Source organism: Rurimicrobium arvi (assembly GCF_039540495.1).
Taxonomy (GTDB): Bacteria; Bacteroidota; Bacteroidia; order Chitinophagales; family Chitinophagaceae; genus Rurimicrobium; species Rurimicrobium arvi.
This window is the reverse complement of record NZ_BAABEZ010000002.1, coordinates 230,686-288,010: the sequence shown is the minus strand read 5'-3', so window position 1 is coordinate 288,010 and position 57,325 is coordinate 230,686. Positions and strand designations below refer to the sequence as shown.

The 57,325-nt window shown below is 49.1% G+C and carries 43 protein-coding genes; 22 read left to right on the top strand and 21 right to left on the bottom strand.

Translation table 11 applies throughout. The annotated features are described in order from the left end of the window. The 7 genes from ABD846_RS02855 to ABD846_RS02825 form a co-directional block, all read right to left on the bottom strand. The coding region (locus ABD846_RS02855) for a CUB domain-containing protein (RefSeq protein WP_344822467.1) at positions 1-1,996 on the bottom strand (1,996 nt) is incomplete at its 3' end. A 198-nt stretch (positions 1,997-2,194) separates the two neighbouring features. Next, positions 2,195-2,920 carry a LytR/AlgR family response regulator transcription factor gene (locus ABD846_RS02850; RefSeq protein WP_344822465.1) on the bottom strand — a complete coding sequence of 242 codons (726 nt, stop codon included), beginning with the start codon at positions 2,918-2,920 and terminating at the stop codon, positions 2,195-2,197. A gap of 113 nt (positions 2,921-3,033) precedes the next feature. Next, positions 3,034-4,065 carry a sensor histidine kinase gene (locus ABD846_RS02845; protein ID WP_344822463.1) on the bottom strand — a complete coding sequence of 344 codons (1,032 nt, stop codon included), beginning with the start codon at positions 4,063-4,065 and terminating at the stop codon, positions 3,034-3,036. Between the two features lie 3 nt (positions 4,066-4,068). Continuing rightward, entirely contained in the window at positions 4,069-5,508 is a 1,440-nt protein-coding gene (locus ABD846_RS02840) for a c-type cytochrome domain-containing protein (RefSeq protein WP_344822461.1), read from the bottom strand. Between the two features lie 52 nt (positions 5,509-5,560). After that, positions 5,561-7,393 (bottom strand): tetratricopeptide repeat protein, encoded by a 1,833-nt coding sequence (locus ABD846_RS02835; RefSeq protein ID WP_344822459.1) that lies wholly within the window; start codon positions 7,391-7,393, stop codon positions 5,561-5,563. 32 nt (positions 7,394-7,425) lie between these two features. Then, on the bottom strand, positions 7,426-8,217 hold the full coding sequence (locus ABD846_RS02830; protein ID WP_344822456.1) for an OmpA family protein: 792 nt from the start codon (positions 8,215-8,217) through the stop codon (positions 7,426-7,428). A gap of 124 nt (positions 8,218-8,341) precedes the next feature. Then, positions 8,342-9,256 (bottom strand): proline and serine-rich protein 1 family protein, encoded by a 915-nt coding sequence (locus ABD846_RS02825; RefSeq protein WP_344822454.1) that lies wholly within the window; start codon positions 9,254-9,256, stop codon positions 8,342-8,344. Positions 9,257-9,350: 94 nt separating this feature from the next. Between ABD846_RS02825 and ABD846_RS02820 the strand changes: the two genes are divergently transcribed. Then, positions 9,351-9,941 carry a DUF1801 domain-containing protein gene (locus ABD846_RS02820; protein WP_344822452.1) on the top strand — a complete coding sequence of 197 codons (591 nt, stop codon included), beginning with the start codon at positions 9,351-9,353 and terminating at the stop codon, positions 9,939-9,941. 99 nt (positions 9,942-10,040) lie between these two features. Here ABD846_RS02820 and ABD846_RS02815 read toward each other — a convergent pair whose 3' ends face one another. From ABD846_RS02815 to ABD846_RS02785, 7 genes are all read right to left on the bottom strand, one after another. Next, entirely contained in the window at positions 10,041-11,855 is a 1,815-nt protein-coding gene (locus ABD846_RS02815; protein ID WP_344822450.1) for an FG-GAP-like repeat-containing protein, read from the bottom strand. Positions 11,856-12,320: 465 nt separating this feature from the next. Beyond that, a complete protein-coding gene (locus ABD846_RS02810; protein ID WP_344822448.1) occupies positions 12,321-13,136 on the bottom strand; it encodes a hypothetical protein in 816 nt (271 codons plus the stop codon). A 19-nt stretch (positions 13,137-13,155) separates the two neighbouring features. Next, positions 13,156-13,653, bottom strand: a complete 498-nt coding sequence (locus tag ABD846_RS02805; RefSeq protein WP_344822446.1) for a heavy-metal-associated domain-containing protein — start codon at positions 13,651-13,653, stop codon at positions 13,156-13,158. A gap of 67 nt (positions 13,654-13,720) precedes the next feature. Then, the gene (locus ABD846_RS02800; RefSeq protein WP_344822444.1) at positions 13,721-14,131 is read right to left on the bottom strand and encodes an HYC_CC_PP family protein; all 411 of its coding nucleotides are present in this window, start codon (positions 14,129-14,131) and stop codon (positions 13,721-13,723) included. Between the two features lie 2 nt (positions 14,132-14,133). Continuing rightward, positions 14,134-14,346: a heavy-metal-associated domain-containing protein gene (locus tag ABD846_RS02795; RefSeq protein ID WP_344822441.1), complete on the bottom strand. Its 213-nt coding sequence runs from the start codon at positions 14,344-14,346 to the stop codon at positions 14,134-14,136. 77 nt (positions 14,347-14,423) lie between these two features. Next, positions 14,424-16,817: a heavy metal translocating P-type ATPase gene (locus tag ABD846_RS02790; RefSeq protein WP_344822439.1), complete on the bottom strand. Its 2,394-nt coding sequence runs from the start codon at positions 16,815-16,817 to the stop codon at positions 14,424-14,426. A gap of 68 nt (positions 16,818-16,885) precedes the next feature. Then, positions 16,886-17,452 (bottom strand): helix-turn-helix domain-containing protein, encoded by a 567-nt coding sequence (locus ABD846_RS02785; RefSeq protein ID WP_344822437.1) that lies wholly within the window; start codon positions 17,450-17,452, stop codon positions 16,886-16,888. A 101-nt stretch (positions 17,453-17,553) separates the two neighbouring features. Between ABD846_RS02785 and ABD846_RS02780 the strand changes: the two genes are divergently transcribed. Genes ABD846_RS02780 through ABD846_RS02770 form a run of 3 tightly spaced genes read left to right on the top strand, consistent with a single transcriptional unit; the run spans position 17,554 to position 19,526 of the window. Next, positions 17,554-18,327: a YHYH protein gene (locus ABD846_RS02780; RefSeq protein WP_344822435.1), complete on the top strand. Its 774-nt coding sequence runs from the start codon at positions 17,554-17,556 to the stop codon at positions 18,325-18,327. After that, positions 18,299-18,886 carry a toxin-antitoxin system YwqK family antitoxin gene (locus tag ABD846_RS02775; protein WP_344822433.1) on the top strand — a complete coding sequence of 196 codons (588 nt, stop codon included), beginning with the start codon at positions 18,299-18,301 and terminating at the stop codon, positions 18,884-18,886. The genes ABD846_RS02780 and ABD846_RS02775 overlap by 29 nt, the downstream gene beginning before the upstream one ends. A gap of 49 nt (positions 18,887-18,935) precedes the next feature. Then, complete coding sequence (locus tag ABD846_RS02770) at positions 18,936-19,526, top strand: SCO family protein (protein ID WP_344822431.1); 591 nt, start codon at positions 18,936-18,938, stop codon at positions 19,524-19,526. A 35-nt stretch (positions 19,527-19,561) separates the two neighbouring features. Here ABD846_RS02770 and ABD846_RS02765 read toward each other — a convergent pair whose 3' ends face one another. Continuing rightward, on the bottom strand, positions 19,562-20,890 hold the full coding sequence (locus tag ABD846_RS02765) for a phenylacetate--CoA ligase family protein (RefSeq protein ID WP_344822429.1): 1,329 nt from the start codon (positions 20,888-20,890) through the stop codon (positions 19,562-19,564). A 196-nt stretch (positions 20,891-21,086) separates the two neighbouring features. Between ABD846_RS02765 and ABD846_RS02760 the strand changes: the two genes are divergently transcribed. Continuing rightward, positions 21,087-21,629, top strand: a complete 543-nt coding sequence (locus ABD846_RS02760) for a hypothetical protein (protein ID WP_344822427.1) — start codon at positions 21,087-21,089, stop codon at positions 21,627-21,629. Between the two features lie 61 nt (positions 21,630-21,690). On the opposite strand, the gene ABD846_RS02755 is transcribed toward ABD846_RS02760, so the two are convergent. Further along, positions 21,691-23,025, bottom strand: coding sequence for an SGNH/GDSL hydrolase family protein (locus tag ABD846_RS02755; protein WP_344822425.1), 1,335 nt, complete (start codon positions 23,023-23,025; stop codon positions 21,691-21,693). A gap of 27 nt (positions 23,026-23,052) precedes the next feature. Beyond that, a complete protein-coding gene (locus ABD846_RS02750) occupies positions 23,053-24,276 on the bottom strand; it encodes an OmpP1/FadL family transporter (protein WP_344822423.1) in 1,224 nt (407 codons plus the stop codon). A gap of 209 nt (positions 24,277-24,485) precedes the next feature. Between ABD846_RS02750 and ABD846_RS02745 the strand changes: the two genes are divergently transcribed. From ABD846_RS02745 to ABD846_RS02690, 12 genes are all read left to right on the top strand, one after another. Beyond that, positions 24,486-25,379 carry a helix-turn-helix domain-containing protein gene (locus tag ABD846_RS02745; RefSeq protein WP_344822420.1) on the top strand — a complete coding sequence of 298 codons (894 nt, stop codon included), beginning with the start codon at positions 24,486-24,488 and terminating at the stop codon, positions 25,377-25,379. A 95-nt stretch (positions 25,380-25,474) separates the two neighbouring features. Next, on the top strand, positions 25,475-25,930 hold the full coding sequence (locus ABD846_RS02740; RefSeq protein WP_344822418.1) for an acyl-CoA thioesterase: 456 nt from the start codon (positions 25,475-25,477) through the stop codon (positions 25,928-25,930). A 7-nt stretch (positions 25,931-25,937) separates the two neighbouring features. Next, the gene (locus ABD846_RS02735) at positions 25,938-26,207 is read left to right on the top strand and encodes an acyl-CoA-binding protein (RefSeq protein ID WP_344822416.1); all 270 of its coding nucleotides are present in this window, start codon (positions 25,938-25,940) and stop codon (positions 26,205-26,207) included. Between the two features lie 18 nt (positions 26,208-26,225). Beyond that, positions 26,226-26,672 (top strand): DUF2147 domain-containing protein, encoded by a 447-nt coding sequence (locus ABD846_RS02730; protein WP_344822414.1) that lies wholly within the window; start codon positions 26,226-26,228, stop codon positions 26,670-26,672. A 20-nt stretch (positions 26,673-26,692) separates the two neighbouring features. Next, on the top strand, positions 26,693-29,071 hold the full coding sequence (locus ABD846_RS02725; RefSeq protein WP_344822412.1) for a 3-hydroxyacyl-CoA dehydrogenase/enoyl-CoA hydratase family protein: 2,379 nt from the start codon (positions 26,693-26,695) through the stop codon (positions 29,069-29,071). A 14-nt stretch (positions 29,072-29,085) separates the two neighbouring features. Next, entirely contained in the window at positions 29,086-30,261 is a 1,176-nt protein-coding gene (locus tag ABD846_RS02720; RefSeq protein ID WP_344822409.1) for an acetyl-CoA C-acyltransferase, read from the top strand. A 21-nt stretch (positions 30,262-30,282) separates the two neighbouring features. Then, complete coding sequence (locus tag ABD846_RS02715; RefSeq protein WP_344822407.1) at positions 30,283-32,079, top strand: acyl-CoA dehydrogenase family protein; 1,797 nt, start codon at positions 30,283-30,285, stop codon at positions 32,077-32,079. A gap of 56 nt (positions 32,080-32,135) precedes the next feature. Beyond that, positions 32,136-33,941: an AMP-dependent synthetase/ligase gene (locus ABD846_RS02710; RefSeq protein WP_344822405.1), complete on the top strand. Its 1,806-nt coding sequence runs from the start codon at positions 32,136-32,138 to the stop codon at positions 33,939-33,941. A 24-nt stretch (positions 33,942-33,965) separates the two neighbouring features. Then, on the top strand, positions 33,966-34,853 hold the full coding sequence (locus ABD846_RS02705) for an SDR family oxidoreductase (protein WP_344822403.1): 888 nt from the start codon (positions 33,966-33,968) through the stop codon (positions 34,851-34,853). A 143-nt stretch (positions 34,854-34,996) separates the two neighbouring features. Beyond that, positions 34,997-35,437, top strand: coding sequence for a MarR family winged helix-turn-helix transcriptional regulator (locus ABD846_RS02700; protein ID WP_344822401.1), 441 nt, complete (start codon positions 34,997-34,999; stop codon positions 35,435-35,437). Then, positions 35,434-35,856 (top strand): organic hydroperoxide resistance protein, encoded by a 423-nt coding sequence (locus tag ABD846_RS02695; protein ID WP_344822399.1) that lies wholly within the window; start codon positions 35,434-35,436, stop codon positions 35,854-35,856. Before ABD846_RS02700 ends, ABD846_RS02695 begins: the two co-directional genes overlap by 4 nt. 185 nt (positions 35,857-36,041) lie before the next feature. Continuing rightward, positions 36,042-36,785 carry a hypothetical protein gene (locus ABD846_RS02690; RefSeq protein ID WP_344822397.1) on the top strand — a complete coding sequence of 248 codons (744 nt, stop codon included), beginning with the start codon at positions 36,042-36,044 and terminating at the stop codon, positions 36,783-36,785. A gap of 82 nt (positions 36,786-36,867) precedes the next feature. Here the strand turns inward: ABD846_RS02690 and ABD846_RS02685 are convergent, their stop codons facing one another. The 4 genes from ABD846_RS02685 to ABD846_RS02670 are packed head-to-tail and all read right to left on the bottom strand — an operon-like array spanning position 36,868 to position 48,458. After that, positions 36,868-37,263, bottom strand: a complete 396-nt coding sequence (locus ABD846_RS02685; protein ID WP_344822395.1) for a lipocalin-like domain-containing protein — start codon at positions 37,261-37,263, stop codon at positions 36,868-36,870. A gap of 4 nt (positions 37,264-37,267) precedes the next feature. Continuing rightward, positions 37,268-39,229 carry a fibronectin type III domain-containing protein gene (locus ABD846_RS02680; RefSeq protein ID WP_344822393.1) on the bottom strand — a complete coding sequence of 654 codons (1,962 nt, stop codon included), beginning with the start codon at positions 39,227-39,229 and terminating at the stop codon, positions 37,268-37,270. Positions 39,230-39,246: 17 nt separating this feature from the next. Beyond that, a complete protein-coding gene (locus tag ABD846_RS02675; protein WP_344822391.1) occupies positions 39,247-46,722 on the bottom strand; it encodes a hypothetical protein in 7,476 nt (2,491 codons plus the stop codon). A 23-nt stretch (positions 46,723-46,745) separates the two neighbouring features. Continuing rightward, the gene (locus ABD846_RS02670; RefSeq protein ID WP_344822389.1) at positions 46,746-48,458 is read right to left on the bottom strand and encodes a hypothetical protein; all 1,713 of its coding nucleotides are present in this window, start codon (positions 48,456-48,458) and stop codon (positions 46,746-46,748) included. A gap of 118 nt (positions 48,459-48,576) precedes the next feature. Here ABD846_RS02670 and ABD846_RS02665 point away from each other — a divergent pair, with 118 nt between their 5' ends. The 5 genes from ABD846_RS02665 (at position 48,577) to ABD846_RS02645 (ending at position 56,771) form a co-directional block, all read left to right on the top strand. After that, the gene (locus ABD846_RS02665; RefSeq protein WP_344822387.1) at positions 48,577-51,528 is read left to right on the top strand and encodes a sensor histidine kinase; all 2,952 of its coding nucleotides are present in this window, start codon (positions 48,577-48,579) and stop codon (positions 51,526-51,528) included. 54 nt (positions 51,529-51,582) lie between these two features. Further along, positions 51,583-52,221 (top strand): response regulator, encoded by a 639-nt coding sequence (locus ABD846_RS02660; protein ID WP_344822385.1) that lies wholly within the window; start codon positions 51,583-51,585, stop codon positions 52,219-52,221. Positions 52,222-52,412: 191 nt separating this feature from the next. After that, positions 52,413-54,086, top strand: a complete 1,674-nt coding sequence (locus tag ABD846_RS02655) for a peptidase domain-containing ABC transporter (RefSeq protein WP_344822382.1) — start codon at positions 52,413-52,415, stop codon at positions 54,084-54,086. Then, complete coding sequence (locus tag ABD846_RS02650) at positions 54,083-55,390, top strand: HlyD family secretion protein (RefSeq protein ID WP_344822380.1); 1,308 nt, start codon at positions 54,083-54,085, stop codon at positions 55,388-55,390. Before ABD846_RS02655 ends, ABD846_RS02650 begins: the two co-directional genes overlap by 4 nt. Further along, complete coding sequence (locus tag ABD846_RS02645) at positions 55,371-56,771, top strand: TolC family protein (RefSeq protein WP_344822378.1); 1,401 nt, start codon at positions 55,371-55,373, stop codon at positions 56,769-56,771. Before ABD846_RS02650 ends, ABD846_RS02645 begins: the two co-directional genes overlap by 20 nt. The last annotated feature ends 554 nt before the right edge of the window (positions 56,772-57,325 follow it).

Below are 57,325 nucleotides of genomic sequence, written 5' to 3'. Positions count from 1 at the left end.
AGGTTGCATAAGAAGAAGGATAATAGCCACTGTTACTGTACCAGTAAGAAACATTATATGCCTTACCTGCGGTCAGTGCCAGACCAGGAGTGAACCAGTAATGTGCAGAACCTAAAGCATAACCCAGGTAGTAACCCGCATGCAGGTATTTGGAGCCACCTGTAGTGTGGTTTCTGATACCCGGTGCATAGGTTGGATCATAAGGAGAACCCGCCAGGTTGAAATAATAAGGAGAACTGCCCCAGTAAGTGCTACCCGCACATGGAACGTTTGTGCCCACCGTTCCTTTCTCGAATGTCTCCATATAAGGAGGCGTGATCGGTGCGGTGGATACATTCACCGTATCGGAATAAGTAGTCAGACCGCTTGCCGCACAGGTAACTTTTGCACGGAAATAATAGTTGCCCGAAGTGTTGATCGTGTAGGTGTATGGAACCGTCGTTGCTCCGGATTTTGTTCCGAACGCTGTTGGCGTTCCGTAAGCGGTATCCCATGCATAGGTCAGACCGGAGAACGGAGGAGTGCTGGTCAGAGACAACACAGTGCTTGCCGGAACAGAACACGCAACATAAGGAGTGGCTGAAGCCTTACCGCCGCTTCCGAAAGTGGAAGCAGTGGCAGTGCTACACGCAGGCAGTTCGATCAGGTTAAAGTCATCGAACATACCACCGCCGTAATAAGCGTAAGAAAGGTTATCTGCTTTAGCCGCCAGGAAGTAAATGCCGGTTGTAGTAACGGAGAAGTCGCCCACACTCTGCTCGTACGAATTGTTGGCTTTTACGATATCAGGCTTGATCGCAGTCAGCCCTGTCGGTGTCTGCGAGTTACCATAATACATACCGAAGCGAACACCGGTGGAAGAATAATAAGAAGAAATATACCCGGCTACGCGGTACCAGTAAGAGAAACGGTACGTTTTACCGGCCTCCAAGTACAGGCCCGGTGTGAACCAGTAACCTGACTGCCCGGAATAAGAGCCTGTATAATAAACGTTATAACCTGCAACAAGGAAGTTGGCTCCGCCCGGAGTATGGTTGGAACCGGCATAAGGATCGTAAGTGGAGCTGATCACTTTCCAGTAATCGGCATAGCCTCCGGAATAATAAGCATAATAGGTGGTCACCCCGGTGCTGAACAAAGGATAAGCTGCCGCACAGGTAGGATTGTTACCTGCAGTTACGCCTTCAAACGTCTCGGTGTAAGGGGGCAGCAGCGGACTCGAAACAGTCACCGCCACGGTAGTGGAGGTTGCAGTACCACCAGTAGGGGTACACGTAACATTACAACGGTAATAAAGCGTTCGTCCGACAGGGGGGGCGTACGTCCAGCTTGCGGAAGTGGCACCGGTATAAGCAACGAAGGTACCGGCAGCACCGGTACTGGAAGTATCCCATTGATAGGTAAGTCCTGTTCCGCCGGAGGCACCGCTCAGCGATAAAGTTGTAGACTGACCCGCGCACAATGTGGTTGCTGACGCAACCGCAGTACCGGCCGTGATGGTACCGGAACAAGGCAGTGGAATATAACAGCTCAGGGTTGCAGCCCAGCCTGCGTAAGTAACCGATGCATCAGAAGTGAACTTAAACGTAAGACTTCCGTCTGCCGCGGTGGAGGTGAAAGAAGGCGGCAGCGAAGAGCCGGTATACGTTCCGAGCAATGGAGCGGCGGTACTGTTACCATTGTAGATGTACAGGTAATCCCAACCGCTCTCGATATTAAAGCTCGAGAAAGTAACGATCACCTTACCGCCCGCGGTGGACGGATAGATCGTGCGTGTGGAATTCTCACTGCTGCTGTAGCTCCCAGTGGAGCCGCCGCTGTCATAGAAATTGTCCGAACAGGTCGTGGAAGAACCTGTGCTCATCAGGATCTGGGCGCCAGAGGTATTGGCAAACAGTAAACCCAGCATCAGCAACAAAAATCCTGACAGGCGCCGGAAGAAAGATCCGGGAGGTGCCGTCAAGCTTGCCGCGTTTTTGGTAAAGGTCTTTTGCATAAAAATTGTGGTTTGGATGAACAAAACTTCAGCGCATGCTTTTCTGAAATGCGGATGAAGTCACCTACAAATTTTATCGAATACTTAATACCAAATTCATATTTGCGATTACTAAACACATTTCTGCGACGAACATCCAAATACAAAAAAACCGCACTTTTCAGTGCAGTTTTAAGGTAGTTGATCGTATATTAATTATCAGGCATTTAGACTATCAAGGCGTCCAAACACCTCTTTTACTTCCTGGCGGTACACTCTTCCGATACTCAGCTCGGTATTATCTATAATGATCTTTCCATTGCGCAGCCGCTCGCATTTATCCAGCCGCACAATGTAAGAACGGTGTATGCGTACGAACTGCGACTCCGGAAGCCGGGACATGATTTCTTTCATAGTCAGACGCACGATCACCGGAGCGCTGTTCTCCAGTTTGATCTTGATATAATCTTCCAGCCCTTCAATATATAATATCTCATTCACCGGGACTTTGACGAGGCTGTAATCGGCACGCAGATACAGTATGGGCGATCCCGTGTTACCACGCTGATGCAGGAACTGGTAATGCTGCTTTATCTTTTCTTCCGTCTGACGGAATCTGGTAATAGAAAAAGGTTTCAACAGAAAGTCGACTACATTGAGCTCAAAACCTTCGACCGCATAATTGCTGTAGGCAGTGGTGAACACCACCATGACCTCAGGCGGAAGCTTCTTACACAGCTCGGTGCCTAATATTTCAGGCATCTGGATATCCAGGAAAACCACATCAACGGGAAATGCATTCACGTACCGGAGCATCTCCGATGCGGATGTAAAGGTCTTCTGCAACTGAATAAGACCGGATTTGTCACAATACGTCTCAAGCAGTTGTAATCCTGGCGGTTCATCATCCAGCGCAATGGCTGTAATTTTTGGAAGGGTGTTCATGGCAGTACTTTAAAGTGGTTATAGGATTCAACAGCAAATTAAAAAATCTGCGGCGCCGTAACGTAAAAATTGGGATAAACGACCATTTTATCAGGACAAACGACACATATCGTCTATTTAAATGCGATCAGCAGATGAACAACATAATTCCCGTCTGCATGTGTGATATCAAGCTTATAACTATCGCCAAAAAAATGCTTCAAGCGTTTACGTGTATTCTCCACTCCAAGCCCCATCCCAGGTACGTTTTTGTTCATACCGCGAAAATCCCTGTTTGATACCTGCAGCAGCAGCGTGTTCTGCTTCTGCGTTAATGCCACTTCAATAATGGAAGGATGATCCGGGTGAATACCGTACTTAAATGCATTTTCCACAAAAGGCACCAGCAATAGAGGGGGAATCATCAACTGCGACTGTTCGATATCCCGGTAATACCGGATATCAGCTGTTTTACCGAAACGGTTGCGTTGCAGGGTTATGAAATCATCAACATAGCCCACTTCCTGCAGCAACGATACCTTCTGCTCTTCCGATACATCAATAATGTATCGCATAATATTGGACAGACTGATGATGGACTCCCCTGCACTTTCAGTGTTCACCTGCTGCAGCGCATAAATACTGTTGAGCGTATTAAAAAGGAAATGTGGGTTGATCTGCGCACGCAGAAATTTCAGTTCTGCCTGATCGAGCTCCTGCTGTATCAGATGCCTGCGCTCCTCGATACGCGTGGTAAGCGTATATAGCAATACGCAGAAAAACAGGAAAAAAATATGGCGGATCTGAATGACCGAATGGATATTCACATCATCTTCCAGATAAAGGAAAGGGAAAAAAGAGGTGCCTGAAAGCAGTTCGGGCACAGTGCAGAATGCAAGAAAAATAGCGAATACCAGCAAACCATAAAAAATCCAGTTCCTCCGGTACAGTACTTTAGGAATCAATACTGTGTAATTCAGAAAACCAAATCCCACGCAAAGCGCGTGCAGTATGAAATCCGTCGGGAAAAAGGGATTATCCGTGAACATAATGTCGGCCGGCCTCGGAGTGGGTGCATCCACTACGGACATCGCCAGCATAATTATGCTCAGCACAACGTGACCGATATTCTTATACGTAGGATAAAAAAGCGCCTTCTTTGCCATCGTTTAATCCTTAAAGCGGATATCTGAGGAATAAGGATCCACCGCAGCCTCGTATCGTTTCGTCGTCACCGGTTGGAAAGTGTTCAGATCATACACACTGTAATAGCCGTTTCTTCCGCCACACTGTGAGGTATGGTGTGGAGCTGGCCCCGTGGAAGACACATTACGGCTCGCAATGAATATCTTACCGCTTTTATCGTCAACCGATACGCCATGTATCTGGTAAAAAGGCCCTGGAATACGCTTCACCACTTCCATGGTATTGTAGTCGATAACATATACCGAACCCTTGTATCCCGGGTATTCCGGTGTAATATCTTCCTGGCAGCTGATGATCATATACGGTTTGCTGTGACTGAGCGCTATCTCCTGGGGGAATGTACCTACGGGAATCACTTTCAGCAACGCACCTGTTTTGGTGTCCATGACCCGCACTTCATTAGAGGTCTGACAGGTAAGGAAGTATCTGGACCGGTCGGGTGTCATCATGATCTCATGCGGATTATAAGTATCGGCCTTATGATTCGGATCATTACCATCGATGCTCAGCTCCTTCACCCTGCCGGAACGTGTAAGCCGGTAGACGGTATTACCGAACTGGGCCGTAACGTAAAATGTATCGAATGCAGCATTGCACTCGATTCCGTGCGGATTCTGGAAGTCTTCATACGTCATTTCGATGCTCATCTTCTCCAGGTCGATCAGTTCGATCTTTCCTCCCTCATAGTCTGTGATCAGCAGTTCTTTACCGGACGGAGCGATATGAAAAAGATTCCAGGAACCATCACCCAGGTACATCTGATCGACCACCTGATCGGTAGTCGCATCGATTTTCTGGAGGTATCCGCCGGAGGTAAAGCTGACGTAAGCGTATTTGCCGTCGGGAGTAAACCGCACACAATGCGGCGTTTCAATAGCATTGGAAACGCCGATGCTGATATACCGCATGATGAGATTCGTCTGTGCATCCACCACGGCAATCAGATCGCAACCCTGCTGCGTGATATATACTTTCTGTCGTGTGGCCGCATCGGATGCAAACGGAACAGCACCCGTCCTGTCGGGGGCTCCGGCCGCTATCCATTTTTTTATGGTCTGGTATTCCGCTGCTGTAAGTGGCGTGCCGTTTACAGGCATAGTAGGCTGCAGTACAGGACCTTCACTGCTGTCGGTATTGATAAAATACATCAGCGAACTGTTTGCAGTATTGTAAGGGATAACTACGGAACCGGAATTCCCGCCGGCAAACATATGTTCCCAGCGATCCAGGCGCAGGCCTGCAGCGTTCTCATAACTTTTATCATTGTGACATCCGGCAGTCGCGCATTTCTGTTCCACGATCACCCGCACATCATCCGGGTATTCACCCTTATAGGAAGCGGGGGGATGGGTACAGGAACACAGGGCGATGCTCCCTAACAAAAGTATGATCAACGGTTTCATAGCCCAATAAAGTTAATACTTTTTGCATCCTGATCCGTTAAGCGCACTGTTATCAGGGCTGCGCCCCCATATCCTGCAATGTTTTACGTGCCTGCTGAACATAGCTGCTGCCGGGATAATCGATAATCAGCTGTTCATAATACCTCCGGGCATCGTCTGTTTTATTCAGGTATTTCCGGTCGATTTCGGCTATGCGGAACATCGCGTCGTCTGCGAGCACATCTTTGCCGTACCGTTCAATAATCTGTTTGAGGAAATCCTGCGCTTCGGCAAAGCGGTGGTGCCGGAGCGACAGTTGTGCGCGCAGCATTAATATATCATCGGCAAGGGAGGTTTTGGGAAATGCGGTCGTAATGCTGTCCAGCAGGCGGTTAGCTTCATCATCGCGATTCTGGAACACCAGCAGGTCGGCATAGGCAAATCGCTGCAAAGGAAGCATATTGCTGTCTGCAGGTACATTTTCCGTAATCAGTAGCGACAGCGCCATAGCATCGTTTGCAATCAATTCGGAAGTAGACGCTTTCAGCACAGACAATTGTCCCTGTGCCTGCTCAAAATCGTTCTGGTAATAAGAAAGCTTCGCATTGCGGAAGCGGGCTTCCTCTCCCAGCGCATCCTGCTTGAATGCTTTGTCTACCTGTGCATACAATAGTGCAGCTTCCCACAATTGCCCGGTGATAATGTAATAATCGCCAAGCTGCAGTTTACACTCTGCAATAAATGCCTTTCCGGCAGCAGGCATGGCTATGGCCTTTTTCAACAGTTCCGCACCGGAGGCAGGCGATCCGTTAAATTGTGCTTCCAGCCGCGCATAGTCTTTCACCAGCGGTTTGGCATAAGCTTCGGGGTGCGCTTCAAAATAGGTTTTAAATGTTGCCGAAAGCGCTTTGATCGCTTCCTGTTTCGGATCAGGATCGTTTTCTATCTGTGACAGGGACATTTGCAGCATCTGTTCCTGTGCGTATATATAAAGCGGGTTATTCGGGCCATAAGCGATCAGCGCTTCATAAGCCCTGGCGGCAACTCCGTATTGCTGGTGTGCAGCGGCATTTGCGGCAAATTCAAGCAGCAGTCTTCCCTTTTCTGAATTACGCTTCTCCAGAGCTGTCACCTGTACCAGGGCCTGATCCCAACTGTTCTGCAGGGAAAATATCCATATCAGGAGGTTGGTATACTGGTAGTTATCCGGCTGGGCATTGATCATGCGGATGATCGATTTCTGTGCAATTTTCTGTTTGTCCGGATCGGAACCGACAATCTCAAGCAGCGCGGATTCCGTAGACTCGTCCCCGCCCATATGCGGCATATTCACAGCGCCCCGCAATACCATTTCAACAGCCTTGGCGGTTTCACCCTGCTGACTGTACAGCTTGGCCAATGGTGCACTGTAAAGGCCCGGACTCTGCGTCAGCTCAATCGCGCGTTCATAGGTGCGGATTGTCCAGGCCGTATTGCCCGCATTCCGGAATGCCGAGGCGATCTGCTGTGTGAGTACATCGTCTCCGTTAATGTAAGAAAGCGCCCGTTCAAATAAGTCGAGCGCTTTCTTATCTTTCTTCTGGGCAAGATATATGTTGCCCAGCAATACCATATTCAACGGATCGTTCTGATTCCGTTTTAATGCATCCGAAGCAATCTGTTCGGCCGTTTTATAATCCTTCAGTTCGGTGAGTACCAGCAGGTATTCGCTGAATATTTCGGGGTTACCCGGCTGCGCGGTATACAACTCCTTGTACAAACCCAGTGCCCGTTGATAATCGCGACTGTCCAGGTAAGCGCGTGCATCCTCATACTTGCTCTGGGCAGATACTTCCGGAACAAAATAAAGCGTCAGGCACAGCAGCAGGCCGAAACAGATACCCGGCAAACGGAACGAGGTGGTCATAGCAGCTTATAAAACGGAAAGCTACAATATTTTTAATTGCCGGAAGCGCCTTCCACGAGCTCCATAATCTTATCGAGCTTGGGTTCCAGGATGATTTCCGTACGACGGTTGCGCGCACGGCCATCCGGAGTGGAGTTATCGGCTACAGGCAGGTACTGGCTCCGGCCGCTGGCAATAATGCGGGTCGGATTCACTCCGTAATCCTTCACGAGGATACGGGTAATCTCCGTACTGCGTGCCACGCTCAGCGCCCAGTTGTCCGGAAAACGTTTTGTAATAGGCACTGTATCCGTATGACCTTCCACATCGATATTGATGTCGGTATTTTGGTTTAGTGCTTTTGCCAGTTGCGACAAGGCATCTTTACCCTCAGGATTTACTTCCGCACTTCCGGAAGGGAACAGCAGTTTTTCCGACATACTCACATAAACTTTACCGTTTTTCGTCGTTACCGTGAGTTGCTCTGCGTTGAAGTTCACCAGTGCATCTGCAATCGTTTTGCGCAATGCAACCGTTGCTGCACGTTGCCGCTCAATGCGATCCTGCAATTCGGCCAGACGTGCTTGCTGCGCAGCAATCTGCTCGTTGCTGGAGTTGAGTTCCGCATTGGTCTTCTGCAATTTTGAATTGGTCAGTTCCTGATCCATCTGCGATTTACTAAGGGAACCATCCAGGCTCAGGATCCTGTTGGAAAATGCGGCACTGTCTGCACGCAGACGGCCTGCTTCCGCCTTCATGGCCTTGTATTTTTTCGTAGACACACAGGAGGCGAGTGTTAACAGTGACAATGCTACACCGATCGGAGTAATAAGTTTTGCTTTCATCGTATATTTCTTTTTTGAACTGCCACAAAGATAGACGTGCCTAGTAAGGAGCGTATGCAGATTACGCTAAAAAAAATGCCGCCTTTTTAACAAAAGCGGCATGAATCTATCGCGAAAGTTATTGCTACCGCAAATTTTGCACGTAATTATTGAGTTCCGACCTGGAGCTTTCAAACGTAAAAGCGTTGTTGATCTTATAATAATTATTCTTGTCCACACAGAACGGATAAGCATATTTCGCAAAATCCAGGCGTGAAGATTCAAAACTGAATACCGATATCATCGACGCAATCTGCGCTGCGCTCATACAGTTGGCGCTGACGATCTGCTTTGCGGTCGAGAGCCGCGTATCGTCAAAGCTGCTCGAGGCTACGGAGCTTCTGGCGTCATTAAAATCGTTCTGGCTCATGGCAGTCCGGCAGGGACCGGCGGCCGTATTGTTCCTCAGGTTCTGAACAGGTATCGCACCGCCTGTTCCCGCATCGTCTCTCCCGCGGTCGCGCCATTCGCGGCCATTACCCGGTGCGGTGCCCGCCGGTGAATTTGCGCCGCCAAAGCTTACATTCACCTGCGCTCCGCCTGCATTGGCAGTTGCGGTGAAGCCTGGTCCGGCAAGAAGTATATTGGGACTTCCATAACGATAAACTGCACAGTTTGACGGACGCGGCATATTCTGCTGTGCAGGAATGTTGGAATAGTAGCGCAGTACATTCCTGCCTTTATTATCCCTTTTTATACGGTAGGTTACATCCTGCATTACGCCGTCCACATCTGCAAGGCTCAGTGCACTTTTGGATATCTCACGCTGAGCTTTGTCAGCGAAAATGATCTTACAATTGTAGTAGGGATTGGGCAGCTCTTCCACACGGATATTGGTCTGCGGCACATCATTGTACCGCTCGCCATTCAGGATGAGGTAAAACGGCAATCCATCTTCAGAAAAGACCGTAAGATTTCCGGTGGGACGCCATTGCGCATAGGTGACAGACAAGGCTGAACACAGCAGCAGTAAGGTAAGCAGGCAGTAACGTTTCAACATAGATTTGGAGAATTAAGAGACAAATGTAAATTTTATATAAGAAAAGTATTCGACTCTTTGCTTTACCTCAAGTTTAAACACCAAAAAGTAATTCATGCAACAGTTTGAAAATATCGATGCCTACATCTCCGGATTCCCGGAAGAGATCAGAACACGACTCAGTCAGGTGCGCAACGCCATCAGCAGTGCCGCACCGGAGGCCTCGGAAACGATCAGTTATGGCATGCCGGCTTTCCGGCTGGAAGGACCGCTGGTATATTTTGCCGCTTATAAAAATCATATCGGCTTTTACCCCACCGCTTCGGGCATCAGGAATTTTGAAAAAGAATTACAGGCATATACTTATTCAAAGGGCGCGATACAGTTCCCGCACTCGGAACAGTTGCCGTTGGCGCTCATTCAGAAGATAACAAGGGCGCGGGTAACGGAAAACCGGCAAAAAGCTGCAGCGAAAAAAGGAGCAGCACGCAAAAAGGCTTCTTCAGAAAAAAACAAAAAAACGTTTATAGCCGGACTAAGCGCTCCGGCATCAAGGGCCTTATCGCAGGCGGGCATTCACACCCTGCAGCAGCTAAGCCACTATTCCGAATCTCAGCTGCTGGCGCTTCATGGAATAGGCCCCACCGCAATTCCCAAAATAAAAACTGCACTTTCGGCCGGCGGACTGAGACTAAGCGAGCAATAAAAACGCCGGCACCTGCGTACCGGCGGAAAAACACTCCCACGAATAAAACAATTGTACGGTGCCAACTTTCCCTGAAAGCAATATATGCGGCATTATGATTTACAGCTTTATGGCCTTGTGGCGAAGCACCCTTCCTTCTTTCCGCAGCTCATAGAAATAAGTACCGGCCTGCAGTGCGGTACCGTCCAGCCGAACGGTATGGGTACCTGCTGCTTTATTACCGTCGACCAGCGATGCTACTCTTCGACCTGCAATATCAAATACATCGAGCTTAACCCTTCCCTGTGATTCAAGCGTGTAAGTAATTTCCGTGCTTTGTACAAATGGATTTGGTGTGTTCTGATCGAGTGCATTGCTTTGTGCAGTTGTCTCTTGTATGCTTACGGGATGCGCCTCCCTGTTGTACACCCGTACGATGGAATTCAGACAGTCGGTTGTTATCCATTCCGGAACGCCATCATTATTCAGATCTCCCACTGCGGGACCATTAGCAAGTATACCGGTCCCAGGCCAGTTCTTCACGACAAAATTTGATGCAGCGATGCTTCCGGGAGTGCATTCATTCCAGATTACAACAAGATCGCCCGACATTGCTGCTGAAAGAGACGTCAGATCCACTTTCCCGTCGCCATTCATATCTGCTGCAATCGCATTACAGAAACCTCCCGTTACGGAAATTGTAGTAGGTGTAGCAAAAGACGCAGGGCTTATTATACCGGCAACGGCGGTATTGCGCAAAACAGCAACATCTGTACCGCAGGAGGATACAATCATTTCAGGCTTTCCATCCCCATCAATATCTGCACAAATTACAGACCCCGCGTCAGCAACCGTCGGAAACTTCACAGGAGCCGCGAATGAGGCAGCGCTGATGCTGCCGGGAGTGGATTTATTATGCAGGACCACGATTGAATCTTCCGCGGTCAGCGCAACAGCTATATCTTCTTTGCCGTCGCCATCCAGATCAGCGGCAGTAACCATAGAGAAGTCACTGGAAAGGATAGAACTTAAAGGTATCGTAGCGCTGGGGGTAAAAGAAATGGTGTTGCTTCCGGGAGTTGTGGTATTACGGTATATGTCCAATTGCGGGCTTGAGCTTGAGTAAGCCACCACTAAGTCTTTCATACCATCTCCGTCTATATCACTCAGCACCAGCGCACTCATATCTGTAGGCACCTTAATACTCGCTCCTGAAACAAAAGAGGATGCAGTAATAGATCCGGAAACAGCATTATTCCGCAAAACAGAAATGGTACTGTCCAGACTGAATGCGACGATATCCTGCTTTCCGTCGCCGTTTAGATCAGCAAAGGAAACATCTGCCGGATCTGCACCTGTGTTAAAATTTACCGGCTTCGAAAAAGAAGCGTTGGTTACCGGACCGGTTAATCCTTTATTATGAAGTATGCTGATGAAGTCGACTCCGCCCGCGAGATTAGCAGTTACAATTTCCAACTTTCCGTCGCCGTCCAGATCACAGGTTTTCACCCCAACCGCAAAATTCACGCTATCTATTTCCGCTACGGAAGTATACCCCTCGTAAGACGACGGCGTGGCAAGTGTGGGTGTAAAATAGGTAAACGGAAACTGTCCCGACAATCCGGAAGTTTTATTCCATACAGAGATGCGCTCATAAGAAGCGCCAAAAGGAACGATTACGTTCAGCTTACCGGGAGCAGCGGAAACAGGTGTTGTATAAACAGAACCAAACCATATCTTATTGTTCGCGGCAGTATCATTAAAGCCCGATCCGCTAATGGTAATGGTGCTGCCCGGGTATGCCCGGGCAGAGGAAATAAGAACCGGAAGAGGACGCTGTGCAAAAGAGGATTTTGCAGATAGCAAAAAAGGCAGCATAAACAAGGACGCGCATACCTTCTGAGCTGCGTTAAATACCGATGTATAATTTTTCATTGTTGTATATTTTAAGATCAACCTGCTTATTCATCAAATTCGTATCCAAGGAGGATATTTAAGCCAATACATTTGATGGGTTTTTCCAGCAATACGCAAAAAATTAAATGCACACACTACAAATGCAGTGTGCGTAACGTACAGGTACTATGCAACAAGACGATGGAACCCCACATGTAGCGGGTGCTCTGCGGGTAGGGAATCCGGTATGTGTAGCGGCATCAGGACTGCGGCTACACACAGACTATACGCTCATTGCAAAGACGCGAAAAGATGGGCGATGCCCGACACGGAGCAAATCCCTCCCGGGAGGGGCCGGGGGTGCGCCTGTGAAAACGATGAGCTCACGGCGTGTAATAAAGATTGCTTCGACGCCAGCGCGAAGGGCTATGCGCGTCTCGCAAGGGCGCAAAAAGATGCGCGATACTCAAAAAAGGGCCGGCTTTTATTGCCGGCCCTCAACTTTTATAACACATTAAACAGCAGGTGCTCTACCCGCAGCAGCCAGCCATCCGGGGCTGTCCGCAGCATATTGCTGTACAATTCCTTTTTATAGGCTATGTCCAGACGTGTCTGGCTGTTGAATATCAATTGTACCGAAGCAGTCAGATCGGCAAACGACTTCCCGGTCTGCGGATGCCACTGGCCTATTGCTTCCACCATTAAGTTCAGATTGGTCTGACGGTAACTGTTATAGTGTTTCGGCAATATCAGCCGACCCGTGGACAAGCTGTAATTAATGGCACGGTCGGCCTGAAACACAGGAAACTCATGTCCCTTAAAATTGTCCAGTGCCCGCTCATAGCTTACGGTGAGCGATATAGCCTGCTTATGCAGCAAGCCGGTTGCAATGCCCCCCAATTCATAACCTGTATTATGCCCGTTCGTTTCTATTTCCTCCTGGTGGATATCACCATTGTTGGAAGACAGGCGACCGAATACGGCCATGCGGAAATGCCGGTGCACTTCGTCTTTGCTGTAGAAGCGGTATTTGGCATAAAGCCCTGCACCTTCAGCTGAGAAATCCTTATCCCGGTTACTCAGGAATGCTTCCGTATGAATCATGAACTTTTTGTTCACCCCCCACATCAGCTCGGGTATCAGGTGATAATTTATCGTGGCGGAATTACGCTCGTCCATCAGCCAGTTGGATGCCCGCAAGCCCAGCGAATGTGCGGGCATATTGCTTGCGGGTTCGGAAAACACAAATAGTTCCTGCGCCTGTGCGCGTGGTGCTGCCAGCAGGAGCAGGCCGGCCACGCTCCATCGGTTCCATCTCATAAAAACGTCTTTTGTCTGTTTAGCGTTTTACGTGATATCCTCCTTCCGGGAAGGTAACGGATGTGGAAAGTCGTTTCATTTCGGCCTCTTCGTCGGGAGTCACAAAACCTTTATCGATGATACGGAAAGATTGTTCCCCTACCTGCGCGCCACTCCCCATCGGTACAAAATTATACCGTGCTCCCTGGGACAGGTATACCTGCGCAGCGGGAATGTCAGTCTGGCGGATGTTTGCATTCATCCAGAGCGCCGCAACGGAAAAACCGGCATCCTCCACCGCTTTGCGGATCCTGGAGGGATTGATGTCGGCACCTTCTTTAAAATGAATAGTGAATACGGAACTCTCCACGTCTGCATCGACCGATGCGATAAATTTCACTTTGGAAAGCGCTGTATAAATTGATTTGCTGCACATGCTGCAGGTAAGTCCGGCAGCTGTAAGTTTAGCGGTGGTAATTTGCGCGAATGCGCCGGATGTGCCGAAGCACAGCAGAATTGCTATGATTAACTTTTTCATTTGGGTTGATTTTTTTGAGTGAGATACATGATTGTCCGGTCGGTTACCATAAGTAAGACGACGTGTATCAGACTCTGAAATGCCCAAAAAGAATGTAGACGGGAGGGTCTTCCGGCCAGGGAGGACCGTTAACAGGAACGGCCGCCAGGTGCCTGATGCGCAATGCAGCGGCTTCAGGGTAAAAGGTGATACGCTGAGCGGGCAAAGCGACCCAATCTGACGGAGTCAGCCTCAGTTCCTCCTGTTGTACTTTCAGGTCATCACCCGACTTCTTGAGCAGTTGATGCTGCTCTTTACAACAGGAATCTTCTTCTGCTCCTGCATCGCTCACCGAAGCGCATCCGTCGCAGGGACGGGCATCGGCGGCTACAGACCAATCCACCAGTTCGCCTCCGCAATAATGCGCGCTGCAATTCACCCCTACGCTCAGGCACAGGTAGTAAACAGCGAACATTAAATGGAACAGGCGTCTGGTCATAATCAGGCAATTTGTTGAATGTCGAATCCGGATTTGCGAACAGCATCCAGTATTTCGGGAGTTACGTCTTCGTCCATATCCACACTGAGCACCTTGTCGGACCGGGCGGTATCCACCTCCCAACGCACGATGCCTTCCACCTTTTGCAGGCGGGGTGTCACTGCTTTTACACAGGAACCACAGTTGATATTGGTTTTAAATGTTGCGTGTTTCATAATTACTCCTGCAAAGATGCATACCCTGTGTCACATATCAATTGCATAATCCTGTTTCAAAATTACAAAATCCGGCGTCAGATCTTTGCGAAACGCAGGCGCAGACTATTCAGCACCACGGATACGGAACTGAATGCCATAGCCAGACCGGCAAACATGGGGTCTAACAGGGTTCCGAGCCAATGATAGCCGACACCTGCTGCGAGCGGAATCCCGATCACATTGTAAATAAATGCCCAGAACAGGTTTTGCCGGATGATATGGAGTGTTTTTCCGGACAAACGGATGGCGGCGGGAATTGCAGACAGATCGGAATGGATGAGTGTAATGGCAGCGACTTCCATCGCTATATCGGAACCGCGATCCATCGCAATACTGATATCAGCCGCAGCCAGGGCTTCGGAATCGTTGATACCATCACCCGCCATCCCGGTCACCACACCCTTTGCCTGCAGCTCACGAACAAATGCTGCTTTATCCGCAGGCGACATACGCGCATGAAACGCGTCCACCCCCGCTTCCCGGGCAATATGAGCCGCCACATTAGGTTGGTCTCCCGTAAGCATGATCACCTGTACGCCCATCTGTTGCAGATCCCGGATTGCCTTGCCGGCGGCAGGCTTGATCGGATCGGCAACTGCAAATACGCCGTAAACGGTTGCAACGCTCCCGAACCATACATGCGAATAAGGCATTTCGCTCCAGCCGGAAATACCAGCTTTTGCAGATCTATCCGGGAATATACCCCGCTGCTCCAGGAATGTACGACTGCCGGCAAAATATTGCTGACCGTCAAAAACCGCTTCGGCTCCGGCACCGGGAATATAATTGAAAGATTCCGGCACCAGGCCCTCCCGGGTTCCAAGAAAGCGTGTGAGTGCCTGGGCCAGCGGATGATCGGAACGCCGTTCCATTTCTGCCAGTATGCGCATTGCGGTTTCCGGCATCTGCGGATGATACCATGCTTCAACCACTTCCGGATGCCCCTCCGTGATTGTCCCGGTTTTATCCAGCAAGAGCACTTTCATGTCTTTCAGTGATTCCAGACGCTCAGCGTTCTTCAGCAGCACGCCCCGCTCCGCACCCCTTCCCATCGCAGCTATAATGGCGGTGGGAGTGGCAAGGCCGAGTGCACAGGGACAGGAGATCACCAGTACCGTGATGGCCGCATGTAATGCCATTTCCCAGGAATGCCCCGGTACGATAAAAGCCCACACGATGAATGTGACCAGACTGATCAGCAACACAACCGGAACAAAGACAGCAGCTATTTTGTCTGTAAGCTGTTCCACAGGCGCTTTGCTGGCCTGCGCAGCCTGCACGGCACGTATCATACGCGCAAGCAGCGTATCCCGGCCCACTTTTTTAGCGATATAGATGAGACTACCTTTGTTATTAACCGTTCCTGAATACACTGCATCACCGGTCTGCTTTTCAACCGGCACGGACTCGCCGCTGATCATACTTTCATCCACAGCGGAATGTCCCTGCACCACCGAGCCATCTACCGCTATACGCTCACCGGGGCGTACTACCAGCTGATCCCCGGGGTATACACTGCTGATCGCAACTTCAACTGTGGTTCCGTCTGCCTGCACTTTGAGCACGGTATCCGGCTGCAGACTCATCATTTTCCTGATAGCTGCAGAAGTTGCTTTTCGTGCGCGTTCTTCGAGTAGCCGGCCCAGCAGGATGAATGCGATCACTACTCCTGATGCCTCAAAGTACAAGGCATGTTCCGGAGCCGGCAAACCGCGCGAAGCTGCGGATAGCAACAGTATGCAGCTGTACCCGTACGCGATACCGGTACTCAGTGCAACAAGCGTGTCCATATTTGCCTTGCGGTATTTCAATTGCCGCCAGGCATTGATAAAAAACCGGCGACCTGAGTATATTACCAACGGAGTGGCGAGCGCCATCATCCACCAGGCACGGTAAGGCAGTTGCATCAGGAACATGCCGATTACAAAAAGCGGCAGGGCGAACAGCAGAGCGACCAGCACGTTGCGGTTCATCGCACGAAAATGCTCATCCTGCAGCGCATCCATCGAAGTCGTATCCGCAACACCGGTTTCGATGATCAGCTGATAACCTATATCGTTCAGCGCGTCTCTCATCTGCGCCGGTTGGACCAGGTTGGGCAGATAACGAACGTGTACATGCTGGCCGGCGTAATTTACATCCACCTGCAACACACCGGGTATAAAAGAAAGGATGGAACGCGCACTGGCGGCGCAATTGGTGCAGGTCATCCCCAGTATACCAAAATCCGCAGTCTCCTGGACAACCGTAACCCCGCCCTTATTCAGTTGTTCCACCAGGAGCGGAATATCCGTTTCCGGGTCGGCTGTCCGGATCTCCAATATAGCTCCATCCTGCCGCCACGTGAGCTCTTTCCCCGGCAATTGCAACAATGATATTGCGACCGGGACGTCATTTGCGAGTATAATGCGATAAGGAACGGGATTCATACTGCAAAGCTACAAAGCGATGCCGCTGAGGGCCTTGCAGAATTAGGTGTAAGAGTTGTAATATTTTGTCAGCCGATCTTATCCAGCGGCCTGCGGTTGTCGGCGGCCTGCGATTTGAAAACGCCGGGTGTCATTCCCGTTACTTTTTTAAACTGATTACTCAATGCACTGGTACTGCTATAGCCCATTTCCAGTGCGATCTCATTCAGATTCAGTTCGCCGTAGGACAACAATTCCTTTACACGTTCTATTTTCTGGGCAATCACGTATTGTTCAATCGTATTACCTTCCTGTTCGGAAAATATCTTACTGAGATAGCCGTAATCAGCATTCAATGCTCCGGAAAGGCGGTCGCTGAATTTCAGGTGCTGGCCCGGAGCGTCGCGATGTACACTTTCAATTACAAAAACCTTGATCTGCTCCACGATCCGCGATTTACGTTCATCCAGCAATTCGAAGCCCATAGCCTCGAGCTCTCCGCGTAAATCCTGCAATTGTTCCGGCAATACATGGTCTGTATCCAGCTGCACGATGCCCAATCCCACTTCGGACACGGGAAATCCCTTGGAACGAAGCAGGCGGTCGACCACCATGATACACCGGTCGCACACCATATTTTTAATCGCGAGTTGCATACAATCCTGAAACAGCAAAATTATCAAATTCCTGACTGTAATCCGGCGGGTCGGCGAGGGATTGCGGTAAACGTTGCGTCTAAACTGTTAAAACAACTAAAATGAAACGTTTTTCCCTGATCCTTGGCTGTTCCCTTAGTCTGCTGGCAGCCTGCAAAAAAGATAAGACCAGCAGCGGCAGCAATAATACGAATAACACTACTCCAACGGACAGCTCAGGCATTCCCGCTGTCTATAAAAAAATATACGGTGCTACCAGCATCACTTCCGACGGTACTTATATCTACATCAAAACGACCGGCACCCCGGATCATAAAAGCGTGTACTACCCTACATCCAACGCGCTTTATGAAAATTTCAGCGGAACAACATTCGGAGGAAATACGTTCAATAAGAACCCGAACACCATCGCCACGATGAATTATACCTTTAAAATCCCGCTGAACCCTAAGGCAGACGCCGCGCACAGCGCAACTCCATTAGGACCTATAGGCGTGTCGCTGAACGGTGTTCCTTTCTTCAACCAGTATGCAGGCCCCGGCAAGCCGCTCACGAATGAAGTGGTCAGCTTCGACCAATCCTGGGGACATCCGGCTCAGGCAGGCGATTATCATTATCACGTAGAGCCTCTGTACCTCACCCAGGTAAAAGCAAGCCGGGATGCACTGCTCGGTTTCCTACTGGACGGATTCCCGGTTTATGGTCCTGAGGAAAACGGTGCCGAAGTGGCGGAGACGGCATTAGATGCATACCACGGCCACACCTCGGTTACAGCAGATTACCCTTCGGGTATTTACCACTACCACATTACGGCAAACGACCCTTATATCAACGGAAGCGGATTCTATGGCACACCGGGAACGGTCAGCAAGTAAAATATTACTGGCATTCAGTCTTTCAATAGCTGCCTGTTCTGTGAAAACCGGACAGGCAGATCTTCCGTGGATCAATGCTTCGGCCATCAACGTGCAATGGGAAAATGGCAAGGCCTGTTATAACCATCGCCCCATAAACGGCATATTATACACGCTGAACCGCAATAACCGGGACACGCTGATGATCAGTTCTTACCGCAGCGGACTGGAGGACGGTTTATGGAAACTATTCTATCCGGATGGACACATTGCCGAGGTAAGAAGCTTTTCTATGGGTAGGAAAACGGGCTTGTACACTGCCTGGTGGCCCAACGGACAACTCAAGCTGGAATATCATTTTGAAAACGGAGAGTATGAAGGCTGCTGCCGCGAATGGGGACCGGAAGGCAGATTGGCCAGGGAAATGCATTACCATCTTGGCTATGAAGATGGCAGCCAGAAATTATTCTATGAAGACGGTCGTATCAAATCCAATTATGTAATGATCCGCGGCAGGCGTTACGGACTGCTCGGAACTAAAAACTGTGTGAATGTCGGTGACAGCATTTTTAAGAAATAGCCTGTGCTGCTGCAGTTTACTGCTTCTCTGGTCCTGCAATAACCGGACCGTGGAACCAGTAAACGAAAAGCTTCCCTATTACAATACCCCGGATTTCACACCTCATTTTCTGCATGACGCAGATTCCGTGAATAAGGAGATCACGCACAGAACAGGAGACTTTTCCCTGACGGATGAAAACGGCGCTCCGATTACGGCAGACATAAGCAAGGGGAAAATACAGGTGGCCGATTTTATCTTTACCACCTGCGGCAGCATTTGTCCGAAAATGACAGATCAGATGAAGAAGGTGGCCGACGCATTTGCCAACGACAGCAGTCTTGTGATCCTGTCCTTCAGCGTTACTCCCTGGATTGACAGCCCTGCGCAACTCCGTGCATACCGGAAGGCAAAAGGCATCACACAACCGTTCTGGCATTTTATTACGGGCAGCAAATCGGCTATTTACAGTCTTGCACGACAATCTTATTTTGCGGAGGAAGAACTTGGATTCACCAGGGACAGCACCGAGTTTCTTCATACCGAACATTTCATCCTCACCGATAAGAACCGTCGTATACGGGGTATCTACAACGGGACGCTGACTCCGGAAGTACAGCAGCTGATCAAGGATATCAGGCAGCTACAGTCTGAAGAGTAAGCGCTGACCGATCAGATCCGCTCTGTTATCAGCGCTTATGCCTGCCGGTGAACGATCCTATTGAGTTTGCCGCCTTCGCTTCGCGGTATTGCTCCCGGATGCTCCAACGTCACACGCATACTCAGGCCTATAGTATCCTTGATGCGTTTCTGCAACAGATGGAATGCCGCCAGGAAACGGTCATGCTCCAGAGGAGCGTCCTGCTCTGCTGCAATCGAATCAAACAAGGCTGATTCCACCTCCACACGTACTTCCACTTCATCCATCGCACCTTTTCGGAATACGACAAGCTGATAATTAGGTGTGAGCTCGGGTATATTCTGGATCACAGCCTCCACCTGTGTATGAAACAGGTTTACACCGCGGATGATAAGCATATCATCTGCACGGCCTGCAATCGGCGACATCTTGATATGTGTGCGTTTGGCGCTCTTGTCGTAATAAACGGAGGCAATATCATTCGTGTAATAACGCAATACCGGAGAAGCTTCTTTTGTAAGTGTGGTAAACACCAGCACACCCTGCTCCCCGTAGGGCAAAGGATCGCCCGTATCTTTGTCGACGATTTCGGGATAAAAATGGTCTTCCCATATGTAGCTTCCGGTACCTTTCTCCTCATAATCCTCCTGCGAAACGCCCGGTCCGATAATCTCACTCAATCCATAGATGTTGGTGGCATTCACCTGCAGCTTGCGCTCGATCTCAGAACGTACACTTTCGGTCCAGGGTTCGGCGCCAAGTACCGCAAAACGAAGTGCTAATGCAGACTGATCAATATTCCGGCGTTTCATTTCTTCCGCCAGGGTAAGTGCATAAGAAGGGGTACAGCAGATCACATCACTCTGAAAATCCTGCATCAGCATCAGTTGTTTCTCGGTTCCGCCACCTGATATGGGCAATACAGTCATCCCCAGCAGCTCTGCGCCATAGTGAATGCCGAGCCCACCCGTAAAAAGCCCGTATCCGTAGGCATTCTGCAGCAGCATACCCGGGCGGCAACCTGCTGCGGCAAGCGAACGCGCCACTACTTCTGCAAACACACCGATATCATGCTGTGTATAACCGACAACGATGGGCTTACCCGTTGTACCCGAACTGCAATGCAACCTGGCCAGGTCTTTTCTTTGCCTGGCAAACAGACCGAACGGGTAGTTGTCTCTCAATGCTGATTTATGCGTGAACGGAATTTTATGCAGATCCCGGACACCGCTGATATCGGACGGTTTCAGATTATGCTGCCGGAATAATTCGCGGTAATGCGGTATCTGCTGATACATCATATGCACCTGACTTTGCAGTCTTTCATTCTGTAGCGCGCGCAGACGATCCAGGGGCATTGTTTCTATTTCACGGTTGAAGTACATAAGCTGTTGATTAAAGAATAAAATTACCGCCGCGCTTTTATGCAAGGCGTTAATATTTCGATATTAGGCCGAAAAGCAGGTTACCGAAGCGAAATCTATACCACTGTAGCAAAAAAAATCGGATGGCGCAATACGTTACATACTGCAGTAACACAAAACAAACGCGGCAGTATCTTCGCATGGAAAATAACCGACCATGAACCGCATCTGCACTTTATTAATTATCAGCATTTGTTGCCTGGCATGTAACAATCCGCAAACAGCGCAAACGGTTGCTTCGCAACCTGCAAGCCCGCGTGACAGCATCGTTGTAACTTCAATACCCGATACCCCAAATACAGATGATGAGATGGCACACTACTACCTCGTTATCCTCGACTCCGGAAACAACTACGCAGTGCTGGATGCCGCTATGCTGCAGATCGGCAGATCTTCCCGCACACATATTGATACTATGGAGCGCTATTTTGACACGAAGAAGCACAAAATCATCTTATCAGAACAGTCGGACGATGAAATATATGCGGGCACTTATTATCCGCGCCGTTTCCCTTCATCGGAACTCAGTATCGAATACCTCAGCTACTATTTACCTTCTGCCGACACGAACACCATGATACTTGTTGCCGGCATTACCGAATCGGCAACCAGCGCGGACAGCGTTGCAGCCTTTTACCGGCGAGGTTACGCAAGAACGTTTGTATTGCCCGCGGACATTTATACCGGGTGTATGCATTAAAAATCCCGGCTCCTGAAAACAGGACCGGGATCATTTAGTCACAAAACAACTCCATATCAGACTATGGGAACTTTACACCGCCATAAGCCGAAGTATTCACCAGGGGAATGGAAGCATTGTATTTTTGATTGATTGCTTTGATAAATTCATTGGCCACTACAGCATAGCCGCGCGGTGTGAGGTGCACACCATCAAGAGAAAAAAGTCCGCCACTGATGTACGCGGCATTAAGCGACATTCCATTTTCGAGGATACCACCCGCCGCAATCTTATTGAGATACGCATTCATGTCCGCTACTGCAAGCCCTGCGGCACCGGCCACCGACTCAATTGTGTTATTGTAAGACGTGATATAGTCGCGGGTGATCACCACTTCTGAAGAATCAAGCACGTATTTATTTTCAATCGGCGCGTAGGGAGTAAGACCGTAGGGAACATTTCCGACCGGGCTGGACACGGTACTTCCGATGAGGGAAGTGGGGAAAGTAAGGATCAGGTGGTCGGAAGATGTCGCTGCTCTCGCCGCGTACGTGTTGTCTGAAGCATTTGCATTGACCTTAGCCGAAATATAGATTGCCTTTACAGTAGCATTGGATGCCTGTACCGTGGCCAGCACGAGCGCCGGGGTGACTGTGTTGAAGTAAGGAATAGCGCTCACATCCGGAATTGTCGCACAAACACCTTTAGCACCATTCGCAGTGAGCTTTGTGATAAGCGACTGGTACAAAGCGGCGAATGTGGCTTTGTCCGTAAGCACATCGCCCGCGCCGCCTGTTGTGGCATAACCGAGTACATCGTTGTTACCAAGCCAGTTACTGAAAAAAGTAAACGGTTTGGCCGTAACGAAATCAAGGTAAGCAGTGGTATTGGTTCCTGCCTCGCCGGGCAGCATGCGTTCGAAATAGCCGTTCAGGTTGCCATAAGCTGTGGATGTGATATGCAGCAGCTTGATCCCCGGCACGCCGTAGTTATCGATGTCACCCGAATATTTGGTATACGTGGTTACATTACCGTATCCGGGAATATTCACGATACCACGCACTGCAAGACCAGTGGTAACAGGTGCGGTAACAGGCAAGCCATTTTTATCAAACCCTGTCAGTTTCAGATAGCCGGAGCCATTCGCCTGATCGGTACTGAACAATGGCTGATTGAAGGCACCGCCACCTATGGATTTCATTTGGGCGGCAATCATGGAAGGATAGGAATTTTCCTGTCCTGCGCGGTAGAGACCGCCGTCTGCATACCCTGCGGTCAGGGAATTACCCACTGAAATGTAGCGGGAGAAATCAGCTGAACCCGCGGACGACTTTTCGTCAAACTTGGGTTTGCAGGAGCTGAACATCAGCGCGGCTGCAATGAATCCGGATATATATAGTGTATGTTGCGATTTCATTTTCTGCTTCTTTTAAAAGGTGATCAATTACCAGCGATAGGCTACGGAAAGTCCCGGTGCATACACATTGGTTTTATACGTACCGGAAAGATTCGATTCGATATTTGTCTGCGTGCGCGCCGCAATCTTTTCGTACAGGAAAGATGCGTTGATATCAAAGTGTCTGCCGATCTGATAGCCGACCCCGGCCGTGAGCAGCAAGCGGTTGGCGTCAGGAGCTTCAGGCGTTACATAGCCGTCTTTTACGGAAGTAAGCACATAGCCGCCGCCCGCCCGCAACGCGAAATTGGGTATTGGCTTAAATTCTGCTCCTACGCGCGCGGAGCCTGCATCTTTATAATTTCTCGGCGAATGCGTATCTGTCAATACGGAAGTGTTGGTGGCATAGTCAAAATCGAGCGACTGATATACACTCCAGCGCACATAGCTCAGATCCAGTGCAAACAGCCACTGATCGTTCAGCCGGTAGCCCACACCGAGTGAAGTGGTGGAAGGCAGCGGAATACTCGCAGAAAATTTATTTCCCGCAGGAAAACTTGCGCTCAACGATGCCGGAACAGTAAACAGCGCGTCTCCGGAGTTGATTGTTGTAGTCACCTTAGAACGGTAAGTCAAACCGAAGCTCCACTGGCTATCGGGTCGATAAAGCACACCGGCGTTCCATCCCCATCCGTGACCCGTACCCTTAAGTTGCGCCTGGGCATCTGATCCGTCGGACATAGTGAGCGGCAGTGCTTTCTTCAGATCGACCATACCGGTATTGTACACGAGTCCTGCACCCAGACTCCATTGCCTGTTGATGCGATAACTGAAGGTGGGCTGCACGTAGATGGCCTTCAGATCGAGGCTTTCCAGCACGTAACGGCCCTGCCAGCTGTTGCCCCAGTCTACAAGTCCTCCGAACGGTGTATATACACCGATTCCGGCCTTCCATTTAGCACCTTTGGGACCCCATACGGCATAAGCGGTAAAAGGTGTTGCCACTTTATTATTCACATTATAGGTGGCGTCCGATCCGGAGGGATTAAATGCGGATTTGAACATCAGCGGACTTATCCCCGCCTGGATATCGTTCTCCGGAAGTGCTGCCACGGCGCCCGGGTTGAACAGCACAGAAGCCGCGTCCTGCACAAGGGCAGTACCGGTGGTACCCATGCCTATTTGCTTTTGTCCGTGGAGATTGACCTGGAATCCCTGCGCGAACAGAACGGCAGGAGCCAGCATACATGGTATTAGTAAAGCCCTTTTCATAAAATTATATTTACACAATAAGTTCAGTAAAGATTCGGTTGATCTGTAACAAAAGTAGCCGGTACACGTTGACAGGAAAGGGTTATTCTTCGGTGACATTGGTCGAAAAGTCGGATATGCTGCAGTAAAGTGCGGAATATTTAGTTTACAAGTTTCGTACCTTGTAACGGCATACCTGCAATAAGTTCCCGTCTCTTCAGAAGAAAGCTATGAATATAAGCCGAAAGATTGCACATCTGACTTTCCCGAAATTTGTTGCATTATACGCCAAAGCCTCTATCGGCACCGATTTCTTTATTACCGAAGAAAGGCCTTTGCTGTCGTTAAGCGAATTTCCGTACAGATCTGCCGGATATATCATTGGCATCTGTACCGGTGGGCATGCACGTGTGGAAGTGAACCTGCAGACATTTGAAGCCCGCGAAAACGCGTTGCTGCTGGCTACACCCTTTCATATCCTGCGTATCTATGATGCGTCGGAAGACTTTCGCTGCCGCTTCGTGGTGTTCTCCAAAGATTTTCTTTCTGGCGTAAGCACCAATAGTCTTTTCCTGGATTCCTTCTCCTTTTTTAAGAATACCGCAGCACCCGTTATTTATGGCGAGGCAGAAGACGGCAACCTGTTGCTCCGCATTTTCCGGCTTATCGACCAGGCTATTGAGCGCGAGCAGCACAGCTACCGGCGCCAGATATGCCAGAGCATTCTTACAGCATTATTGTACGAAATAGGTGACCTGTACAACCGCCAGCATATCATCACCCAAAGCAAGCCTAACAGGAAGCAGGAACTGAGCATGCTGTTCCAGAACCTTGTATTCGTTCATTATAAGGAGCACCGCAATGTTCAGTTTTATGCCGACCGGCTCTTTGTAACCTCAAAGCACCTTACGGAAACCATCAAAGAAATGACCGGAAAAACAGCCGGAGAGTGGATCGACGATGCTGTGGTACTGGAAGCCAAAGTGCTGTTGCGCAATTCGGGAATGAGTGTGGCACAGGTTGCAAACGCAATCCATTTCCCTGACCAGTCGTCTTTCGGAAAATATTTCAAGAAGCATACGGGATACGCTCCGAGTGAATTTAAGATCATGGTAAACACCTGATTCCCCGCATTTCCGATTTCTTGACCAATTTACCCGCGTAACTGCCCTTTGCAACCACGGACCGGGAATTTAATTTTGGTATCAATACCGGAGGGATGAAACAGTCTGTAAAAAATATCTTTTTTGAAGGCGACGTACTGTGGTCTCAGATAGATGCAAATCAACATCTGCGCCACTCTGCCTATGCCGATTTTGCCGCTCAGGCCAGGCTTTGCATGCTGGAGCAAGCCGGTATTACCACCCGATCGTTACTCGATTTAAAAATCGGACCGATTTTATTCCGTGAAGATATTTCCTATCTGAGGGAAACAGGACTGGGTGACCGCGTGCGCGTAAGCTGCGAACTGATGCGTGCGAGACCGGACGGATCCCGATGGTCTTTCCGGCACGAATTATACCGCAGTGACGATGTAAAAACAGCGGTGATCATAGCAGAAGGCGCGTGGATAGATATGCAGCAAAGGAAACTCGCGTTGCTGCCCGAGCACATCAGTGCTTCGTTTATGAACGCACCCAAAAGCGACGATTTTACCTGGGAACCCGTAAAATAAAACCAATATGGAACTGAAGGAAGCATTTGAACAGGCAGTAACAGAGAGCAAAGCGCTGCCCCGCAAACCGGACAATGAACAACTGCTGGAGCTGTATGCCTTATACAAGCAGGCAACAGAGGGAAACGTAAATGAGCAAACCCCCAAACCTCAGTTATTCGATTTTATCGGAAAAGCAAAGTACGACGCATGGTCGGCAAAGAAAGGGCTAAGCTCAGACGATGCTATGAGCGCCTACATCGCTCTGGTTGCACAGCTGCAGCAGATTCTATCGTAACCACTTAAAACATCCATTATGAAAACCAGTTTTCGCACGATCCTATCGCTCTGTATGCTGCTTGTATACCTGTGTCGTCCTGAAAGCCTGCTTGCCCAGGACCGGATAGAAGGCAATTGGACAGATGCAAAGCAGGAAGCCAAAATCAACATCTACAAAAGCACGGATAACAAATTTTATGGCAAGATCACCTGGCTGAAAGAACCGATGCGTAACGGAAAACCAAAGCTGGATGAACACAACCCGGATAAAGAACTGAAGAATCGTCCGATCATCGGCCTGCTTATTCTGAAAGGCTTCGAGAAGGACGCTGATAACGGTTACGACGAGGGCACGATCTATGATCCGAAAAATGGCAAAACCTATAGCTGCGAAATGACGCTGAAAAATAACACACTGAACATAAGAGGCTATATCGGCATTTCGTTAATAGGCCGTACCACTGTGTGGACGCGTACCAACTAATAGTATAAAGAGCATATAAGATGACACCGAAAAGAAATATCAAAAAGGTAGCCGTGCTGGGATCCGGAGTAATGGGCAGCAGGATCGCCTGCCACTTTGCAAATACAGGACTGGAAGTTCTGTTGCTGGATATCGTGCCGCAGGATGCTGGAACGGACCGAAAATCCCGGAATAATCTTGTGGATACGGCGTTGGCCAATGCACTCAGATCGAATCCGTCGCCGATCTATCTCAAATCTTTTGCAGGCAGAATCAGCACCGGAAATTTTGAAGACGATCTGCACCGCATCAATACCTGCGACTGGATCATCGAGGTGGTGGTAGAGCGCCTGGATATTAAAAAGCAGCTTTTCGAACAAACGGAACAATTCCGCAAACCCGGCACGCTGATCACTTCCAACACATCAGGTATTCCGATCCATTTGATGGCTGAGGGTCGCAGTGAAGATTTCCGGAAGCATTTCTGCGGAACACACTTCTTTAATCCTCCGCGTTACCTGAAGCTGCTGGAGATCATTCCTACAAAAGATACTGCACCTGAGGTGATCGATTTCCTCATGCATTTCGGGGAACAGAACCTCGGTAAAACAACGGTGCTGGCGAAAGATACACCGGCCTTTATCGGCAACCGTATAGGGGTATTCAGCATTATGAGTATCCTGCATTACGTAGAGCAGCACGATATCAGTATCGACGAAGTGGACAAACTCACAGGAACAATAATAGGACATCCGAAGTCGGCGACGTTCCGCACCAATGATATTGTAGGGCTTGACACGATGGCGCTTGTTGCAAACGGACTGAAACAGAACGTACCGCAGGATGAGGAGAACGAATTGTTTACACTACCGCCTTTTATCAGTGAAATGATCAGCCGGAAATGGCTGGGTGCTAAAAGCGGTCAGGGGTTTTACCGCAAGGAGAAGGGTACAAGCGGCAGTAATTATTACAGTCTGAACCTCAGAACCCTGGAATACGAGCCTACTCCCAAGGTAAAATTCCCGGTGCTGGATACCGTCAAAAACATAGATGATATGCCCGGCCGCCTGAAGGTTCTGTTTGCAGACAAAGGGAAAGCCGGGGATTTCTATCGCCATATTTTCTTCCGGCTGTTTGCGTACGCAAGCAACCGTATTCCCGAAATAGCGGACGAACTCTATAAAATAGATGCGGCTGTGAATGCCGGATTCGGCTGGGAGATGGGACCCTTTGAAAAGTGGGACGCGTTGGGCGTGGCTCCCACCCTTACGCTGATGGAGCAAATGGGCATCAAAGCGGCTCCCTGGGTATATGAAATGCTGGACAACGGGGCGCATTCCTTCTATAAAATAGAGCACGGCAAAAAGCTTTATTACGACATACCGTCCAGGGCCTATAAGATCATTCCCGGAACTGAAGCATTTATCCTGCTGGACAACATACGTGACACGCAAACTATATGGAAAAATAGCGGCGTAACGATTCTGGATCTCGGGGATGGTATACTGAACCTGGAAATGCACACCAAAATGAATACCATAGGTGGTGAAGTACTGGAAGGCATCAACAAGGCCGTCACGCTTGCGGAACAGTCTTACAGAGGATTGGTGATTTCGAACGAAGGAGCCAACTTCAGTGCGGGAGCGAATGTGGGGATGATCTTTATGCTGGCCATTGAGCAGGAATTCGATGAACTGAGCATGGTGGTGAAAGCTTTTCAGAATACGATGATGCGCCTTCGCTATTCTTCAGTACCGGTAATAGCTGCCCCTCATCAGATGGCGCTCGGGGGTGGATGCGAAATTTGTCTGCATGCGGACAAAGTGGTGGCGCACAGCGAACTGTATATGGGGCTTGTGGAATTCGGCGTTGGACTGATACCGGGCGGTGGCGGAACGAAAGAATTCGCGCTGCGGCTTTCGGATGAATTGCAGGAAGGAGATATTGAGCTCAACAATTTCCGGCAGCGTTTTCTGACTATAGGTCAGGCAAAAGTTTCGACGTCGGCATATGAAGCTTTTGAACTCGGATACCTGAAAAAGGGACGCGACACAGTCGTAATGTCCCGTAACCGCTTGCTGGCAGAAGCGAAGAAAGAATGCCTGAAAATGGCGGACGCTGGCTACGTGCAACCGGCACCAAGGAAAGACATACGCGTACTTGGGAGCCAGGCGTTGGGATTGGCCTATGTCGGTGCCAATACCATGTTTTCGGGTCATTATATCAGTGAGCATGACGTAAAAATATCCCAGAAGCTGGCCTATGTACTCGCAGGCGGAGACCTTTCGCAACCGGGCCTGGTAAGCGAAGACTACCTGCTGCAGCTGGAGCGGGAAGCATTTATTTCACTGTGTGCCGAAAGAAAAACACTCGAACGCATTCAGTCAATATTGAAAGGAGGAAAAGTGTTACGTAACTAAAAAGACTAAAAAAAATGAACGCATATATTGTAGCGGCTTACAGAAGCGCTGTAGGAAAAGCAGGTCGCGGCGGGCTGCGCACCGTACGGCCGGACACCCTTGCGGTAACTGTGATACAACACCTGATCGCATCTGTCCCTCAGTTAGACAAAACGCTTATTGACGATGTAATTGTGGGAAATGCCACACCCGAAGCGGAACAAGGCCTGAATGTAGGCCGGCTGATTTCCCTTATGGCACTGGACACTGATAAGGTTCCCGGGATGACCGTAAACCGGTATTGTGCTTCCGGATTAGAGACAATAGCCATTGCAAGCGCAAAAATACATGCGGGCATTTCGGACTGCATTATTGCAGGTGGTGTGGAAAGCATGAGTTTACTGCCTATGGGTGGATGGCGTATTGTGCCGAATCCTTCGGTAGCATTACACAATCCGGATTATTACTGGGGCATGGGCCTTACGGCCGAAGCCGTTGCGCGGGAGTATAATGTGGGCCGTGATGAGCAGGACGCTTTTGCCTTCGGCAGTCATCAGAAAGCCATAGCGGCTTTGCAGCAGGGCAAATTCAAAGAGCACATCGTACCGGTAAACGTGGAAGAAATTTTTGTAGATGATTCCGGTAAAAAACAAAAAAAACAGTTTATAGTAGACACCGACGAAGGTCCGAGGGCAGACACTTCAATAGAAGCTTTGTCCGGATTGAAACCGGTATTCGATGCATTGGGAAGCGTTACTGCAGGTAATTCCTCCCAGACCAGCGACGGTGCCGCTTTTGTAATGGTGGTCAGTGAGCGCTTTCTGAAAGAGCATCAGCTTACGCCGATTGCAAGACTGGCGAGCTATTCGGTTGCCGGTGTTCCGCCCCGGATCATGGGTATCGGCCCTATAGAGGCCATCCCGAAAGCGCTGAAAGCTGCAGGATTGCAATTGAATGACATCAGCCTCATCGAGTTGAACGAAGCTTTTGCTTCCCAGTCCGTAGCCGTCATCCGCAACCTGGATCTGAATCCCGGAATCGTGAACGTGAACGGAGGAGCCATTGCACTCGGACATCCGCTGGGCTGTACAGGCGCAAAACTGGCCACTCAGCTGTTTTCAGAACTAAGGCTGCGCAAACAACGGTACGGTATCGTGTCTATGTGTGTGGGAACCGGGCAGGGAGCTGCCGGTGTATTCGAACTTTTATAACAACATTAAAAAATTACAGCAATGAGCACTGGAAAAGAAAACGGACATCTGAAAGGAGGAGCATTCCTGATCAGCACCATCCAAGCTGCCGATGTATTTATACCCGAAAACTGGGATGAAGAACAACGGATGATCGCGCAGACCTGCCAGGATTTTATAGATCAGAAAGTAGTACCGGTACTAGACAGAATCGATCAGCAGGAGGAAGGACTTGTGCCCTCCCTCATCGACGAGGCCGGAGCATTGGGTATCCTCAGTGTTTCCATACCTGAAGAATACGGCGGATTCGGCAAAGACTTCACCACTTCGATGCTGATCAGTGAAAAAACCGGACCAGGAGCATCTTTCTCCGTCGCCGCAATGGCGCACACCGGCATCGGCACGTTACCGATCCTGTATTATGGAAACGAGACACAGAAGCAGCAATACATCCCGAAGCTTGCGAGCGGCGAGTGGAAAGGCGCCTATTGTCTCACCGAACCCGGAGCGGGATCAGATGCGAATTCCGGCAAAACAAAAGCGGTGCTCTCTGCTGATGGCAAACATTATGTTCTGAACGGCCAGAAAATGTGGATCACCAATGCAGGCTTTGCGGATATCTTTACCGTATTCGCCAAGATAGATGACGATGCGAACCTGAGTGCATTTATTGTTGAGAAAACATTTGGCGGGATCACCCTGAATCCCGAAGAACACAAAATGGGTATCAAAGGCAGCTCCACACGCCAGGTATTCTTTAATGATTGTATGGTACCCGTAGAAAATTTATTATCAGAGCGGGGCAATGGTTTCAAGATCGCGGTGAACATCCTGAATCTGGGTCGTATCAAGCTTGGAGGCGCTGCGCTCGGAGCTGCCAAAGCCGTCATCAACAATACGGTAAAATATGCAAATGAGCGCGAGCAGTTTGGCCGGCCGATTGCCAGATACGGAGCAATACGTTATAAAATTGCAGAGCAGGCGATTCGTACTTACGCGACCGAAAGTGCCATCTACCGTGCGAGTCAGAATATAGAAGATGCCACCCACGCACTGATCGCTTCCGGTATGGATGCCGGAAAGGCCAAGCTGAAAGGAACCGAGCAATTCGCGATCGAAGCGGCCATTATCAAGGTGCATGCTTCAGAGGTGCTGGACTATGTGGTGGATGAAGGGGTACAGGTATACGGCGGGATGGGTTACAGCGCAGAGGCTCCGATGGACAGAGCCTACCGCGACAGCAGGATCAACCGGATCTTTGAAGGCACGAACGAAATCAACCGGCTGCTCACGGTAGACATGATGCTGAAGCGGGCAATGAAAGGAGAACTGGACCTGATGAGCGCTGCACAGGCTGTTGCCGGCGAACTGGTGAGTATTCCTGATTTCGGAAGTATGGAGGAAGAAGCACTTTTTGCGCCGGAGAAAAAATACGTGGCTGGCTTCAAAAAAGCAGTGCTTATGGTTGCCGGAGCCGCCGTGCAGAAACTGATGATGTCCTTATCCAAGGAACAGGAAATACTGATGTACCTGGCAGACATGCTGATTGAAACATATGTGGCGGAATCGCTGCAACTACGGGTGGAAAAACTCGCCGCACAACGCGGTGCTGACGCTGTGAGCGATCAGATCGACATTATGCGGGTGTACCTTCAGGATGCTTCAGATAAGATATTCAAAGCAGGTAAAGAAGCGCTGAACGCATTCGCCGAGGGCGATGAAAAAAGAATGATGCTGATGGGGCTCAAGCGCTTTACAAAAACACAGGACGTGAACACCACCGCCGCACGCCGCCGAATTGCGGAATCGATCATCGGGCAACAGAAATATTGTTACTAAGCATTACCGAATATGCCGGACTTTCGGTGCCGGCATAACAATCCGAAACAGGTATTATGAAACAGGCAGGCAGATTATTCGATTGCATTTCCGTCCAGGCCGATCGGCCACTACCCGACCTGCTGAATGCAAAGTCTTCGGGACAATGGCAGGCATACACAACGGAAGCAGTACATCGCAAGGTGTATGAACTCGCTGCTGCGCTGCTGCGCATGGGCATCGGGGGCGGAGGCGGCAATGTGGAACAACGGGATAAAATTGCAATCATCAGTCCCGGAAGGCCCGAATGGATCATTACCGACCTCGCCGTCCAGCTGACAGGTGCGATCCTGGTTCCTTTATATCCCAATACAGGAGAGCGGGAAATTGCGCAGATATTGTCCGAGACAGAAGCCAAATGTGTATTTACCGGAGATTGCGCGCTGACAGATGTCATTCTCTCCATAAAAGGACAGACTCCTTCTGTACAATCTGTCTTTTGCTTTAACGATGACAGCAAAGGAACCTTCTGGGAAACTTTGCTACAGGACATCTCTCCCATAGAACGCAACCGTATCAACCAGATTGCTGCCGGCATTCATACAGACGATATCTGCACGATTATTTATACGTCAGGGACGATGGGAAGTCCCAAAGGAGTGATGCTGAGCCATGGCAATATCATGAGCAACATTACATCAGCATTCCCCGTACTCGATCAGATACCCCGTCCGCAAAATCGGGCACTGAGCTTTCTTCCGCTCAACCACATCTTTGAGAAGATGGTGATGTACATCTATCTGTTTAACGGCTTCTCGGTGTACTTCGCAGAGAATATGGAATCCATAGGAGCTAATATGCGTGAAACAGGCCCCAATGTATTCACTGCTGTACCGAGGCTGCTGGAGAAAGTCTTTGAGCGCATCCTGGCCGAGGGGCAGAAGCTGCGCGGGATCAAAGCGAAAATCTTCAACTGGTCGGTACATCTTGCATCGAAGTATGAGATAAGCGGTAATAGTCCCTGGTATAAATTCCAGCAGTACTTCGCCGACAGACTGGTTTACAGCAAATGGCGGAAAGCTGTTGGCGGTAATATCCAGGCAATCGTAGTCGGCAGTTCCGCTTGTCCGGTAAGACTGGAACGCATCTTCACGGCGGCAGGAATCGTAATCATGGAAGGTTACGGATTAACAGAGACCTCTCCGGTGATCGCGGTAAATCACTACTTCAGTTCAGGGAGAAAGTTCGGGACCGTAGGACAATTGCTTGACGATGTGCAGGTAACAATTGCCGATGACGGAGAGATACTCTGCAAAGGACCCAATGTCTTTAAAGGTTATTACCGGAACGAGGAACTAACCCGCGAGGTGATGCAGGACAGCTGGTTTCATACTGGAGATATCGGCAGCAGGGATGAGCAGGGATTCTTAAGGATCACCGACCGTAAAAAAGAAATATTTAAAACATCAGGTGGCAAATATGTAGCACCGATGCCGATCGAAAACCGCATGAAAGAAAGTCTGTATATCGAGCAGATGATGGTGCTGGGCGCAGGGAAAAAATTTGTTGCAGCATTGATCGTTCCCGCCTTCGGGCAGTTGGGCAAATGGTGTTCCGACAGGAATCTTCCCTGTTCCACGCCTGCAGAAATGGTGCACCAGCCGGAAGTGGTTGCAATGATACAGTCCGTTATCGATCATTATAACAGGGAATTCAACCACGTAGAGCAGGTGAAAAAATTTGTACTGTTACCCACCGAATGGACCATAGAAAGCGGCGAACTGACACCCACCAGCAAGATGAAACGCCGGATCATCCTGGACAAATACGCAAAAGAAATCGATAGTATCTATGAAAGTGACGGTACGGTACCCGAACTTTAAACAGGCTCTTTATAAAAGTATCAGATGCAGGAAACACATTATACGGAAGGCATGCTGCGCAAAGATGCGCTGGCCGGGAAAAACATTATTGTTACAGGGGGCGGAACGGGCTTAGGCAAAGCGATGAGCAGCTATTTCCTCCAACTCGGAGCGCAGGTGGTGATTACCAGCCGGAAAATCGACAGACTCGTAAACAATGCCCGGGAAATGGAATCGCAATATGGAGGCAAAGTCGTTGCCATAGCCTGCGATGTCAGAGACCCGGAACAGGTACAGCGTATGCTGGAAACAGCTGTATCGGAAATGGGTGCGGTACACGGACTGGTGAACAATGCGGCGGGTAACTTCATTTCGCCCACCGAACGACTCTCCGCAAATGCTTTTGCGACCGTAATCGATATTGTACTGAAGGGATCTGCCAACTGTACGCTTGCCCTGGGTAAATACTGGATAGACCGGAAAATACCGGGCACTATCCTGAATATAGCCACTACCTACGCACAAACAGGGTCCGCATTTGTGGTGCCGTCCGCCTGTGCTAAAGCCGGTGTGGTGGCAATGACAAAGTCGCTGGCCGTGGAATGGGCGAAATATGGCATCCGCTCCAATGCGATCGCACCCGGACCGTTTCCGACAAAAGGAGCCTGGGAACGCCTGCTTCCCGGCGAACTCGCACAAAAGTTCGATTTTAAAAACACAGTACCCCTGAAACGCGTGGGACAGACACAGGAGCTTGCCAATCTTGCCGCTTACCTGATGTCCGATTTTTCGGCGTATATCAACGGCGATGTGATCACCATAGACGGAGGTTCCTGGCTGCAGGGTGCGGGTCAGTTCAATATGCTGAATGCAATACCTCCCGGCATGTGGGACCAGATTGAACAAATGACGCGCAACGCCGGTTCGGAATAGGCGTATACCATAACTTACTGCAAGCCATACCTCCCGGAGGTATGGCTTTTTCATTACAGTTTTATGTTAACACTGTATTGCATACAATTATATTGTGCAAAATATACTTTACCTTACTTTTGTATTGCAAAAACATTACCATTATGAGTACGCAGGAAGATTTACTCAAGCTGGACAACCAGGTATGCTTTCCGCTTTATGCATTATCGCGGGAAATCACCAACCATTACAGGCCGTTTCTGGACGAGCTGGATCTTTCGTATCCCCAGTACCTGGTGATGATGCTGCTGTGGGAATATAAAAAACTGTCTGTCAGCGGCATCTGCGACAAGCTGATGCTTGATACCGGAACGCTCACTCCATTGCTGAAGCGTATGGAGGCAAAAGGGCTGGTGTTACGGCAGCGGAATTCTTCCGATGAACGCGTGGTAACAATCACGCTGAGCGATAAGGGTAAGGCGTTGAAAAAAGCAGCATCGGCCATACCGGATAAGATGATAGAGGCGATGGGTCTCAGCATGGAAGAACTGCTGCACCTGAAACAGATCACTACCAAAATTCTGAATAAAACAACACAACAATGAAAGCGCTATACACAGCCGTTGCAACTGCAACAGGTGGCCGCCAGGGACATGTAAAGTCTGAAGATGGTATCCTCGACCTTCAGGTAAGATTACCTAAATCACTGGGAGGAGCCAACAACGACTTCACCAATCCGGAACAATTATTTGCCGCAGGCTATGCTGCCTGTTTCGATAGTGCCTTAAACCGGGTGATCAGCTTATCCAGGACATCCACGCAAGGAACTTCCGTAACGGCAAAGGTCAGTATCGGTCAGTTGCCGGGCGGCACTTTCGGACTGGAAGCGGAACTTGCCGTAAACATCAGCGGGATAACGCTCCAGGACGCTATAGCGCTTGCAAACAGGGCACACGAGATCTGTCCGTATTCCAATGCCACCAGAAACAATATCAACGTACACCTGACGGTTACGAATAACTAACTCCAAACAGAGAACAACGATAGCCGCCCATGCCCCTTTGCATGGGTGGCTTTTTGTCTTTTTGCTGCGACCCCGTGGTTCTTATTGTAATAACCAAATCATGAATTTTATGCAGCAGATACAATTTTTGAGCTTGCAGCGCTACTTTCGCAGATAATTAGCGGGATTTTAAAACCGAACAGTCAATGCTCAAAAAAGAACGCCTGGCAATCATCCGCCAATATTATCCGAATGCGCTTACCACTATCGACACGGTGAACAGGGTTATCGATCTGATGGAAGACGACCTTGACCTCGAACCTTCGAAGGTGATGCTGGCTGACAGTATCTGCAGCGACGATGTGAACAGCATACAATATCCGGTGCGTTTCCAGGAATTCCTCGGACCTTTCAAAATGGGCGGATTGGACGGATTCCCGTTTACAGGTTTATCCGGCATGGCAGCTTTTGCCAGTCACGTACCAGACGACGGAGGGGTATTTATTTATTATGGCCCGCACATAGGTATATCCAAAACAGGAGAGATCGGCGAGATCCACCGGTTCGGGCAAAACGAGACATCAGGATGCTGCGGTGCCGCCCAGGGAGCCCTGCATAAGCTTACACATAAGCTGATAGAACCTGGAAAAGTCACAGAGCTCGACCACCAGATGAATACCATAGAGCAAATTCTGTATAATGCATCAGAGCGTATCCTGAGCGCTAAAGAGCCACTTGCTGAAGCGACGGAAGTAATTTATGAAGCAATAGACAGACGTATCCACGAACTGATCGCTGCAACACCATTCAAATGCCATTATATCATTGTGATGGGAGCAATACTGATCAACAGTGACCGGGACATGGGTTCATTCTCATCGGCCAAAAGATTTGAAATGATCAATCTCGAAAACAATACCACTACCGATCTGCTTTCGATGTTCCAATAACATACACAAAAAACAGGCCTGAAATAGTCAGGCCTGCAGAACTCCGGAGAGCTCTTCTCTAAAACGAGTTATTGTAAAAAATCTAACGTTCCAGCTGAAGCAACAGTTTGCTCTTTTTCCAATACAGCTTCAGCGATCCGTTGCCGACATACAGTATCTGCACCAGCTCCGAGTTAGCTCCCTGTTGCATGCTTATCATATCAGCGCCTGCAATGCTCCAATGAAACGGTGCAGGATTCTGCGCAGGATTGCCGCAGGGTTTAGCACCTTTATACTGATTTCCGTTTCCGTCTTCCTGGAACGTAAAAGTACTTCCTTCGCGGCAAGGTCTCCACAAGTCTCTGTCGCTTTGACCATCTCCGTCAAAATCAAAGGCCATAGCCGTCACCTTCCAGGTACCGACGATACTTTTCTTATCCTGCGCGAAACCGGTCCGGCAAAAAAACAGTACAATGACTAATCCGATCAGTTGTTTCATAAATTTATTCTTGCAGCCGGATACTCATGGGTGTGGTGGCCTCGCTCATTACACCGTTCTCCGACTCAGTTACGAATGAATAATAATAACGCTCACCGCGCTTTACCTGCTTATCTGTATAAGCTGCTTCCGCGGGACCTAATGCAGCAATCTGTTCGGGTGATTTCCCTGCAGTACCCCGTAAGAGATATACCTTCTTAAGGCTTACACCTATGGGAAGATTCCAGGTAATGGCGACGGTGCCGTCCTGTTCAGTAGCCATAATATCACTTACCGGAAGCGGCTTTTCAGGTGTTCGGGTATATCGGTGCACAGCAGACGGACTACCGGTTTTATCGCCGTTGACTACAGATACCGAATACGCATACGTTTTGCCTGTCTCAATCTCTTTATCCAGGTAATAGCTGTTCTTCAGACGGATCTGCCTGGCCTTTCCGATTGCCTCCCCATCCGTATTGAGTTCGCTGCGGAACAACACATAACCATCTGCCCCCGTAGTATTCCTGTTGTCCGGCCACATAACCTGTACCGCGTCTTCGTCCGCAGCAAGCACTGTTATATCATCGGGAATTGTCAGTTGCCCGCCATCCTTCTGCACCGAAAAACGTTCGCTGAGCGGACTTTCATTATAGCTGGTATTCTCGTCGCTGAGGGCGTAACTGTAAATACGCGGCTGACTATTGTACGGAAGTGTATCGCGATACTGATATACTCCGCTATTGATGATAAGGGTGGTAATTTTCTGCATAGGACCGTTGTAGCCATCACCCCGGTAAACGAAAAAACCACGGCAAGGTTCCGACGCAGTATCCCAACTAACTACAGTCACATTGCCTTCCAGCTGTACGTGCACGTTTCTCGGCGGTGCAAGATTCGCGTCTGTTGCACGCAGAATACCGGGCACACGGGGTGTATTCACAGATTGCTCGTAGGAACCATTTAATGCGATGGCATAATAATAAGTGGTAATCGGCTCCACCTCAAAATCGTCGTAAACCGAATCCGATGGCGACAGCGAAGCGATCCGGCGATAGGCGCCGCTGTACTGATCACCGCGGTACACTTCCACACTTACCACATCTGCCGTGGCCGGAGGCAGCCAACTCAGATGAATGGCCCGTTTTGCCTCCTGGGAAACAGCCGTAAGATGTCTTACCGAGGGCTGTATAGACGATTGCGGGACGTGAAACAATGTTGCAGGCTCTGAAGCTTTTCCTTCATTGCCCGCTGCATCGACCGGAACCAGTGTGTACACATAAGGCACTTTCGGCGTGGCTGTATAATCGGTGAACGCAGCATACAGCCTGTCCCCGCGCCTGCTGTAGGTGACGAGCGGATGTATATGCTCTGCATTGCTGCGCAGGTAATAACTCCGGTAAATATGAGCCGACTGCATATCGCCCGGTTGCTCTATTTCAAATTCAATATATACCCCTTCGCGCGCAGGTTGAATCATCAACGGACGAATCTTCGCACGTTGATCAGGCCCCTCAGGATAGCTTACCGGTCCCGCAGCGTTCGTACTGATTCCGGCTGTAGAAAGCCGGTATTCATACCGGATGCCCTTCTGTGCATCCGCGTCAAAGTAAGCCGCGCCCGCAGCCGCGAGTACCTGCAGGTGTTCGCGGTAGAAGCTTAGCGAATCAATTGCATGGGATGCTGAAAAACGCTGCCATATACGGTTGAGGTATTCATCGGCTACCGTTTCCGGAGGGGCAGCCGCCATACTCACTGAATGATACGCTGCAATAAATTGAGTGCTGTTACGGGGAGCCGCGAAATTTCCTATCGTCTGCCATTCCTTTCCGCTTTCGCGACGTTGCACCTGTGCACCGGGCTGAGCAGTGCGTCCGGAACTTACCCATATTCCCTGAGGTCCTGCAAACGCGCTGATCTCCTGTGCATGCAAAGCATGCGTAAAACAATACTGAAGGACTAAAAATATGATGATGCTATACTTTTTCATGACCAATCCTTTTACCGTTATTTGGATGCTTTATTTGTTCCGCCGCACTTATGCAGATCGGCGATGCTTTCCAGTTTAAAATCAAAATGGGCCCCGCTACCCTGTCCGAATCCGAAAGTCGCACCACAGGCCTTTTCAAAATCGAAACAGATATCGTCGAAGAACGGAACGCTCTGACAGGCTTCGCAGGAAAATCCGAGTGCCGACGCTCCTTCCACACCGAATCCCGCCCCCGGAGCATTGCTGTAAGTGGCTTTTGCCGTGAGGTGACCTTCTATCTGACCTTTAATGGTAGTTCCGGTAATAGCACTGAGTCCGGCTTTCACCATGCCATGCGCTCCCACATTCAACACGCCATTGGTTCCATTGCCGAATGTGAGTCCTATTGAACTTTCCACGCCAAGCACCGCATTGAAATATGCCGCAGCTATTCCGATATCGAAGCTCTTGGAGGTATTCAGAATATCATAGCCACCGGTAAAGTAACAGCCTTTGAAATTGCTGCGATTCTCGGTGATCCAGCAAAGACTCTTTGGATCTTTACTGAACTGAACAGTCTTCGCGATGATATCGTCACTGAGATTATCATACACACCCAATACCAATCCGGAACTGAATACGCCAAAGCCTTCTGCCAGCAATACACCTGTATTCAGCTGTCCGGCCGCCATAGTCAGGAATCCGTGCTTGCTAAACTCCACCTGCACATCTCCCGTAAATTTATACGAACCGAATTCGGCGTTGTCCATACGCATGGCGCCACGCATCACGCTTTCTTTGAAATCGTATACCATATTCAGGTTGCCAAACGGAGTTTTAATATCGCTTACTTTGATACTGTCGGTATTCGCCGTGATATCGCCCAGCACTTCAAAATTCACGGGCTGTACATCTTCCGTTGCCTTAAGGCTTCCGTCGCTCGGATTGATAAATCCGGAGAAGCGGAGATTTGTCCAGTCTTTACCTTCCACCCGCATACCGTTGCGGAGTTTGTTTTTAGCATCATAAGTGCTTACCAGTTTCAGGTTATTCTTACTGGTAAGTTTCAGGATATTATCCGGAGGCACGAGGTAGATCATACCTGCGGAATCCAATGAGCCTTTCTTACCGAAGGTGAGCATACAGGGAATCTTTTCTGTTTTACCAGGTTCTTCAATTGTCCCATAAAACGTAGCCATTCCTTTATCTGCATTGAGCTCGGGTGCTTTTCCGCCGGCCGGAGAGGTAAAGCGCGTATAGCCTTTTCCGTCGAATGAGAATGAGAACGGAGCAATCTCCTGCTTCAGCATATTCCCCTCGCTGGTATATTTCATACCAATACTTACTGAAGGCGTTCGCGGCACATCGAATGTTGCCGTACCCTGCAGCACAAAGAAGTCAGGATTGGTAGCGATACCGTCGGGTATATAGTGGATGCGTCCGTTATTACCTACCGGAATCTCCGCACTTTTACGCAGCGAAATAATATTCTCGTTATTGTAGGAGATCATCTGAAAATAATCAAGATCGAGCTTTGTGTTCCCGTATTTTGTTTTCAGATTGAAGGAAGCGGCAGGCTTCGTCCCTTCGGAAGAAACACTGAGCCGCCAGTGTGCGCCGAGGTCAGATCCGGTCTTCATATCATACACAAGCGAAGCCTTCGGTGATATATTCACCAGCGCCACCAAACCGCCACCTAATGTAAGTGAGTCCAGCTTGGGCTGCTGCAACACGAAAAGATCATGACGCAGGTTAAACAGTCCCATAGGGATATCTGCCACACCCGTGTGTATCACGGCCCGCTCGCTGTACAATCCGCCTTTCGCAGGATCAACGCTCCACTGTTTGACTTCCAGGTCCCAGTTTTCCAGTTTCAGATGCAACGGATCGGTGAAGGTTGCCGCATCGATCTTATTCTGGTCGAGGATGATCTGCCTGATATGCACATCCACGAAACCTGGCTGACTGTTACCTGCCTGCCCGCGGAAATTGACATTGAGGTGTATCTTTCCCGCATCATCGATATAGCTGGCTTTAGGACCGGCTTTCGCGTCAAATCCGATAAAACTGAAACTGAGTGAATCTCCATCCTTATTCGTAAGTTGATAAGGATCTGTTTTATTCAGGGTGGAGATCACCGGTACATTCATTTTCATTTTCTGATCACCCGATTGCCAGGTGGCCAGGTGGAATTCGCCTGACTTATCAAAGTTGAGATAGGTACTGGGATAATTGTATGAATTATCCACGATGCGCGCATTCGCAAAAACGGTTCCGCCGCTTCCGTCTTTCGACAGGAGCAATGGTTGCGTACCACCTGTCTGCACCGGCTTACCATTGACGATGATCACCGATGTGGCCATAAGACCGCTGATAGAAAGATTGTAACGGCCTGCCAGTTTCATCTTGAGATTGGTTTCCGAAAGCTTCAGATCAGGTGTTTCAGGCAGGAGTACATTTTTGCCATTCACCGATTGCTGTACAAACACCACATCTTCTATACGCACCTTCGTCTTGTTGTCTAGCCAGGATAGCCTGGTCTTATTGGCCGACAGGTTCAGCACGCCGGTAATCTTATATTTATTGGTCCCCGCCGGCTTCGCGGATTCAACCGCAAAGGGGAATCCGTAAACATTGCTGATATCTGCCTGACAAACATCCTTCAGGAAGAAGTTCGCAACCGCGCCTCCGCCTTTTATCGAGAGTGTTGTATCCCCTCCGTCGATGAGTACACCGTATCCCTGAACCGTTGCATGCACACGTACTTTAGGTAATCGCGGAATACCTCTGAGCACATAGCGTCCGTTCGCATCCGTGGTGGTCTCCATGGCATTCCAGGCTGTATCCTTCGGATCCGTCTGACTGCTGCCGTTACTCTGATCTAAATATACCCTTGCGTTCTGAACGGCAAAATCGCCGATACGTGTAACCTTTCCGGTGAGCGAATCACCCATACGCAGCGTAATCTTATACACCTGCATGTTCCGGCTTTCCTTATTGGTCAGGTGCAGCACCTGCGGAATGTAGCCGCGACCTTTCGCATCGGTGACCATTACGGTATAGTTATTTACGGAAACGTTCGCAAACGAGAACGCGAGAGAGGGATTGTTGAGCGTATTTACTTTTGTAAGTTGCTGATCGGCATTGATAGCAATTTTAACGAGCCCGGCTTCCATCTCTTTACCCAACTTTATAACACCGTCTGCGTTGGTAAGTGTGATGTCAAACTGCATGCGGTGCAGACGTTTCGGCAGGTCGATATGCTTCAGATCCAACGGACCGCTATCCGGGGTTTTTACGGAAATAAGCGTATCGAAGTAAGCCGGATCCTGCGGAATAATCTTCAATTGTATGCCGGAACCCGAAGGAGCATATACCTCGAACGGTGTTCCATTTTTGGGAGTAGGCACCAGCGTGGTATCGGGTAAACGCATAATATACGCGCTGATCGCATTGCCGTCTTCACCCCGTACCGTTCCGCTGATTTTGCAACCGGGACTTAATTGCAGGTTGTACCGTCGTTGCTGACCCAGCGAAGGGACAGGCAGCGTAACGCTGTTCTTGTTTCCGTATCCCGCTTTGAATGCGTAACAGGTGATAACCGGTTTGTTCTGATCGCTGTTGGCATCCCAGGAATAGCTGCGTCCGTTCACCACCATTCCGTTCTTATACTCGAAATATCCCTGCGCATCGGTGGCAACAGAAAAACCCAGATCTATGCCGTTGACAGCACCCTTCTGGCATCCTGAGCAATAGATATTCACATAGCTCTGGATACCTTTGTCCGTTCCGGCCTCGGTAACACGACCGATGATTTTCCCCTCCTTCAGTTTCAGGTAATAGGTTCCGCCAAGCGTTGCGCCTTCTACAGGTTCGAACTGAGTAGCGAGATCTGCTTCGGGGTTGGATGCAATCTGTATTTTATTTTTTGCAGCAACCGCAATACCATGTACATCGCCGACCACGAACGATCCGTCGGCATTCATGCTTAACGAGGTATCGATCACCCATTCCACCGGATCGCCGGTTATGGCTCCCGCTACAGATGACTGAAGCAACACTTTGGATGGATGATTCGCAGTACCCTCTCCTAAGGGGGTCAATGCGGGCTTTGTTCCTGCGGGCCGGTATATAGTCATCCTGACACCGCTGGCATCAGGCTTGCTTACCGTTTCCCATTTACCTTTATCATTCTGTTTCTGGAATACGACTTTCGTCTGCCCTTTCCAGTTCTTCACCTGCGTGGTAAGCGTACCTAAATCGCCTTTGTCGAACGCCTGCATGATGAAGTGACCTCCCTGATCCAGATTACCACCATCCATCCGCTCTCCATAGAAAGAGGTATGCGGCCCCACCAGCTCCACAACAAGCATCCTGCCGACGGCAATATTACCATCAGCAACAACCGTATTCGCTGTGTTTTTCACAACCGGATTCACACCGGGCATTGGCCCGTGCAGACCAGGCATTTCAAAAGCATAGCGATCCTGCTCTTCACGGGCGCCTGTATAATTTGCTCCGTAACTTTTGTTCATGGTCTTACCGCCGATCTCCACACCTCCTTTACCTAAGCTGCTATTGGCGGTCTTAGTGGTTGCATTTCCGGTAGCCGTTGCGCTTACCCCATGCTCAGAAATAAATTGCGTGCTGCCGGAGTATCCCTTTCCTTTGTTCATGCCATTGCTTACATCGTCTCCGTGTTGGGCGCTATTGTACATATCCTTCCAGTTCGCACCAAAACTCCAATCGTCGTCGTAGCCAAGCACCTTCTGGGAAACCGGATCTATGACCTTGTTTTTACCATCCACTTTTTCTTCCGGCGGACAGGGATACATCGCCGTTACCTGATGACCATTTGTCGAGATCGTGCCTTTTTTGTCGTAGTTGATAAAATTGATTTTAAAATTTCCCTGGGCATCTGTAGTACCGGTACCGAGCACCACACCATCCATGTCTGAAGAGATGATCTCCTCATTCTCCTGTATTACGCCGTCGCCGGGCTTTCCGTTCAACTCCACCTGCGACTTCGCAAAACAGTATTTACTGCCATCGGGTTGGGCTGCTTCGGGAAATCCTTCTTTGCCGTTAAATGTGTAGATCATGCGCACGACGAACTTTGCATTTGTAAGAGGGCGCTGTACATTATATCCGGGCCATGTGTATACCATTTTCCCACTCACCGTGCTCATGGGAGGCAGCGTGCTGATCAGATTGTAACCGGTATTCTGTGTAAACCGGTTTTTAAATTGCTGGAGTTGAAATGCAGTAGGCTTAAAGCGGAATATCTGCTCAGGGGCTTCCAGAAAAGCATCCAGATCGCCGTCTGCAGTAAGCGCATATACGTCTGTCGTTTTGGTGGACGCAACCTGAAACGGATTTTTGGCCGCACCTCTTTGCGTGCTGTCGTTGGGCAGGATCGCCTTTATATAATATTCATCATCATCGCGCATGTTACAGAGCAGGCGTTTAAAATTCACCACCGTCTGTTCGTCGGATGCTCCGGCATTTTCAATACTTGTCACCGCTTCCGCAACCTTCATCATTGTCTTTCCGCGTACTGTTGCCTGCACCGTATAGTCACCTTCCCGGAGTGGCATATCTGAAGACTTTGCATAGCGATAGATAACTACCGGAATGCCGGCTTTCACACGCACGCGCGGCTTAATGGTGGTCGTGTCGATTACGTACTGATCGTTCTGCACCGACACTTCTTTACTGAGCGTGTCATAATAGAATTTCGGAAACCCTTTTCCTACCTTCACTTTCAGCGAATAGGTAAGTGCCTCCACCTTTACCTGTCCGAGTTCAATACTGTCTTTCAGCTTTGCAACCGCGCCATTTGCGGCAGTCGTGGACAGCGTAACGGAGAGACAGGAATCCATCGACCGGTAATAAGGATTTAATATACTGATGCTGACGTACTTATTACTCTCCTTTTCTTTGGGAACCGGTATCCATACGCTGAAGTTGCCCTGGGCATCGGTGCTGCAGGGATAAGAAGGCTCGGCTCCATAGCTATCTGCAGTAACAGACGATTTTGACTTTTCCCCGGAGGCTGCCAGCCGGAACGCCAGTTTCACATTATTTGCTGGGTAAAGACTTCCGCCGTCTTCCAGGTTGTAAGCAAGGGTTCCGGTAAATTTTATCTGCTTCACCGAATCGGCAGATCTGATGATCCGCACTTCGCAACTTTTCGCTTCTGCCAAAATGCGCACACCGGTAGGGCCGCTGCCTCCCACACCTATAGCCTGAACGGTTACCATATACCAATGGTCGGCTTTCAGTCCCATAACATCTGCCTGCGCCGCGCTGATATTGACAAACTGGTCGGTGATCAATTCTTTTGTAACTGTCTTATCACCTTTTACAGCGACTCTGCCTTCACCGGAAAGATTCAACGGTGTGAAAATGACTTTATAAGCGGTGATCGCAGCGCCATTGGCAACTTTCTTTTTTTCGGGAATGCCGTTTGCCGGAATATCCTGTGTATTCCATATCCAGCTCAGTCCGAGATCTTTCTCTGAAGAATAAAACAGCTTATTACCCTGAGCCTCTGTGACATTGCTGTCTATGCGGCTGACGCCATTCGCGTCTTTATATAAACGGCAAAGCGGATTTGTGATGATCAGGGTGTCCGGGTAAGAAGCGGGAACAGTAACATCGGTATCGCCGTAACGGAATGTGCATACCGGACTCCGGCCGTTATTGCGGATCAGGTATTTTCCACTGGGGTCGATTGCCGTTACCTGCCAGGCGTACAGTGTCCCCTTTGTAAGCTTCGGATCGGATAATCTGTAGGTGTAGCTGGGAACATTCAGCACACCGAAGGTCTGAAAGAAGGGGGGCTCGGTAATCGTATTGATGGCATTGTTCGGATCACCGTTACGCCATACCGGCGTCATGCGCAATATATATTGCACACCGGGTATACCCGGCGGAGGCGTCCATGCAAAAGGAACGGCCTGAGCGGGGTTATCCGGGTAGGTAGTGCCACAACCAGGGCTGATTGCAACAGGAGCTTCTGCATACACAATATTGATACTGGCGCATACTTCCGCCGAAACTTCTGCATTTGTGTTCCAGTCGAACGCCTGCACGCAGATCTGGTAGTTCCCTTCGGGCAGGCCGGCTCCCGTTACAACATTGTCTATTGTAGTACCGGTAAGGCTGAAATTATTCTGGCTGAAATATCCTTCGAAATCGAGCCCTTTAAAAATTGCACTGGGCATTGATATCACCATCGGACTTGCAGGTTTGAAGCCCGGGCGTGTAGAGCCGTTGATGCCATTATCACCTGTGATTCTGGCTTTCAGGTAAAAGCTTACCGGTCCGCCGCTACTGTTCACTACCGTGAGCAGTGCTTTATTGCCATAAGTGACATAATCATTCAGGTAGGGAGAATAAGGCGGAGCAACGCTGAGGCTCAACGTAAGCGATTGCGCCCAAACTGCGTTACCGCAACAAAGCAGCAATGCAATGAGCAGTCTCTGTAGAAATGCCTGGTTCGTTTTCATATCGGTCCTGTTGTGCACTGTTATTAAAATTGGTAACTGTATCCTATGGTCACAAGTAATTCATGGAAACTGCGGTTGAGTGCGCCGCTCTTACTGTTATTCAGGGTGTAAACAAGGTCAGCACGGAAACGGTTTCTCCGGCCGGCAGCGAGCACATGGTTCGTATTCAGTTGCAGGGTACTCCCGTCGTTTGCACCGGCAAAGGTGTTGATCGAGTAGTTGACGCCGGCAGCGGAGGAAAGCCTGTTCTTCAGCAGATTTTTACTAAGCCCCAGCGTGCCGCCTGTACTGGTGGTGACACCCACAGACACTTTTGTATTCACTTTATAAGCAGAAGCATTGATACCCACTCCGCTGCCGTTAAGAAAAACACTATAGCTGAGCGTATTGTTGACCGTGGTCATATTGAAATGCTGGGTGTTCAGTTTGTTGTTATCGTTCAGGGTCTGATCGCAGAACACAAATACAAACGTGTGAATGGAACTGCTTCGTTGCCATGTATAGCGTGGAGTAGCGACAATGCTATGTGTCACCTGATCCAGGCGGGTGGTATCCGAAAGGCTTTTCAATCCCGGCTTCTGGGTGATCCCGTAATTCGAATAGCTCAACGAGATCCCGTAATGCGGCTTCGGACTGACATTGCAATTGAACGATCCGACCAGCCTGTCGGTACGTGCGAGTTTTTTTCGCTGCAGGTTATCATGCTCCTTTCCGACGCTTGCGCGTACCTGAAACGTATTTTTCTTATTGTTGAACGAAGGGATCAGGGTCACACGCTCGACGTCGGTCTGCATATAGTACATACCCATCGTCTTATAATCAGGCAATATGTAACCATACTTAAGTGCCAGGCCGAATTGCCGGTCGCGGTACTGTAACGTAGCATCTCCCGCATAATAAATACTTGTGGAAACCCTTGGTGTAAGAATACCTTTGGCGAAATTGACCAGGGGCGTCTCCTCCGCAGACACCAGGTCGGCCCGTGTATCCCTTGTATAAGCACTTACACCCGCATCCACATCCAATGTAAGGCGTTTGAGGAAGCTCAGATGTGTGCGCAAACCGATGCCGGCATTTTCTCCCGGTTGCACATATTGTTCCACAGGATTGTTCCTGACACTGCTTTCCCTGTCCTTCGCCTTAAAAAACGACAAGTCGAAGAAATTGGCCGGAGTGCCGTATCCCAGCTTAATACCATACCCGTATCTGTCGTAGGCTGCATAAGGGAAGTTGTTATTATGCTGCTGCTGTTGTTTGGTGGTGTCTTCCTGTACGGCTTTGAGAAAACGTCCCCACATCGCCGAAAAGCGGAATTTACCGGGCGTGAGGTCGATACCGGCTCCCAGGAACTGATGACCATCCAGCGTATAACGACTATAGGACAATGAACGATAGCCGAGGTGTACGCGGATCCATTTGTAAGTCGGAGAAACACCGAACTGATTAAAAGGCTGACGAAAATCGCGTTGCTGTTCGGAAAACTGGAAAGAAAACGGCAATGCGAGTCCTTTTACGGTAACAGTGGCATTACCGGAAATAATATAGGACAAAGGACTCCTCCGGGGCTCTATCCCCGAAACAGCATAACCGATACCCCTGATATCCAAAACCCCGGAATATGTGATGGCTTTTTTATTAGAAAATCCATCGGAAAAATCCTGCCCCGAACCCGTTGCAGGGACCAGTGATAACAGAAACACCTTTAAAATAGCGGCTTTGCGGAGATTACACCTCATGATTGCTGAAGCATTATTGGTATTGTAAAATTGGTATGAGGCCGGAAATTGAACAATCACATCATTTGGTGAGTGATGAATTATTCGCGACAGGCTATTATTTTTAAGTGTGAAATCATTGTCACACCGGATAATATGGATGCTGGCGCTACTGCTTACGGCAGCGGCAGGCGTACGTGCACAAAGACTCCCCTTTGTCAACTACTCCACTGCACAGGGAATGGTGCATAACCGCACCCACACTATCAACCAGGATGGCAAAGGCTATATATGGATCGGTACCGACCTTGGTATCAATCGCTACGACGGGCGCACATTCAAGCATTTTCCAGCGCCCGCTGTAAAACACTACTTCGCACGCTACAGCGTGAGGATAGGGGATAAAGTGCTTTTCGCTATGGATGGGATCGGTCTCGCACTTTGCCTCGGAGACTCCGTACAGTTTATCTGCCCTAAAAACCTGAAGCCATTGAACATCAGCGGAACGGCAGCGCTAAGCGACCGCAGCTTTCTGTTTAATGAATGGCAAAATGGCGTCGTAAAAATGGATGAAAAAGGCAATGCTCAGGTATTGCATTTACCCGCAATCGCCAGCAACAATTCGTTTGTAGACATGTTCCGCGACAGTAAGGGAATTATATGGCTGATGTCCGGAAGCGGCCTCATTGTATTTCCGGAAAACGATCCTGCAGCAGCGAGAAAACTGAAGGCGCTCGGGAACGCCTATATCAATTGCGTACGAGAAAGCAGGGATGGGTATATCTATATAGCCAGTTTCCGCGGTGTATTCCGCATATCCCCGCAGCAACGCAGCCAACTGTCAGATGCTGCAATAGAACCGGTATTCAACAAAAACCAGGAAGTGACCGCCATTGCATTCGACAACACAAATCATGTCTGGCTATCGACCGTTTACGATGGCATCTACAAATGCGATGCTTCCGGCCGGAATCTGGATCACTATACGATCCGCAACGGTCTCATCAGTCAGAACACCTGGAATATTTTCTGCGACCGGGAAAACAATATCTGGATCGGCACGGAGAACGGTATCAGTAAGCTCCCCGATCACCAGTTCATGAGTTTCGATTTTTCGCAGGTGGATTTTCAGAGTGTGAAAAGCTCCCTGCACTGGGACGATTCCACGATGTTGCTGAGCAATGTGATGGACATCTATTGTTTGCGCGGATCACAGCTGCAAAGACTGAAAGGTTTTCACAGCGGTATCGGTTACCGGAGCCATATTCTCGACAAAAGTCCGGACGGGTATTTGTGGGTAAGTAAAAGTGTACCGCTGCCAGCCGGAAACTTTAAAGTATATACCCTCAGCTTTAAATTCAATGGTGAGCAGCTTACAGATTCCATTGCAGTGAGCAAACTCCCCGGCGGACCTAATGAAATATTCGGCAGGCGCGGGATGATTTCCCTCCCCGGAAACGCCTGCCTAATCAGCACAGATAAGGGAATGAAGGTATATCGCGATAAGCATTTCTATCCTGTGGTCCGCACCGACAGTTTACCGGTCAACTCGTTATGCAGCATCAATTCGCAAAGCTTCTGGGCATTGCTCGACAACCGTAAACTGGTGAGGTACAAAATACTGCCGCTTAATGCCGGAGCAGATTCCTTCCGGCTGCAAACACTGGAAGAAGACACTTCGATCCTGAACGGCAAGCCTGTGAACAGCCTGTTTCGCGACAGCAGGAATCGTATCTGGTGTTACGGTGTGCAATGCGGAGCCGTGATCCTGCACCTGAATCCGGACGGAAGTATACACCACGCCTCCGTCCCCGGCCTTTCGGCATTCTCCTCCGAAATCTTCAACGACATCAGTGAGGACGCAAAAGGGCATATATGGGTGGCAACGTCTGCCGGACTGGACGAAGTGACCGAAGACAAAAACAAATTTGAAGTGAAAAGAGACCGCTTTGGCGGCAGGCTTTGCGGGAAGAACATATTTTTTGTTACGCCATTCCGTGCCGGACTGATGGTGGGTTCCACAGGATGCGCAGGAATAATAGGTCTTCAGGAAGAAGAAGACGCATACAGGCCGGAGGTATACATCACAGATCTGCGGATAAATGAAATTACACGCCGGAATTTGCTGTATCTCGAACTGCCGGAACTGCATCCCGAGGAGGATAACCTGCGTTTTTCCTTTACGGGCATCTATTTTAAGGACGAAAATCTCATCCGCTATGCATATATGCTGGAAGGGATCGATAAACAATGGAGCACACCGTCACCGGAGCACATGGTTACGTATTCACATCTGCCCCCGGGGAAATATATTTTTCATGTGAAAGCACTGGCGCCGGACGGCCTGTGGTCTGCAAAGGAAGCGGTATTCAGCTTTTCGATAGACAGCCCTTTCTATACACGCTGGTGGTTCATACTGCTGTGTACCGGCGCATGTACCGGCATGCTGTACGCCATCTACCGTTACCGGATCGACCAGTTGCTTGCGATACAACAAATACGCCAATCCATTTCCAAAGATCTTCATGACGACATCGGAGCAACGGTATCCAGCATCAGTATTCTGGCAAACATGGCGAACAGCGACCTTGTTTCCGAACAGAAACGCCGGCAGTTCCTGGATACAATACAGGATGAAAGTAAACACGTCACCGAATCGTTGAGTGATATCGTATGGAGCATCAGTCCCAAAAACGATACGCTTGATATCATGTTTGCCCGGATGCAACGTTACGCTTCCGAACTGTTTGAGGCCAAAAATATCAGCTATCAATTCAGGCTGCCGGAAGACATCAGCAATATTGCGTTCCCTATGAACCGCAGGCAGCATGTATACCTGATCTTCAAAGAGGCAGTGAACAATCTTGTAAAATATGCAGGAGCCGGACACGCAGACATTTCGGTCTCTGTCGAAGACGAACTGTTCATCATGCAGATCAGTGACGACGGTTCGGGGTTCGACATTGATAGTATCACTCCGGGGAACGGCATTATCAACATGCGCAAACGCGCTCAGGAAGCGGGTGCCCTGCTCGCGATCATCAGTAAACCCGGAGCAGGAACCCGGATCCGGTTTATGCTCCGGATGTAAAACCGAATGATGTGAGTGCATAAAACCAAACGGCGGCTTAGCTTTACACTTTGTATGGTACGACTCCTCATCTACGAAGACAATGAGAAATTACGCAAATCGCTGAAGCTCCTGCTTTCCGGCATGAGCGACATTACTTTGCTGAATGCATTGCCCAACTGTCTGGATGTAAAGCAGGATACCCGGTTTTATGAACCCGACGTCGTGCTGATGGATATTGACATGCCCGGAATGAACGGGATAGAAGCCGTATCCCTCGTAAAAGAAATCAGTCCCGACACGCATGTGCTCATGCACACGGTATTCGACGACGATGATAAGATATTCAATTCCCTAGCGGCCGGCGCAGATGGTTATCTGTTGAAAACCGCCAGTCCTATGGACCTGTACAGTGCCATCAAAGATGTGCAAAGCGGCGGAGCGCCCATGTCTCCGGGTGTAGCCAAAAAAGTGCTGGAATCATTTCGCAAACCCGAAAAAACAGGCGAACGCGAAATGGTGGACCTCAGCCCGAGAGAAAAAGAGATTCTGCTGATGCTTACCAAAGGTTATACCTACAAAAGAATATCCGCCGAATGTGCCATCAGTATCGATACTACCCGCACCCATATAAAAAACATTTACACGAAACTGCATGTGAACTGCGGTACCGAAGCAGTGGCCAAAGCAATACGATTGCGCCTCTTTCAATAACATCCCCTCCACCCCGGGATTTAAAGCAGAAGCAGCTTGCAGCAATGCAGGCTGCTTTTTTGTTTGCAGTCGCACATATGCGACTTATCTATTATAATATAGGCTGCGCATATGATAGCATAACAGTTCCTTAAGATAGTAATACTATTATTTAGAAGCGAAAGTATTATGTTTGCTTTACAAATCATCACATGCAAAAGAATCCGGCCAACATCATCGTAAAGTTTCTGAACCTGCTGAAATTCGAAAAGGCGGAGATATACTCCATATATATCTACGCGATTCTGGCAGGTATCATCCAGCTGTCGCTGCCCCTCGGAATTCAGTCCATCATCAGCTTTGTGCTGGGTGGGGCTATTTCCACATCTATCGTCATTCTGATCATTGTTGTGATCGTCGGCGTGCTCGCTGCCGGTCTGCTGAAAGTAAATCAGATGAAGCTCATCGAGAAGATCCAGCAGCAACTGTTCGTACGCTATTCCTTTCAGTATGCCCATAATATCCCGAAGCTCAACTTAAGAGACGTAGACAACTATTACCTTCCTGAACTTACGAACCGGTTTTTCGACACCATCACTCTTCAGAAAGGCATCGCAAAATTACTGCTGGACGTTCCTGCGGCAACCATACAGATACTGTTCGGACTGATATTGCTTTCCTTCTACCACCCGGTGTTTATTTTCTTCGGCATACTGCTACTGCTGATCGTCTATATCACGTTAAGAATCACGGGCAGTCGCGGACTGCAAACAAGCGTGCAGGAAAGTGATTATAAGTACAAGGTAGCGGCGCATCTGCAGGAAATATCGCGCGTGGTCCGGACCTATAAGTTCAGCCGGGATACAGAGCTGCCCGTAAGAAAAGCAGACAAGCATGTTACAGGCTATCTGAAATCCCGTACGGCGCACTTCCGTATATTATTGTTTCAATACTGGACACTGATCGCATTCAAAGTAGTGATCACGGCGGCAATGCTGATTGTAGGTGCATTCCTGCTCGTGAATCAGCAACTGAACATAGGTCAGTTTATCGCTGCCGAAATCGTCATTCTTATGATCATTGACTCCGTAGAAAAACTGATCGTCAATCTGGATAATGTTTACGACGTGCTTACATCTGTAGAAAAGATCACCAAAGTGACGGAGAAACCGCTGGAGCAAAACGGCAGATTGGACATAACGGATCAGAAAGGGTTTACGATAAAAGCACAGAATCTCAGCTTTGGATACACGGACGATAACAGGATATTAAAAAACCTGAACTTCACGATAAAATCCGGCGAAAAGGTGTGTCTGCAGGGCGCTTACAGTTCCGGAAAATCTTCTTTACTGAAAGTGATCAGCGGCAGCTATAAAGATTTCGAAGGCATCCTGAGCATCAACGATGTGTCCATCCACAATTACGATGTGAACACGCTCCGGTCCCGCGTCGGCATCCTCCTGAACATACAGGAGATATTCAAAGGAACGCTGGAGGAAAATATCTGTCTTGGCGATACTTCCATCCCGCATAAGCAGCTGGATAAAATTGCAGCGGTTACCGGCCTTAAGCCATATATAGACACGTTAAAGGACGGATATGCGACCGAACTGCTGCCATTGGGCCAGCACCTTTCTTACCGCGTGATTAAAAAGATCCTGCTGTGCAGAGCGTTGATCGGTCACCCTGCGCTGTTGTTACTGGAAGAGCCCTGGATGGGGCTGGAAGACGAATATGCCGCTTCCGTACAAAACTATATCATGAACGAACTGAAGGACACAACTGCTATTGTCGTAACCAGCGATAATACATTCGCGACAACATGTGATCAGCTGTTTTTCATTGATAACGGTGCATTGACAACCATACAAAACAAAGACAGATGAAGGAAATAAAAGAAACATTAGCGTCTCAGCATCCCGGTATCGGATTTAAAGCCTTCGATACTATTTACCGGTCCGACAAACAAAGTCGTGTGAAATACTGGTTTTACATTATCCTTTTAATGCTTGTGGTACTGCTATTCCTTCCCTGGACACAGAATATACGCAGTAAAGGATACATCACCACGCTGAAACAGGAACATCGCCCGCAGGAACTGAATTCCATTATTTCAGGCCGTATCGTCAAATGGTATGTAAAAGAGGGCGATCACGTAAATACGGGAGATACGATCGCCCAACTGGGAGAAGTAAAAGATGCCTATCTCGATCCGGAACTATTGAAACGAACCGAGCAGCAGATCAATGCAAAAAAAGCCAGCATCGGATTCTACAATACCAAAGTGGCCGCTACGGATGCTCAGCTGAACGCCATGCAGCAGGCCTTGCAGCTGAAGCTCAGGCAGCTTTCCATGAAGGTGATCAGCGACAGCATGGAAGTGATCGCGGCTACAAATGATATGAAAATCGCGGAAGAACAGTACAGGCGGCAACGCATCATGCGTGACAGCGGACTTGCTTCAATGGTACAGCTGGAACAACGCAACCAGTATTACCAGTCCGCGCTTGCCAAAAAAACCGGTGCAGAGGTAAAACTCATGAATACCCGCATTGAACTGAACCAGGTGACGCAAGAGTATGCTGAAAAGATGTTTAAGGCGCAGGGGGAAAGAGCTGCCGCACAGAGTGATGTCGCGGCAGGGAGTGCCGAAGTCGCGAAGCTGGAAAATCAATACGCGAACTATAAAATACGCAATGGACTGTATTACCTGATCGCTCCGCAAAGCGGACAGGTGGTACAGGCAAGCAAAGCGGGGATTAATGAAATATTGAAGGAGGGCGAAAAAATCGCAGAGATCGTTCCGGACGAAATAGATTACGCCGTTGAGCTGTACGTGCGCCCGGTGGATCTCCCTTTATTGTCGGTGGGAAGCGAGGTCAGATTTTTGTTTGACGGTTACCCGGCCATTGTGTTCAGCGGATGGCCGCAGGCGTCCTACGGCACATTCAGCGGTAAGATAAAGGCAATTGAAAACCGCGTGGGCGTCAACGGTCTGTTCAGAATTCTTGTCGGGGAAAATGCGGCATACAAACCGTGGCCCGAAAATCTGCGCATGGGTGCCGGGGCGCAGGGTATCGCATTACTTAAAGACGTGCCCATCTGGTATGAATTATGGAGGAATATCAACGGTTTCCCGCCGGACTATTACAAACCCAACACTAAGGAGTATGAAAAGGTTAAGAAATAGACTGCTGCTGCTGTACACCTTCATCGCGTGCTGCAGTGTCCGTTCGAAGGCTACCGATACATTGCGTCATCTTTCGAAAGACGAATTTGTAAGTATCGTAAAAACATACCATCCTACCGTAAGACAAGCCGGAATCGGAGTACAGAAAGCCAAAGCAGACATACTGAAAACAAGAGGTGTATTCGACCCTGTAGCAGAAGGAAGACTGGATCGAAAAACCTTCGACGGAAAACTCTACTACAGTTATTTTAATCCGCAGATAACTATACCCACCTGGTATGGTATAGACATTAAAGCAGGAGTGGAAGAAGTGATCGGAGACAGGGTAACAAGCGAAGCTACCCTCGGCAAAACAAGCTATGTGGGCATTAAATTTTCTTCCAACAGCCTTTTATATGATGGCCGGCGTGCAGCACTGCAACAGGCCAGGCTGTTCAAAGAGCAGTCTGAAGCCGAACGGCGGCTCATCATCAACGACGTGATGTATGATGCCTTCAGCAGTTACTGGAACTGGGTAAGGGAGTACAGAAATTACAGGATCATCAGCGAGGTGATCGCCGTTAACGAAGCGCGCTTATCATTTACGAGAACGGAATATGAACAAGGCAGCAGACCCGCAATTGACACCACGGAAGCACTCGCTCAACTCCAGACCTTTTACGTGCAGCAGGAGAATGCAAAATTGGCCTACCTGAATGCAGGTCTTTCATTATCCAACTATCTCTGGACAGAGGACAATATCCCGGTTTACTGGAATGAGTCAATTATTCCGGATACCAGCGAACTGCAGGAATGGACCACTCCTTCACTCAACAACCTGCTGTCGCTTGCAACCAGTCACCCGAAAATAGACGCGCTTTCTTCGAAGATCAGCATACTTGAAGTAGACAAAAAACTGAAACAACAATACTTCATACCAAAACTGTCGCTGAGTGCAAACATGTTGAACAAAGGATACACCACAGATTTCACACCCACACAGACCTTCCTGGAAAACAACCATAAAATAGGCGCAACACTGAATATCCCGCTTTTCTACCGTGATGCGATAGGTGGCTACAGAATGGCAAAACTGAAGATTGCAGAGACGGAATTGGAGCAGAGTAATCAGCTATTACAGATAGAAAACAAGGTGCGTAGTTACTACAATGAAGTATTAGCGCTGCAGCGGCAAATAGACATATACACTGAAGTCTACCGCAACAACCAGAAGCTGTTTCATGGAGAGCAGTTCCGTTTCCGAAACGGAGAAAGCTCTCTGTTTATACTCAACTCAAGAGAAAACAAAATGCTGGAAACGTCGTTGAAGTTACTTGAGCTGAAAATGAAACTTCAGAAATCATATGTGGGACTGTTATGGGCTGCAGGCCAGCTGGGTTAATGTAAACCATATGGCCGGAATCAGTTGCTACCGGAAACAGAATCCCCCGATATTGCCGGAACAATATCGGGGGAGTATTTTTTGTGGACTTCCCGGACAAAATGTCGAACGACTTGTATAATTTTTCAGGCAGGCCTTTACTTTGAAACACAGCATTAACAGCACTTTGCAAAGATTTGACCAAACCGAAAAAAATTATCCTCTCAACATTCCGGAAACCCGTACCCGGCCTTACTCTGCTACGGTTTTCTTTTTAATTATAGTCACTTTGAAAAACCGGAAACGCAACTGCCCAAGGCAGGTCAGCAGAATTGTGGAGAGAAAGGTAAGACCCACTACGGCGTAAAGTAAATGGTCACTCAGATATAGGTTTCCCGGCTTACCGATATCCTCCTTTAGCCCTGCTTCTTCGGCCGGCTATCTGAAAATGATCACCGGTACACTTGAAAAGTGCCTGCCTTACCGTCTCTTTTGCCTGCTTTACAAAGGTCTGGTCGCAAAATATAACAGAACTTTTATCTTTATCAGGTGAAAAGGCCGAATCTGATAGTAGG

Coding starts and splice junctions, on each gene's coding strand:
- ABD846_RS02670 (WP_344822389.1), bottom strand. CDS start 48,458: ATGAGGTGTAATCTCCGCAAAGCCGCTATTTTAAAGGTGTTTCTGTTA.
- ABD846_RS02740 (WP_344822418.1), top strand. CDS start 25,475: ATGAAACAGTCTGTAAAAAATATCTTTTTTGAAGGCGACGTACTGTGG.
- ABD846_RS02835 (WP_344822459.1), bottom strand. CDS start 7,393: ATGACCACCTCGTTCCGTTTGCCGGGTATCTGTTTCGGCCTGCTGCTG.
- ABD846_RS02795 (WP_344822441.1), bottom strand. CDS start 14,346: ATGAAACACGCAACATTTAAAACCAATATCAACTGTGGTTCCTGTGTA.
- ABD846_RS02805 (WP_344822446.1), bottom strand. CDS start 13,653: ATGAAAAAGTTAATCATAGCAATTCTGCTGTGCTTCGGCACATCCGGC.
- ABD846_RS02715 (WP_344822407.1), top strand. CDS start 30,283: ATGAGCACTGGAAAAGAAAACGGACATCTGAAAGGAGGAGCATTCCTG.
- ABD846_RS02830 (WP_344822456.1), bottom strand. CDS start 8,217: ATGAAAGCAAAACTTATTACTCCGATCGGTGTAGCATTGTCACTGTTA.
- ABD846_RS02755 (WP_344822425.1), bottom strand. CDS start 23,025: ATGAAATCGCAACATACACTATATATATCCGGATTCATTGCAGCCGCG.
- ABD846_RS02810 (WP_344822448.1), bottom strand. CDS start 13,136: ATGAGATGGAACCGATGGAGCGTGGCCGGCCTGCTCCTGCTGGCAGCA.
- ABD846_RS02695 (WP_344822399.1), top strand. CDS start 35,434: ATGAAAGCGCTATACACAGCCGTTGCAACTGCAACAGGTGGCCGCCAG.
- ABD846_RS02735 (WP_344822416.1), top strand. CDS start 25,938: ATGGAACTGAAGGAAGCATTTGAACAGGCAGTAACAGAGAGCAAAGCG.
- ABD846_RS02750 (WP_344822423.1), bottom strand. CDS start 24,276: ATGAAAAGGGCTTTACTAATACCATGTATGCTGGCTCCTGCCGTTCTG.
- ABD846_RS02765 (WP_344822429.1), bottom strand. CDS start 20,890: ATGTACTTCAACCGTGAAATAGAAACAATGCCCCTGGATCGTCTGCGC.
- ABD846_RS02725 (WP_344822412.1), top strand. CDS start 26,693: ATGACACCGAAAAGAAATATCAAAAAGGTAGCCGTGCTGGGATCCGGA.
- ABD846_RS02660 (WP_344822385.1), top strand. CDS start 51,583: ATGGTACGACTCCTCATCTACGAAGACAATGAGAAATTACGCAAATCG.
- ABD846_RS02705 (WP_344822403.1), top strand. CDS start 33,966: ATGCAGGAAACACATTATACGGAAGGCATGCTGCGCAAAGATGCGCTG.
- ABD846_RS02840 (WP_344822461.1), bottom strand. CDS start 5,508: ATGAAACCGTTGATCATACTTTTGTTAGGGAGCATCGCCCTGTGTTCC.
- ABD846_RS02760 (WP_344822427.1), top strand. CDS start 21,087: ATGAACCGCATCTGCACTTTATTAATTATCAGCATTTGTTGCCTGGCA.
- ABD846_RS02825 (WP_344822454.1), bottom strand. CDS start 9,256: ATGTTGAAACGTTACTGCCTGCTTACCTTACTGCTGCTGTGTTCAGCC.
- ABD846_RS02650 (WP_344822380.1), top strand. CDS start 54,083: ATGAAGGAAATAAAAGAAACATTAGCGTCTCAGCATCCCGGTATCGGA.
- ABD846_RS02845 (WP_344822463.1), bottom strand. CDS start 4,065: ATGGCAAAGAAGGCGCTTTTTTATCCTACGTATAAGAATATCGGTCAC.
- ABD846_RS02775 (WP_344822433.1), top strand. CDS start 18,299: ATGGCACACCGGGAACGGTCAGCAAGTAAAATATTACTGGCATTCAGT.
- ABD846_RS02680 (WP_344822393.1), bottom strand. CDS start 39,229: ATGAAAAAGTATAGCATCATCATATTTTTAGTCCTTCAGTATTGTTTT.
- ABD846_RS02850 (WP_344822465.1), bottom strand. CDS start 2,920: ATGAACACCCTTCCAAAAATTACAGCCATTGCGCTGGATGATGAACCG.
- ABD846_RS02730 (WP_344822414.1), top strand. CDS start 26,226: ATGAAAACCAGTTTTCGCACGATCCTATCGCTCTGTATGCTGCTTGTA.
- ABD846_RS02710 (WP_344822405.1), top strand. CDS start 32,136: ATGAAACAGGCAGGCAGATTATTCGATTGCATTTCCGTCCAGGCCGAT.
- ABD846_RS02745 (WP_344822420.1), top strand. CDS start 24,486: ATGAATATAAGCCGAAAGATTGCACATCTGACTTTCCCGAAATTTGTT.
- ABD846_RS02690 (WP_344822397.1), top strand. CDS start 36,042: ATGCTCAAAAAAGAACGCCTGGCAATCATCCGCCAATATTATCCGAAT.
- ABD846_RS02785 (WP_344822437.1), bottom strand. CDS start 17,452: ATGCAACTCGCGATTAAAAATATGGTGTGCGACCGGTGTATCATGGTG.
- ABD846_RS02700 (WP_344822401.1), top strand. CDS start 34,997: ATGAGTACGCAGGAAGATTTACTCAAGCTGGACAACCAGGTATGCTTT.
- ABD846_RS02820 (WP_344822452.1), top strand. CDS start 9,351: ATGCAACAGTTTGAAAATATCGATGCCTACATCTCCGGATTCCCGGAA.
- ABD846_RS02685 (WP_344822395.1), bottom strand. CDS start 37,263: ATGAAACAACTGATCGGATTAGTCATTGTACTGTTTTTTTGCCGGACC.
- ABD846_RS02780 (WP_344822435.1), top strand. CDS start 17,554: ATGAAACGTTTTTCCCTGATCCTTGGCTGTTCCCTTAGTCTGCTGGCA.
- ABD846_RS02790 (WP_344822439.1), bottom strand. CDS start 16,817: ATGAATCCCGTTCCTTATCGCATTATACTCGCAAATGACGTCCCGGTC.
- ABD846_RS02815 (WP_344822450.1), bottom strand. CDS start 11,855: ATGAAAAATTATACATCGGTATTTAACGCAGCTCAGAAGGTATGCGCG.
- ABD846_RS02655 (WP_344822382.1), top strand. CDS start 52,413: ATGCAAAAGAATCCGGCCAACATCATCGTAAAGTTTCTGAACCTGCTG.
- ABD846_RS02720 (WP_344822409.1), top strand. CDS start 29,086: ATGAACGCATATATTGTAGCGGCTTACAGAAGCGCTGTAGGAAAAGCA.
- ABD846_RS02675 (WP_344822391.1), bottom strand. CDS start 46,722: ATGAAAACGAACCAGGCATTTCTACAGAGACTGCTCATTGCATTGCTG.
- ABD846_RS02800 (WP_344822444.1), bottom strand. CDS start 14,131: ATGACCAGACGCCTGTTCCATTTAATGTTCGCTGTTTACTACCTGTGC.
- ABD846_RS02645 (WP_344822378.1), top strand. CDS start 55,371: ATGAAAAGGTTAAGAAATAGACTGCTGCTGCTGTACACCTTCATCGCG.